This is a genomic window from Azomonas macrocytogenes, assembly GCF_014191985.1.
GTDB lineage: Bacteria > Pseudomonadota > Gammaproteobacteria > Pseudomonadales > Pseudomonadaceae > Azomonas > Azomonas macrocytogenes.
The window spans coordinates 57,672-115,342 of the sequence record NZ_JACHXI010000005.1 but is presented as its reverse complement, the minus strand read 5'-3'; the positions used below and the strand labels follow the sequence as shown (position 1 = coordinate 115,342).

The 57,671-nt window shown below is 59.6% G+C and carries 49 protein-coding genes and 1 pseudogene (1 of these 50 only partly in view); 17 read left to right on the top strand and 33 right to left on the bottom strand.

What is annotated here, in order from left to right; all coding sequences use genetic code 11:
* Nucleotides 1–258: 258 nt before the first annotated feature.
* The 5 genes and pseudogenes from FHR87_RS07090 (at nt 259) to FHR87_RS19145 (ending at nt 6,930) form a co-directional block, all read left to right on the top strand.
* Complete coding sequence (locus FHR87_RS07090) at nt 259–786, top strand: sigma-70 family RNA polymerase sigma factor (protein ID WP_183166024.1); 528 nt, start codon at nt 259–261, stop codon at nt 784–786.
* Nucleotides 786–1,733 carry a FecR domain-containing protein gene (locus tag FHR87_RS07085; protein ID WP_183166023.1) on the top strand — a complete coding sequence of 316 codons (948 nt, stop codon included), beginning with the start codon at nt 786–788 and terminating at the stop codon, nt 1,731–1,733. Before FHR87_RS07090 ends, FHR87_RS07085 begins: the two co-directional genes overlap by 1 nt.
* A gap of 129 nt (nt 1,734–1,862) precedes the next feature.
* Nucleotides 1,863–4,322: a TonB-dependent siderophore receptor gene (locus FHR87_RS07080; protein WP_183166022.1), complete on the top strand. Its 2,460-nt coding sequence runs from the start codon at nt 1,863–1,865 to the stop codon at nt 4,320–4,322.
* Between the two features lie 901 nt (nt 4,323–5,223).
* Nucleotides 5,224–6,540, top strand: a pseudogene (locus FHR87_RS07075) (glycoside hydrolase family 5 protein); the annotation flags it as partial.
* Entirely contained in the window at nt 6,526–6,930 is a 405-nt protein-coding gene (locus tag FHR87_RS19145) for a DUF4214 domain-containing protein (protein ID WP_246335848.1), read from the top strand. The pseudogene FHR87_RS07075 and the gene FHR87_RS19145, both read left to right, overlap by 15 nt.
* A 1,119-nt stretch (nt 6,931–8,049) precedes the next feature.
* On the opposite strand, the gene FHR87_RS07070 is transcribed toward FHR87_RS19145, so the two are convergent.
* Nucleotides 8,050–10,284, bottom strand: a complete 2,235-nt coding sequence (locus FHR87_RS07070; RefSeq protein ID WP_183166020.1) for a TonB-dependent receptor — start codon at nt 10,282–10,284, stop codon at nt 8,050–8,052.
* Nucleotides 10,285–10,674: 390 nt separating this feature from the next.
* Here FHR87_RS07070 and FHR87_RS07065 point away from each other — a divergent pair, with 390 nt between their 5' ends.
* The gene (locus tag FHR87_RS07065; protein ID WP_183166019.1) at nt 10,675–11,097 is read left to right on the top strand and encodes a bacteriohemerythrin; all 423 of its coding nucleotides are present in this window, start codon (nt 10,675–10,677) and stop codon (nt 11,095–11,097) included.
* A 13-nt stretch (nt 11,098–11,110) separates the two neighbouring features.
* Here FHR87_RS07065 and FHR87_RS07060 read toward each other — a convergent pair whose 3' ends face one another.
* The 4 genes from FHR87_RS07060 to FHR87_RS07045 form a co-directional block, all read right to left on the bottom strand.
* The gene (locus FHR87_RS07060; protein ID WP_183166018.1) at nt 11,111–11,851 is read right to left on the bottom strand and encodes an endonuclease/exonuclease/phosphatase family protein; all 741 of its coding nucleotides are present in this window, start codon (nt 11,849–11,851) and stop codon (nt 11,111–11,113) included.
* Between the two features lie 246 nt (nt 11,852–12,097).
* Nucleotides 12,098–12,988 carry an NAD(P)-dependent oxidoreductase gene (locus FHR87_RS07055; RefSeq protein ID WP_338021226.1) on the bottom strand — a complete coding sequence of 297 codons (891 nt, stop codon included), beginning with the start codon at nt 12,986–12,988 and terminating at the stop codon, nt 12,098–12,100.
* A 51-nt stretch (nt 12,989–13,039) separates the two neighbouring features.
* Entirely contained in the window at nt 13,040–13,657 is a 618-nt protein-coding gene (gene trhA / locus FHR87_RS07050; protein WP_183166016.1) for a PAQR family membrane homeostasis protein TrhA, read from the bottom strand.
* Nucleotides 13,658–13,949: 292 nt separating this feature from the next.
* Nucleotides 13,950–14,183, bottom strand: coding sequence for a hypothetical protein (locus FHR87_RS07045; protein ID WP_183166015.1), 234 nt, complete (start codon nt 14,181–14,183; stop codon nt 13,950–13,952).
* A gap of 121 nt (nt 14,184–14,304) precedes the next feature.
* Between FHR87_RS07045 and FHR87_RS07040 the strand changes: the two genes are divergently transcribed.
* Entirely contained in the window at nt 14,305–15,057 is a 753-nt protein-coding gene (locus FHR87_RS07040; RefSeq protein ID WP_183166014.1) for an SDR family NAD(P)-dependent oxidoreductase, read from the top strand.
* Between the two features lie 173 nt (nt 15,058–15,230).
* Nucleotides 15,231–16,856, top strand: a complete 1,626-nt coding sequence (locus tag FHR87_RS07035; protein WP_183166013.1) for a methyl-accepting chemotaxis protein — start codon at nt 15,231–15,233, stop codon at nt 16,854–16,856.
* A gap of 135 nt (nt 16,857–16,991) precedes the next feature.
* Here FHR87_RS07035 and FHR87_RS07030 read toward each other — a convergent pair whose 3' ends face one another.
* Together FHR87_RS07030 and nifH are read right to left on the bottom strand one after the other, a co-directional pair.
* Complete coding sequence (locus FHR87_RS07030; protein WP_183166012.1) at nt 16,992–17,192, bottom strand: DUF362 domain-containing protein; 201 nt, start codon at nt 17,190–17,192, stop codon at nt 16,992–16,994.
* A gap of 103 nt (nt 17,193–17,295) precedes the next feature.
* A complete protein-coding gene (gene nifH, locus FHR87_RS07025; protein WP_183166011.1) occupies nt 17,296–18,168 on the bottom strand; it encodes a nitrogenase iron protein in 873 nt (290 codons plus the stop codon).
* Nucleotides 18,169–18,560: 392 nt separating this feature from the next.
* Here nifH and FHR87_RS07020 point away from each other — a divergent pair, with 392 nt between their 5' ends.
* Entirely contained in the window at nt 18,561–19,250 is a 690-nt protein-coding gene (locus FHR87_RS07020; RefSeq protein ID WP_183166010.1) for a DUF4197 domain-containing protein, read from the top strand.
* Nucleotides 19,251–19,384: 134 nt separating this feature from the next.
* On the opposite strand, the gene FHR87_RS07015 is transcribed toward FHR87_RS07020, so the two are convergent.
* The 13 genes from FHR87_RS07015 to hemF form a co-directional block, all read right to left on the bottom strand.
* A complete protein-coding gene (locus tag FHR87_RS07015) occupies nt 19,385–19,930 on the bottom strand; it encodes a NifB/NifX family molybdenum-iron cluster-binding protein (protein ID WP_183166009.1) in 546 nt (181 codons plus the stop codon).
* A complete protein-coding gene (gene nifN, locus FHR87_RS07010) occupies nt 19,927–21,345 on the bottom strand; it encodes a nitrogenase iron-molybdenum cofactor biosynthesis protein NifN (RefSeq protein ID WP_183166008.1) in 1,419 nt (472 codons plus the stop codon). Before nifN ends, FHR87_RS07015 begins: the two co-directional genes overlap by 4 nt.
* 1 nt (nt 21,346) lies before the next feature.
* Nucleotides 21,347–22,762 carry a nitrogenase iron-molybdenum cofactor biosynthesis protein NifE gene (gene nifE, locus FHR87_RS07005; RefSeq protein ID WP_183166007.1) on the bottom strand — a complete coding sequence of 472 codons (1,416 nt, stop codon included), beginning with the start codon at nt 22,760–22,762 and terminating at the stop codon, nt 21,347–21,349.
* Nucleotides 22,763–23,232: 470 nt separating this feature from the next.
* On the bottom strand, nt 23,233–24,804 hold the full coding sequence (locus tag FHR87_RS07000; RefSeq protein WP_183166006.1) for a sigma-54 interaction domain-containing protein: 1,572 nt from the start codon (nt 24,802–24,804) through the stop codon (nt 23,233–23,235).
* 85 nt (nt 24,805–24,889) lie between these two features.
* Entirely contained in the window at nt 24,890–25,198 is a 309-nt protein-coding gene (locus FHR87_RS06995; RefSeq protein ID WP_183166005.1) for a NifU family protein, read from the bottom strand.
* Nucleotides 25,199–25,616: 418 nt separating this feature from the next.
* Nucleotides 25,617–26,258, bottom strand: a complete 642-nt coding sequence (locus FHR87_RS06990; RefSeq protein WP_183166004.1) for a glutathione S-transferase family protein — start codon at nt 26,256–26,258, stop codon at nt 25,617–25,619.
* Nucleotides 26,255–26,635 (bottom strand): hypothetical protein, encoded by a 381-nt coding sequence (locus FHR87_RS06985; RefSeq protein WP_183166003.1) that lies wholly within the window; start codon nt 26,633–26,635, stop codon nt 26,255–26,257. Before FHR87_RS06985 ends, FHR87_RS06990 begins: the two co-directional genes overlap by 4 nt.
* On the bottom strand, nt 26,632–26,979 hold the full coding sequence (locus FHR87_RS06980; protein ID WP_338021225.1) for a NifB/NifX family molybdenum-iron cluster-binding protein: 348 nt from the start codon (nt 26,977–26,979) through the stop codon (nt 26,632–26,634). The genes FHR87_RS06985 and FHR87_RS06980 overlap by 4 nt, the downstream gene beginning before the upstream one ends.
* A gap of 23 nt (nt 26,980–27,002) precedes the next feature.
* A complete protein-coding gene (locus FHR87_RS06975; protein ID WP_183166001.1) occupies nt 27,003–27,797 on the bottom strand; it encodes an ankyrin repeat domain-containing protein in 795 nt (264 codons plus the stop codon).
* Nucleotides 27,798–27,813: 16 nt separating this feature from the next.
* Nucleotides 27,814–29,487 (bottom strand): SagB family peptide dehydrogenase, encoded by a 1,674-nt coding sequence (locus tag FHR87_RS06970; protein WP_183166000.1) that lies wholly within the window; start codon nt 29,485–29,487, stop codon nt 27,814–27,816.
* A gap of 406 nt (nt 29,488–29,893) precedes the next feature.
* A complete protein-coding gene (locus tag FHR87_RS06965) occupies nt 29,894–30,205 on the bottom strand; it encodes a DUF883 family protein (RefSeq protein ID WP_183165999.1) in 312 nt (103 codons plus the stop codon).
* Between the two features lie 144 nt (nt 30,206–30,349).
* Nucleotides 30,350–31,177: a shikimate dehydrogenase gene (gene aroE, locus FHR87_RS06960; RefSeq protein WP_183165998.1), complete on the bottom strand. Its 828-nt coding sequence runs from the start codon at nt 31,175–31,177 to the stop codon at nt 30,350–30,352.
* Nucleotides 31,174–32,094 (bottom strand): oxygen-dependent coproporphyrinogen oxidase, encoded by a 921-nt coding sequence (hemF, locus tag FHR87_RS06955; protein ID WP_183165997.1) that lies wholly within the window; start codon nt 32,092–32,094, stop codon nt 31,174–31,176. The genes aroE and hemF overlap by 4 nt, the downstream gene beginning before the upstream one ends.
* A gap of 112 nt (nt 32,095–32,206) precedes the next feature.
* Here hemF and FHR87_RS06950 point away from each other — a divergent pair, with 112 nt between their 5' ends.
* Nucleotides 32,207–33,184 (top strand): NADPH:quinone reductase, encoded by a 978-nt coding sequence (locus tag FHR87_RS06950; protein ID WP_183165996.1) that lies wholly within the window; start codon nt 32,207–32,209, stop codon nt 33,182–33,184.
* Nucleotides 33,185–33,215: 31 nt separating this feature from the next.
* Here the strand turns inward: FHR87_RS06950 and tsaC are convergent, their stop codons facing one another.
* From tsaC to FHR87_RS06935, 3 genes are all read right to left on the bottom strand, one after another.
* The gene (gene tsaC, locus FHR87_RS06945) at nt 33,216–33,773 is read right to left on the bottom strand and encodes an L-threonylcarbamoyladenylate synthase type 1 TsaC (RefSeq protein WP_183165995.1); all 558 of its coding nucleotides are present in this window, start codon (nt 33,771–33,773) and stop codon (nt 33,216–33,218) included.
* Between the two features lie 135 nt (nt 33,774–33,908).
* Nucleotides 33,909–35,012, bottom strand: coding sequence for a DNA-processing protein DprA (dprA, locus tag FHR87_RS06940; RefSeq protein WP_183165994.1), 1,104 nt, complete (start codon nt 35,010–35,012; stop codon nt 33,909–33,911).
* A 93-nt stretch (nt 35,013–35,105) separates the two neighbouring features.
* Complete coding sequence (locus FHR87_RS06935; RefSeq protein ID WP_183165993.1) at nt 35,106–36,122, bottom strand: LysM peptidoglycan-binding domain-containing protein; 1,017 nt, start codon at nt 36,120–36,122, stop codon at nt 35,106–35,108.
* A gap of 220 nt (nt 36,123–36,342) precedes the next feature.
* On the opposite strand from FHR87_RS06935, the gene def reads away from it, so the two are divergent.
* From def to trkA, 5 genes are all read left to right on the top strand, one after another.
* A complete protein-coding gene (gene def, locus FHR87_RS06930) occupies nt 36,343–36,849 on the top strand; it encodes a peptide deformylase (protein ID WP_183165992.1) in 507 nt (168 codons plus the stop codon).
* A 45-nt stretch (nt 36,850–36,894) separates the two neighbouring features.
* Nucleotides 36,895–37,839 carry a methionyl-tRNA formyltransferase gene (fmt, locus tag FHR87_RS06925; protein WP_183165991.1) on the top strand — a complete coding sequence of 315 codons (945 nt, stop codon included), beginning with the start codon at nt 36,895–36,897 and terminating at the stop codon, nt 37,837–37,839.
* Between the two features lie 194 nt (nt 37,840–38,033).
* A complete protein-coding gene (locus FHR87_RS06920; RefSeq protein ID WP_183165990.1) occupies nt 38,034–38,927 on the top strand; it encodes a PA4780 family RIO1-like protein kinase in 894 nt (297 codons plus the stop codon).
* Between the two features lie 276 nt (nt 38,928–39,203).
* Nucleotides 39,204–40,526 carry a 16S rRNA (cytosine(967)-C(5))-methyltransferase RsmB gene (gene rsmB, locus FHR87_RS06915; RefSeq protein ID WP_183165989.1) on the top strand — a complete coding sequence of 441 codons (1,323 nt, stop codon included), beginning with the start codon at nt 39,204–39,206 and terminating at the stop codon, nt 40,524–40,526.
* A gap of 25 nt (nt 40,527–40,551) precedes the next feature.
* The gene (trkA, locus tag FHR87_RS06910; RefSeq protein WP_183165988.1) at nt 40,552–41,925 is read left to right on the top strand and encodes a Trk system potassium transporter TrkA; all 1,374 of its coding nucleotides are present in this window, start codon (nt 40,552–40,554) and stop codon (nt 41,923–41,925) included.
* A gap of 154 nt (nt 41,926–42,079) precedes the next feature.
* Here trkA and glmU read toward each other — a convergent pair whose 3' ends face one another.
* Entirely contained in the window at nt 42,080–43,441 is a 1,362-nt protein-coding gene (gene glmU, locus FHR87_RS06905) for a bifunctional UDP-N-acetylglucosamine diphosphorylase/glucosamine-1-phosphate N-acetyltransferase GlmU (protein ID WP_183165987.1), read from the bottom strand.
* Nucleotides 43,442–43,837: 396 nt separating this feature from the next.
* Between glmU and FHR87_RS06900 the strand changes: the two genes are divergently transcribed.
* Both FHR87_RS06900 and FHR87_RS06895 read left to right on the top strand, forming a co-directional pair.
* Complete coding sequence (locus FHR87_RS06900; RefSeq protein ID WP_183165986.1) at nt 43,838–44,647, top strand: class I SAM-dependent methyltransferase; 810 nt, start codon at nt 43,838–43,840, stop codon at nt 44,645–44,647.
* A 2-nt stretch (nt 44,648–44,649) separates the two neighbouring features.
* Complete coding sequence (locus FHR87_RS06895) at nt 44,650–46,020, top strand: APC family permease (RefSeq protein ID WP_183165985.1); 1,371 nt, start codon at nt 44,650–44,652, stop codon at nt 46,018–46,020.
* Nucleotides 46,021–46,053: 33 nt separating this feature from the next.
* Here the strand turns inward: FHR87_RS06895 and FHR87_RS06890 are convergent, their stop codons facing one another.
* From FHR87_RS06890 to FHR87_RS06850, 9 genes are all read right to left on the bottom strand, one after another.
* The gene (locus FHR87_RS06890) at nt 46,054–47,805 is read right to left on the bottom strand and encodes a vWA domain-containing protein (protein ID WP_183165984.1); all 1,752 of its coding nucleotides are present in this window, start codon (nt 47,803–47,805) and stop codon (nt 46,054–46,056) included.
* A gap of 28 nt (nt 47,806–47,833) precedes the next feature.
* Nucleotides 47,834–48,319 (bottom strand): hypothetical protein, encoded by a 486-nt coding sequence (locus FHR87_RS06885; protein WP_183165983.1) that lies wholly within the window; start codon nt 48,317–48,319, stop codon nt 47,834–47,836.
* 4 nt (nt 48,320–48,323) lie between these two features.
* Nucleotides 48,324–49,043 carry a hypothetical protein gene (locus FHR87_RS06880; RefSeq protein WP_183165982.1) on the bottom strand — a complete coding sequence of 240 codons (720 nt, stop codon included), beginning with the start codon at nt 49,041–49,043 and terminating at the stop codon, nt 48,324–48,326.
* A gap of 15 nt (nt 49,044–49,058) precedes the next feature.
* The gene (locus FHR87_RS06875) at nt 49,059–50,579 is read right to left on the bottom strand and encodes a formylglycine-generating enzyme family protein (protein WP_183166114.1); all 1,521 of its coding nucleotides are present in this window, start codon (nt 50,577–50,579) and stop codon (nt 49,059–49,061) included.
* A gap of 34 nt (nt 50,580–50,613) precedes the next feature.
* Entirely contained in the window at nt 50,614–51,846 is a 1,233-nt protein-coding gene (locus tag FHR87_RS06870; RefSeq protein WP_183165981.1) for an ABC transporter permease, read from the bottom strand.
* Nucleotides 51,833–52,540 (bottom strand): ATP-binding cassette domain-containing protein, encoded by a 708-nt coding sequence (locus tag FHR87_RS06865; RefSeq protein WP_183165980.1) that lies wholly within the window; start codon nt 52,538–52,540, stop codon nt 51,833–51,835. Before FHR87_RS06865 ends, FHR87_RS06870 begins: the two co-directional genes overlap by 14 nt.
* Nucleotides 52,541–52,695: 155 nt before the next feature.
* Nucleotides 52,696–54,675 (bottom strand): vWA domain-containing protein, encoded by a 1,980-nt coding sequence (locus tag FHR87_RS06860; RefSeq protein ID WP_183165979.1) that lies wholly within the window; start codon nt 54,673–54,675, stop codon nt 52,696–52,698.
* Entirely contained in the window at nt 54,672–55,721 is a 1,050-nt protein-coding gene (locus FHR87_RS06855) for a flagellar basal body-associated FliL family protein (protein WP_183165978.1), read from the bottom strand. The genes FHR87_RS06860 and FHR87_RS06855 overlap by 4 nt, the downstream gene beginning before the upstream one ends.
* A gap of 6 nt (nt 55,722–55,727) precedes the next feature.
* Nucleotides 55,728–57,671, bottom strand: partial view of a putative virulence factor gene (locus FHR87_RS06850; protein WP_183165977.1) — the 3' portion only. The gene runs 762 nt beyond the window's last position; 1,944 of the gene's 2,706 nt are visible here — the last part of the coding sequence; its start codon lies off the right edge, out of view — the gene reads right to left on this strand; the stop codon is at nt 55,728–55,730.

The window sequence follows — 57,671 nt, the reverse complement described above, 5'->3', positions numbered from 1 at the left end:
TGCCCCAGAGTCCAAGGCATGGCTGCGAGCTGTCGCCAGCCGACTGTTGCCTATGCAGATGATTGCTAAGCAACTGGACGCTTTCCTGGATCACACACAGCCCGCAGGATGAGGCTGAGAACCTGCTACGGATCACCCGGGCGGCCAAAATCCTTATCCCTGAATTTTTGGCAGACTGAGCCGTGCCTGCCTGTTGCACTTATCACAGGCCTCGCTTAAATTGCGAACAATTCTCAACATCAGCTTGCATCATCTATCATGAGCAACGCCCCTCCCAACAACGCTTCTGCCCCTCATCAGGCGATTGGTTTGCTCTACCAGGATCATCACGGCTGGCTGGTCGGATGGCTGCGACGACGCTTGGGGTGTTCGCACAATGCCGCCGATCTGGCCCAGGATACGTTCGTTCGGTTGATCAATGGCAGCCTGCCTGAGGTTCGTGAGCCCCGGCACTACCTGGTCACTGTGGCCAAGCGTGTAATGGTCGATCATTTCCGGCGACGAGCCCTGGAGCGCGCCTATCTGGAAGCGCTGGCGCAGCAGCCGCAGGCCGAAGAAGTCTCACCGGAAGTCCGTTTGCAGATCATGGAAACCCTGCTTGCCCTCGACGCCATGCTGTTAGGCCTGGGGCACAAGCCGCGCCAGGCTTTTCTCATGTCCCAGTTGCTGGGCATGAACTACAACGAGATCGCCGAACGCCTGGGCGTTTCGGTCAGCTCGGTCACCAAGTACATCGCCAAAGCCACCGAACAGTGCCTGCTGTTCGCCCTCGACGCGGAGCATTGATGCCTACGGATCGCCAGCGTGCTGCCCTGCGTATGGCTGCCCATTGGTATGCCGTGCTGGGCGCCAGTACGCGTGAAGAAGACCGCCTCGCCTGGCACGAGTGGCATGCCCAGGCCCCGGAAAATCAGTGGGCCTGGCAACGGCTCGAGAACCTTCAACAGCAGTTGCAAGGCCTGCCCGGAAACCTGGCGTTCCAGACAATCAGCAGCGAATGGGGGCGTGACCGGCGCACCGTTCTCAAAGGGCTGGTACTGCTTGCCGGCGGCAGCACTCTGGCCTGGACCGCCCGGCAAAATCTGCCCTGGCAACCATGGGTAGCCGACCAGCGCAGCGCCATCGGCGAACGCCGCAGCCTGACCCTGGCGGACGGTTCGCGACTGCATCTCAACACTGCCAGCGCCGTGGATATCCGTTTCGATGCACAGCAGCGCCTGATCGAACTACAGGCCGGGGAAATCCAGGTCGAAACCGTCCCGGACCCCGCTCGCCCCTTTCTGGTCGCCACCCGTGACGGTCTGATCCGCGCCCTGGGTACCCGTTTTACGGTACGCCAGCGGAAGGCCTTCACCGAAGTAGGTGTCCTGCAGCATGCCGTCGCCGTGACGCTAAAGCAGACACCCCAGCCGGACACCCTGGTTCAGGCCGGTCAGTGCCTCGCTTTCGATGCCAGCCACACGCAACCGCTTCGTCCGCTCGATCCGCTGGCCAGCGAGTGGACGAATGGGCGGTTGGTGATCGATGGCTGGCGACTGGCCGACACGCTGGAAGAACTCTCCCGCTACCGCCCCGGCCTGCTTTCCTGCGATTCGTCGATAGCCGACCTGCGTCTCTCCGGCGCCTATCCACTGGACGACACCGACCAGGCGCTGGCCGCCATCGTCCGGGCACTGCCCGTACACATCGTCAGCCTTACCCGCTACTGGGTGCGCCTGGTACCGATCGGCTGAAGCCCGCTTTTTTCGAAAAGTTTTCGATTCGATTGTCGATTTCCCCGCGCTCGTACGACTCCTGCTGCAAACCACAACGCCTTCACCGTGCGAGCCAGCCAACCGAACACGACGTTCAAGGGAAACGACATGCAGCAGGATCGATTCATCCCCACCTTACCGGATACAGACCGCCCGCGCGCGGCACGCACCATCAAGCCGCTGGTCACAGCCATTTTCAGCGCCACGCTGGCCTTGCAGGGAACCCTGGTCGCCCCCCTGTTTTTCTCCCGCGCCTGCGCCTGGGCCGATGGCGGTGAGCAAACCTTCACTATTCCCGCCGGTCCGCTGGGTCAGGCCCTGGGGCGCTACGCCAGCCAGGCGGGCGTGGTTCTGTCCTTCGATGCCAGCCTGACCGAAGGCAAGCGCAGCTCAGGATTGCAAGGCCGCTACGATACCGCCACAGGCTTCGCCCGGTTATTGGAAGGCAGTGGCCTGAATGCTCGTTTTATCGATGAAAAAACGGTGCGGCTGGAAAAAAGCGCAGAGATAAATTCCGCGATCAATTTGGATGCCATGACGGTGGTCGACAACCAGCTCGGCACCATTACCGAAAACACCAAGTCCTATACGCCCGGCGTTATTGCTTCAGCCACTCGGTTAGTGCTGACGCCACGCGAAACCCCGCAAAGCGTTACCGTTATTACCCGCCAGCACATGGATGACTTCAACCTCACCAGCATCGACAAGGTGATGGAACATACGCCTGGTGTCACGGTGACCACTTATGACAGTGACCGCTCCGAGTACTACGCTCGCGGTTTTCCCATCACCAACTTTCAATATGACGGCATTCCTATCATTCGTAATCCCGCCTATTCCTCGGGCAATACGATGAGCGACATGATCGCGTATGACCGCATCGAAATCATCAAAGGGGCCAGCGGTCTCACAACCGGAGCCGGCTCCCCCGGAGCAACGCTGAATCTGGTTCGAAAAAAGCCTACGGCTGAATTTTCCGGCCATGCGACAGCAGAAGCCGGTCGATGGGATAACTATCGGACTCAGTGGGATATAGGGGGCCCATTGAATGAAGAAGGCAATATCAGAGGCCGCGTTGTAGGAGCATTTCAAGACCGGCAATCGTTCCAGGATCATTACAAACGGCAGACCAGAGCTTATTACGGCATTCTGGAAGTTGATCTGGCTCCTGAAACATTGCTGACATTCGGTGCCGACTACAACAAGACCATTCCGACCGGTTCCAGTTGGGGAGGTGTGCCCATTTTCGACAGTAATAACAAAGAAATTCATGTCTCTCGCTCGTTCAACCCCGGTGCCGACTGGAGCGCTTACGAGCAGTACAGCCATTCCTTCTTCACTCAGTTGGATCACCATTTTGATAATGGCTGGGTAAGCCGGGCTTATTACACTTACCAGGTCAACGGTTATGATGCGCAACTGGGGTCGATCTACTACTCACCTAATGCCAATACTGGTACCGCTACATTGGGTTCCGGAAAATACACCGGCAAGGCCAAAAGCCATGCGCTGGAAGTTTATGCCAGTGGACCTTTCGAACTCTTCGGTCGCGAACATGAGCTGGTGATCGGCGCCAGTGCTTATCGCAATCACTGGAAAGGCAATGATTTCAACTTTCGCTCGCCCACGGTGGACAACTTCTATAATTGGAGCGGCGATATTCAAAAGCCAGACTGGGGACAAGTTAGAACACGTAACGACCGACTCACCAACCAACGCGCCGTTTACGCTACGGTTCGTTTCAAACCGACCGATGATTTGGCTCTGATTCTGGGTAGCCGGGTTACCAACTATCACATGACCCGAGACTATAACGTTCGCAATACAGGCGAAGTTACGCCTTTCGCAGGCATGGTTTACGACCTGAACGACAATTTCTCCGCCTATGCCAGTTACACCGAAATATTCAGCCCTACAACGTTCATCTACAGCGATGCCAACGGCAATCTACTTCCGTTGGAAAAAGGCGACAGCTACGAAGCAGGAATCAAAGGTGAATGGTTTAACGGCCGCTTGAATGCCAGTTTGGCTTATTTCGAAATTCGGGAAGATAACCGAGCTGAAGAAACAGGCTATGACTACGTCAATTATCGGTCCATATACGAAGCCGTAAAAGCCAAGACCAAAGGTATCGAACTGGAAGTATCAGGTGAATTGGCTCCCGGTTGGAATATACAGGCTGGCTATACCCATAAAGTCATTCGAAGAGATAAAGACAACCATAAACTTTCTACCGAAGAACCAGAAAATCTATTCAAACTTTATACGACTTACCGATTACCTGGAAAACTGAACAAGCTCACCATTGGCGGTGGTGCCAATTACCAGGGTACGACATGGCGAGACATTTACAACTATAGCTACGACCTAGTCCAGCATAGGCAAGAAGCCTTTTGGTTAGTTAATTTAATGGGTAAATATCAAGTAACCGACAAGCTTTCGGCCACTCTCAATATCAATAATCTGTTTGATAAATATTATTATAGCAATATTGGTTTTGGTTCAAATGCCACTCAATCCTATGGTGATCCTCGAAATATGATGCTGACCACCCGCTGGGATTTCTAACTATCCTCAAACAACCGGCCCAGGTGCGAAACCAAACGAGGATCGAGATTTTATCCAGCCATCAATCAGCCTTCAAAACCCCACAAAAGCGAAGCCGATGCTTCGCTTTTTGTTTTCATATTCAAAGAGGGGGAATCTTGAACGAGGTACAGGGTGAAGGGAATGAATTCCCGGGCGAGGAAACGGCCCATAATTTTTGCTCTGTACCTATATGACGAACGAGCACGGGAAAACCTGCACCTCTTTACAGAATTTTTACGTTAATTACCTATCGCTTACAGTCTGTAGATACTCTGTTGGTGGTCAAGCCTTTTTCAGGTGTTGATCGCTGAAACGCGTGGATGAGTCGGATGGGGTGCCGAGCCCATGGTGCTATCCCGGCCGATGGCCTGGCTCGCGAAGCGGCCATACTCGCAGCAGTCGGCTACGTTTTGCCCACAAACCATGGCTCGCTGTGGCCATGGTCGGAGAAAGTGAAACTACTTCGAATAGTCTGAGTCATAAGCTCACTGCGAAATTTTTGATGAAAATGTGAGCTTGAATATTAAAGCCTGTGGCAAGAAAGGATTCAATTTAACAGCTTTTAAGTATCAAGGAGCCATCATGGCGAGTCGACATCCTGGTAGTAGTCATCGTTCATGGAAGATTTGACGAAATACTAGTACCATAAAATATAGATATATTAGCTGCAGAAGTTATCAAGTATTACTGTATATACAGTCACTTATGACAGACAGATTCCTTTGTCCAGAATAAGTCGTTCTGTTATTCGTGTGCTTGATTTGCTGCCGCTTCATGGACGACGTATTAGAATAAATCGACGCTCCCGACTTTTTACACTCTTTATCGTATTAAGTTCCGGAGAAATCGAATGCATATTTATGCCTTCGTTAGTGTTCGCAAGTTGCTTTTCATTTCCACAGCTCTGGCTGCAATTTTTGCTAGTTATTCCAATGTGGCTCAGGCTATAACTGCCAAGGTCAATAACTTTACCAATTCTAACTGGCTGCAGGGTATCTGGAGGCAGTCCGCAGGTTTTTCGATCCCGTCAAATGCTGCGAATCAGGCAGCATTCGTACCAGGAACATCGGTCAGGTTTGCCGATAGCCAGGCACGCAAGATCACGATGGCCTTCGTCCTCGAAAACAGCATGAGCGTCTATGTCGATGGAGCTCAACTCGACGGAAATACGGTGGGTTATCCCAACTTTGTGAGCACGGGAACCACTACTGATGCGGCTCCGACAGCTCAGGTTGCCAATCCGATCAACCTGGTGGGGGTTAACCTGGCCGGCGCTGATTTTAGCGGTACAGCATATCCTGGTGTATATGGTACCCAATACATCTACCCCGGAGAGTCGTATTTCAAAAAGTATGCCGATATGGGGATGAAGCTGGTTCGCTTGCCTTTCCTGTGGGAGCGTATTCAGCCGACTCTTAATACTGAACTGCAAAGCGCTGAGCTAGCGCGTCTTATGCAGTGCCTGGATTATGCGCAGAAGTATGATGTTAAGGTGATCCTAAACCTGCATAACTACTACCGTTACTACAATAAGCAGATTGCTTCCAGCGAGGTACCGATCAGTGCCTTCGCTGATTTCTGGCAGCGTCTTGCCCAGAAGGTAGTCAATCACCCGGCGGTCTACGGCTATGATCTGATGAACGAGCCGCACGATACCAATGGCTATTGGCCGCAAGCTGCTTTGGCGGCAGCGAAGGCTATACGCACCGTGGACGAAAATCGCTGGGTTTTTATCCCCGGTGATCAGTGGGCGAATGCTTACTATTGGCCTAACTTCAACAACCGGCTGATTGCTAATCCCTGGATGCGCGACCCGAATAACAATCTGGTTTATGAGGCGCACTTATATATTGATGAAGATTTTTCGGGCACCTACACCAATCATTCCGAAGCATTTGACCCGATGCTCGGCGTGAGCCGCGTTAAACCCTTCGTGGACTGGCTGAAGCAAAACAAGCTGCGCGGCTATCTCGGCGAACATGGAGTGCCGGATTATTCGCCGTCGGCGATGGTTGCTATGGATAACCTGCTGAATTATCTGGGGCAGAACTGCATTCCGATGACTTACTGGGCTGCCGGTCCATGGTGGGTCAATTATCCCTTGTCGCTGGATGTCGATAGCGGCGCTGCTCGTCCGCAATTACCGATCCTACAGAAATATGCCCGCAATACTTCCTGCTCGATGATCGGGCCGGAGCTGCATAACTTGTCCAAAATCACTGCCATCGATGACACCCATGCAGGACAAATCTATCGCCTCTATCAGACAGCCTTCGATCGCTTACCCGATGAAGCTGGCCTGGATTATTGGATCGATCAAATGGATGCGGGTGTTTCTCTACAAAGGGTGGCTCAGGGGTTCATCAACTCCAATGAGTTTCAGCAACGCTATGGATACGCGACTAACAACCAATCGTTCATCTCGATGCTATACATGAATGTACTCAACCGTCAGCCAGATCCGCCAGGCCTTGCGTTTTGGCAGAATCGGATGGCACAAGGAGTGCCGCGGGCCGAAGTGCTGAGTGCGTTTTCAGAAAGCAGCGAAAACAAAGCGAATGCCGCCAAGAAGGCTCTCTCGCAATAAAAACGACAGAAAATTCAAAGAAATTGCGGTGTGTAGGTATTAATCAGGCCCTTAAATTTACACCATGGCATAGCGTGCTGCAGGAGGCCGGAAATAGGCCATGGCCTTGTCGGGCAAGGTACCGAGTGTGTTCATGAAAGCCGTCGCCTTGTCCAACAGGCTGGCCTTGTCATGGCTGACCGAGCCGCTCGCAGCGCTGTCTTGGAATTCCGGTTCAGGTACTCGTCGGGATTGGACTTGGGCGCACAGGGCGGCAGGAACATCTGTTCGATTTTGTTATCGACCCTCTATTCGAATAATAGAGATATTGTTTTTACTTATATCCGAGCTCGGCAAATATTTATATTCAATATATACTTTTCTACTCATTGGAGCATTCTGAAAAAAGTTTACCTAGCTTATAAATCCCTCGGCTATCCCTCATCACCAATCCTCTGACAACGAGGCCTCGAAGTACCTGGCCAATAGTGATTGGTGATATGGGCGTTCCCGTTCTCTCAAGTATCTGATGCAATGTTTTAATCGGCACTTTGGCTTGCTCGCTCGAGGCCTGCCGTAGTGCATCGATTACCTTCAGACGGCCAAGGCTGGCTTTGATACCAGCGTTTTGTAAGACCTGTTTCGAAGACGGATATGAAGTCATCGAAGCAATTCCGTGTTTATTTAAGAGTTATCCGAAAAATCACAGTCGGACTGGCTTTATGGCACACTGAAAATCCTATTTATGACTATTTACAAAGGATTTTTCATAATGCAGTTTAAAGTGACCTCTCAGAAAAACTCTAAGTAAATTTGAGTACTCAACTGCCCTTACAAGTTAACGACTAGAATTATATTCAACGCTGAATTTGATAATTATGCGTAACTATCTTGTGCTCTTTACTTCCAGATAAAGAGTGCTGCACCTTCTTCGGTCAGCAATGTATCCCGCCGTCGAGCGTATAGCCCTGAACCATTACTGGTTCAGGTAGCTCAGCCAGGCATACTCTTTTTGCAAGTATCGTTACGGGGTTTCTTCATCCTGAATGCCGTACAGGCTATGCGGTAGTGATCAGCCCAATCGGGCTGGCCTTGCTACCGCACGCTCTGCCGTGCGGCGCTGCCCCATCAAGTGCCCGATCAAAAATCCACACTCGCCGAAAACGTGGCGATGCGCTCCGCTCCCCAGGAGACCCGGTTGGCGCTTGCACCGCTGGAAATGAAGTATTTCTTGTCGGTCAGGTTCTCGACGTTCAATTGCATCCGTGTCGCTTTGCCGATCATATTGGGCATCGACCAGGAAACGAAGGCATCGTAAGTGGTGTAGCCAGGCAGCTCGAAACTGTTGGCCGTGTCGCCCTTGCGCTCGCCGACGTAGCGGGCACCGCCACCGACCCGAAAGGAGCCGGGCAGGAAGGTTTGCGGCACGTCGTAGGAGACGAAGGCGCCTGCGACATTGCGGGCGACGTTGACTAGGTCGTTACCATCGTTGCCAGGATCCTTAGTGATTTCCGCATCCGTGTAGGCATAGTTAGCGATCACATCCCAGCGCTCGCTCAAATGCCCGGTGAGACTGGCCTCCAGGCCGCGCGAGCGCGCCTTGCCGATGGTTCGGGTCTCGATGTTGCCATTAGCGAGTGTTTGAGTAGTCTGGACATTTTTCTTGCGAATGTTGTACCAAGTGACCAGGCCGGACAACCAGCTGTTGTCATAGCGGAAACCAAACTCGTACTGGCGGCCTTCCTCTGGCTTGCTGCCGCCTTCCACCGTGTTTCCAGCCTGGATGGTATTCGGCATGTAGGATTCGCTGTAGTTGCCATACAGCGAAAACTCGTCGTTGATCTTGTAGACCAGGCCAACGAAAGGCAGATTCCTGTTCTTGTTCAGATCCGTGCCGGTCTGGTAAGGAATGCCCTGCCCATCGTTCTGGCGAAACTTCTGGTGACGCAGACCCAGGGACAGAATCCAGTGCTCATCGAGATGGATAGTGTCCTTGGTGTACACGGAAAGCATGTGCAGCCGCGAACGCTGATCGCTGTTAGCCGCGTTGTATGGGGCAACAGGGCGCAGGCTGCCGTAACGGGGCGAGTCTGGATAGAATCCCCCTACGTTGGAGCCCTGCAGGAACTTGGCGGTCGACTCATCCTGTCGCTCAATATCGGCACCGAGAATCAGCTCATGGCGCATGCCGGCCAGCTCCACCTCGGTGAGCCAGTCCAGGGCCGCGTAGTTACGGCTTTTCTTGAAATCCGGATTGCTGCGAAAGCGTCGGCGCAGTTCCCCAGTCGTCGGGTTGTAGGTGCTCGGGTCGGCTTGGTAATCGCTGGAGGCGTCTTTGTTCCAGCCATAGACGAAGCGCAGGCGCGACTTGTCGGAGAAGCGGTACTCCGTGGTCAGGCTGGCATATTGGCGCTGCCCGGTGATCCGCGTCCAGTGTTCGTCCAGTCGATGGTGCCGGTCGCCGACGTGGTGCCCTTGATAGAAAAAGGCGCCACGATCCAGAACGCTGCTGTAGTCGGAATACTCGTACGACAGGTTGAAGGAAAATTTCTCGCTTTCGTAGGCCAACGATGGCGCGACCAGCTTGTCGCGGTCGACGCCATAGTTGCGCCAGTAATCCTGGTCCTTGTATTGCCCGATCAGGCGAAAGGCAAAACCGCTTTCGCCCAGTGGGCCGGACAGGTCGAAATAGCTACGGCCACCGCCTTCGTCGATCGTCTCGACCCCGACCGTGCTGCGCCAGTGGTAGGTGGGTTTCTTGGTGATGATATTGATGACCCCGCCTGGCTCCTGCATGCCATAGAGCAGCGAGGCTGGGCCTTTGAGAACTTCCACCCGCTCAGTCGTGACCTTCTCGAAATGGCGGCCACGGCTGGTACGAATACCGTCACGCAGGGTGCCACCATCGACGCCACTGCCGAAGCCGCGCTTGACCAGGGAATCCTGGGTGCCGCCGAAACTGTTGCCGATGGTGATGCCGGGAACGAATTTGATCGCATCTTCGAGATTGTCTACCGAGAAGTCATTCAGTGTTTTCTGGCTAACGGCATAGGAGGTTTGTGACTGCTCGATGAAGGGAGTATTGAACTTATCGGCGATGGAAGTCTGGCCAATACGATAGTTGTTGCTGCTTTCGTCACCGGCCTGGGAATCGACGATAGCGATGGACGACAGCTCCATCTTGTTGTCGGCAGATGGCTTGTTTTCATTTTCGGCAGTCTGCGCCCAGGCTGGCGAATGAACCAGCATGCCTGCTACCGGCACGCTCAGGGTTGCGCTGGCCATGATCAGATGAATGGCCTGCCCCAAGGGCTGCAAGAACGAAATAGGAGTGGAGGAGCGCTGATTGCGGGTATTCGTCGGCTGTCTGCTCATGACGGTTTCGGATCATCCATAAATGCTCGGCAATCGTATTGATTGCACTTTTCATTTACCAAGCCGAACGAGATTTAAAATCAACAACCCCTGCAATAAAAAAATTCTACGGGCCTGAATGGCAGACAAAGAAAAGCCCACTCAGTAAGCGCATAGAGCGGCGAGCGGGCTTGTTGGAACGTCACATAAAGACCAGTCTTTTCCTAGACTGCAAATGAAATGTAGCGCTGACGGATAAAAAGCAACATCAAAAAGCGATGAACGAAAAGCCCGTTCGACGGAAGGATTAGATCCTGATGGTTATAATAGTAGTCACCGCAGGCAAACGCCGGTGCGCTGACCCCAGGCTTGCCGTATCCTTTCCCGGCGCTCTTTGACAGGAAATTTGCGATGCCAAGCCCCAACGACATGCTGCAATGCTTCGAGGCAAGCTACACCTTGGGTAATGCGGAAATGGACAAGACCCACCATGAATTTCTTGTGCTATGCCTGGAAACCTCGAATGCGCAGGGGGCGGAGTTCGGTGAGAAATTCAAGGTGCTGTTCGAGCACACCAGCCAGCATTTCGCCGAAGAAGAAGCCTGGATGAAAGCGACCAGCTATCCGGCACTGAGCGAGCACCGCGCCAACCATCAGCGCACCCTGGGCGATATGGACCGCTTCTGCCAGCGCGCCTTGACTGGCCGTGGCGCCATGGCCCGCGCCTGGCTGAGCGACAACCTGATGAGTTGGTTCGACCTGCATGCCAAGACGATGGACAGCGCCCTGGCCGCTCATCTCAAACTCAAGCAGCCAGGTTCACAGGATGGATAGGGAGTAGCCGTACCTATCGTTTCATCAGTCTGCAACTGAGCGCGCAATGGTCGGAAACGCCCGTGCTGAGAATGGCATTTTCCAGCGTGTAATCCGACGTGTGGAAAAGGCCATCGACCATGAAGGGAATCTGGCCTGAGCGGTGCAGAGAGCCGTCGATGCTGGTGGTGTAATGGGCAGGAACGCCGTCGATGAAGTGCTGACCGATAAGCCCGAAGGTGGCATTGCCGCGAGGGGCGTTGAAGTCTCCGGCCAGCAGCAGGCCGCCTTCCTTTTGCGCTTCCGCTTCGGCAAGGTGAATCAGTTTGCCGGCGCTTTCCAGCTGATAGGGAGTGGAGATGCCAAAATGGGTAACGTTGAGGTGCGTAGTGGCAATCCGGAAGCCCCGATAAGTGCCCGCGATGACGACCTCCGCGACGCTTTCGGGATCGACGCAGCGATAACCATCCGCCGTCACGAAGCAGATCTCCCGAATGTTTTCCGCGCTGCCCGAATAATAGGTAGTGGTGATATCCGTCATGGCGCCCCGTGCGACGAGGCCAACGCCGACGACTTCCAATTCTTCCTCGGCCGGGTGGTGGCTCATCGGTGCGAAGGAGAGTTTGTTGCCCAACAGGTCTTCGAAGAAGGGGATGTCGCGCTGACAGAGCTCCTGGAGGCAGAGGATCTCCGGCTGTTCGCGTTTGAGGAATTGCTCGACACGGTGCAGATGCTTGGAGCGTTCGATATTGACGGAGACGACTTTGAGCTGCATAGGAAGGAGACTATAGGATTCAGGAGTCGGAAAGTTTCACTCGTCGCCGGCATGGCCATTGCCAATGGCGACTGTTAATGGGTGGGGCCGATAATGCCAGCCCTCGGCTATACGCGGGCCAGAGAGGCTCGATTGTAATCGCCGTTGAGTGGCTCCCTGACCGAGTAGCAGCCTAACACTACTACGTCACGCGGATATGCGGTAGATGAGCGCTCATTCGGCCACCAGCCAAGGATGTGGCCTGGGTCACGCCTGCCCTGCCCGCTTCATCGCCCGGCCGCCGAGTGCGGCCCAGTCCAGATCACCTTCGCCCTGGGCCACGGCTTCCAGCAGGTTGTCGCGCAGCACGCTGGCAAAAGGCAGCGGCACGTTCCTGGCCTGTCCGGCGCTCAGGGCCAGGCCCACATCTTTCAAGCCCAGGGTCAGCTTGAAGGCAGCCGGTTCGAAACGGCGTTCGGCGATCATCGCACCGTAGCCCTTGTAGGCTGGTGCGGCGAACAGGGTATTGGTCAGGATTTCCAGCATGTCGCCAGCCTCGACGCCGTAGCCCTGAACCAGCGCCGAGGCTTCGCCCATCGCCTCGATGGCGCTGGCCAGCATAAAGTTGCCGGCGATCTTCACGACATTCGCCCGTACGGGCTCTTCGCCCAGCGGCCAGGTTTTCTGGCCCATGGCGTCAAGCAGCGGCTGCACTTTCGCGATGGCTGCCGGTGGCCCGGCTACGACGATATTGAGCTTGCCCGCCGCCGCCATATCGGTACGCCCGAATACCGGTGCAGCGATGTAGTCGACGCCAGCCTGCCGGTGATGCTCGACCAGCTCGCCAACGAAGGCGGCAGACAGCGTGGCCATGCTCAGATGGATCGCTCCTGGCTGCGCAGCGGCGAGCGCACCGCTGTCGAGCAGCACCGCGCGCGTCGCCACATCGTCGGCCAGCATGCTGATCGTCACGTCGGCAGCGAATGCCTGGTGTGGCTCATCCAGAGGGACTGCGCCCTGGGCAAGCAGTCGCTCGACGGCCTCTCTGGAGCGATTCCAGACGCGAACCTCATGCCCCGCCTTGAGCAGATTGGCAGCCATGCCACTGCCCATTCCGCCCAACCCGATGAATCCGATGCGCATGTTGCTTTCCTCCACGTAATGATCATGTCCAGAGTGACGACAGCAGCAGCGCGTATTCAATTCCCTTCACAGCACATAGAACATGATCGCCACGAAGTGCAGCAGACTGCCGGCGATGACGAACAAATGCCAGATGCCATGCCAGTGACGAAAGCGCTTGTCGAAGGCAAAAAAGACGATGCCGACAGTGTAGAACAGCCCGCCGGCGGCCAGATAGGCAAAACCGGTGGTTCCGAGGGTGGTGAGCAGCGGCTTGACCGCCACCACGATGATCCAGCCCATCACCGCGTAGATCACGATGGATGCCACGCGAGCCTCGGAGCGTGGCTTGATCTCCTGCAGCATGCCGAGCACCGCCAGCCCCCAGACCGTGCCAAACAACGACCAGCCCCAGGGACCGCGCAGGCTCACCAGGCAGAAGGGTGTATAGCTGCCGGCGATCAGCAGATAGATGGAAAGGTGGTCGAGCTTGCGCATGATCACCTTGGCCGGCCCGCGCACACTATGGTAGATCGTGGAAATACTGTAGAGCAGCACCAGGGTTGCCCCATAGACAGCGACGCTGACGATTTCGCGCGTACTGCCATCCATGCTCGCCAGCACCACCAGCCACACAGCGCCGATAAGGGCCAGGACAGCACCGACCAGGTGAGTCCAGGCATTGAACCTTTCACCGTGATACATAATTCAGCCGATCCTCAGGGTCTATTGACGTTTCGGCCGAGCCACGCTAGCAGCCCGTCGCCGCCATGAAACTGCCGAGCAACCATCCAAACCTAAGCAACTTCTGTTACCGGAAAACCACGCTAACCAGCAGCCTGGCCATAATGGCAACGCCAGCAACCGGCGATTCGTGCTGCCTTGTTATCTCAGACCGCAGCCTGGTTTGTCGTTTCCGTAAGTGCTGCTACCAGCGGCTTTCCTTGCCTGGTCGGTTTTCCGATACACGACAAGAGCTTGCAGTAGTATTACAACATCAGCCGTCAACCCGCAGCCGCGGCCATTGTGACGGGGCGAAGGGCCGCCGATAGAACAAGGCACTGACTGGATGTTCGGCAAAAATACCAGTTGGGATGTGCTTTGAGGATACCGCCGCAAACCGGGTGATGGCATCGTTGCCCGCCGTATTCTTCACCAAGGGACTGTTGAAAAGCTGGCCGAAACGAATGATGGCAACGGCTCGCAGCGAAACGAGCTTGACCCAGGTCACCCATAGCGCCACTACCGGTTGATCGCTTGCGGCCAGCCGGGCTCATATGAATCATTGTGAAACACCGGGCCTGTCTGGAAAGAGCCCGGATCTATTACTTTCAACCATCGGGAGAATATTCATGGATCTGCAATTGAAGGACCGCAAGGTACTGGTTACCGGCGGAACCCGCGGCATCGGCCGTGCCATCGTCGAAGCCTTTCTCGCCGAGGGGGCGCAGGTATCCTTCTGCGCTCGCGGGCAGGAAGGAGTGGATCAGGCGACCCAGGCACTGGGCGAGCGAGCGTTCGGCCAGGCGCTGGATATCACCGATACCGCTGCCCTGGAGCGCTGGGTGAATGAATCGGCCGAGCGCATGGAGGGTATCGACATCATCGTACCGAACGTCAGTGCACTGGCCGGCGGGCCGGAGCTCGACGCCTGGCGCCAGGCGTTCGATACCGATCTGCTTGGCACGGTGACCATGGTCAATGCCGCCCTGCCCTGGCTGCAGAAATCCTATGCCGGCTCGGTCGTGATCATTTCCAGCGTGTCCGGACGCGAAGTGGATATCTTCGCCGAACCTTACGGCGTGCTGAAGGCGGCGCTGATCCATTACGGCAAAAGCCTGTCCAGACGCCTCGCCGCAGAAGGCATCCGGGTCAATGTGGTGTCGCCAGGCAACGTTTACTTTGCCGATGGCGTATGGGGCAAGATCGAACGCGAGCAGCCCGATCTGTTCGCCGAATGCCTGGCGATGAACCCCATGGGCCGCATGGCGCGCCCCGAGGAAGTGGCCAATGCCACGGTCTTCCTGGCCAGTGGCGCCGCGGCCTTCACCACCGGTACCAATCTACTGGTGGATGGCGGCCTGACCCGGGGCGTGCAGTACTGAGCCTGAGCCACAACCGCAACACCAAGTGCTTGCTTTTTCTATCCCCCACCTGAACAAAACTGCGCCAAGTCATGAAACAGGCAGGCAATGCCTGTTTCGGAGTATTACCACTCAAGAAAGACTTTTCCTGACCGATGGGTTCAAGATTCCTTTTTTTTCACGGACGCTTGCTCATGAATCTTCGCTCTCTGAACATTGCATACAGAAGCCAGCTCTGCTTCGGTTTCCTGGCCCTGCTCGTCATCCTGGTCGGTGGTTTCGGCCTCTGGCAGGCGGCGCAGATCCAGGATGAAAACCAGCATACCCAGACTGATTCGATCCCCGGCATCGTCAGCAGCGATGCCCTGGCGTTGCAAGTAGCGCGCTTGCGAATCGAAGCGGTGCGTTTGCAGACCCATCCCGCCCCTCCGATGATCGCGACCATCCAGCAGAGAATCGACCAGTTCGAATCGACCCTGGAGCGGCAACTCGCCACCTACGCCGGACTGGCGGATCAGGAAGCCGAAAAAAGGCTGCTGGCAGAATTCCACAGCCACTACAACAACTACCAGGCCAAGCTTGGAGAGCTCATCGAACTGACCAGGCAAGAAGTGCCGGACATTGCCAGCCTTCCTATCGTGATGGAAACAACCACGATAGGCTCCCGGATGAATGACGCAGCCGAGCAACTGCGCACGCTGAACCAAGAGACAGCCAAACAATCAGCCGAGAAGGCTACGACGCTCTACGAGCGTTCGAAGACGGTCATCATCACCGTCCTTTCTCTGGTGATCTTCCTGACGACCCTGCTTGCCTGGCGCCTGACCCACAGCCTGGCCCAACCCATCGGCAATGCCCTCCAGGTCGCCCGCACCATCGCGGCCGGTGACTTGACCCAGCGCCTGGACACATCCGGCACCGACGAGGCTGCCCAGCTGCTACAAGCCCTGGAGCAAATGCAGGGCGCCCTGCGCGATACCCTGGAGCGCATCGCCAACTCCGCCGACCAGTTGGCCTCGGCCACCGAGGAAATGAGTTCGGTGATGCAGGAAAGCAGTCAGAGCCTGCAGCAGCAGAACAACGAAATCGAAATGGCCGTGACCGCCGTAACCGAAATGAGCCAGGCGGTCGATGAAGTAGCCGATAACGCCAGCTCGACTTCCATGGAATCAAAAGCCGCCGCCGACAACGCCCGCAAGGGCCAGCAGCAACTGGACGATACCCTGGCCGCCATGGGCAAGCTGACTGACAACGTACTGGGCGCCTCCAGCGAGGCCAAGGCACTGGCCGAACACACCCACAACATCAGCCAGGTACTCGATGTGATCCGCTCGGTTGCCGAACAGACCAACTTGCTCGCGCTCAATGCAGCGATCGAGGCCGCCCGTGCCGGCGAGGCTGGACGCGGGTTCGCCGTAGTAGCCGATGAAGTCCGGGCTCTGGCGCATCGCACCAGCGAATCCACCACTGAAATCGAGGCCATGATCGCCACCATCCAGGCGGGTACCGGACATACCGTGGAAGCCTTGTTGAACAGCGCCGATCAGGCACGCCTGACCCAGGAACAAGCCACTGCAGCGAACCAGGCCCTGGCCGCGATCAACCAGTCGGTCGCCGGTATCGACGAGCGCAATCTGGTGATTGCCAGCGCGGCCGAACAACAGGCCCAAGTAGCTCGCGAAGTGGATCGCAATCTGGTGCGGATCAGGGATCTGTCGATCCAAAGCGCTACGGGTGCGGAACAGACCCATGTTGCCAGCCAGGAACTGTCGCGCCTGGCCACTGACCTCAACGGAATGATCAGACAGTTCAAGCTTTGAGACTTCAGGCCAGCAGCGTTTCATGCAGCAAAAAGAAAACGGCGATCGCCCCTGAGGAAAAGCGATCGCCGTTTATATCCGGTGACAGGGTGTGCGCGGGACCTGTTCCGGAGTGCGCGGGCTTGTCGTGAAAATTCAGGCTGCGAGCGGCTGGATGCAGAAGTCGACCGGGCAGACACCGAGACAACGCGGGTCATCACCCGCATCGGTGCATTCGTTGCATTTTTCTGCATCGATTACATAAACCCCGTTCTGGTGAACGATCGAACCGCTCGGACAGACCGATTCGCAATCGCCACAGATGGTGCATTCATCGCCGTCGATAGCCATGGCCATAGGCAAATCCTCCATCGCAGGTTGAAAATACCGAGCGAGAATCGCTGTCTCCGCCGGCCAGAATGCTCTGGCGGGCGGGGACAAGCGCAAGGCACAGACGTTATCAGCCCTCGGCAACGCTCTTGCCGACGATGCTCTCGTCTTCAACTTCCATGATGCCGAATTCCATCAGCAAGCCTTCCAGTTCTTCCATGCTCACCGGATTCGGAATCACGAACAGCTTGTTGTCCACAACTTTGCGAGCCAGCGTGCGGTACTCGTCGGCCTGCTTGGCTTTCGGATCATATTCGATCACGGTCATACGACGGATTTCAGCGTGCTGCACGACGTTGTCACGCGGTACGAAGTGGATCATCTGAGTACCGATCTTGGCAGCCAGGGCCATGATCAGCTCGTCTTCACGGTCAGTCTTGCGGCTGTTGCAGATCAGGCCAGCCAGGCGAACGCTGCCGGAGTGAGCATATTTCACGATACCTTTGGCGATGTTGTTGGCCGCGTACATGGCCATCATCTCGCCGGAGCAGACGATGTAGATTTCCTGAGCCTTGTTTTCACGGATGGGCATGGCGAAACCGCCACACACAACGTCACCCAGTACGTCGTAGAACACGAAGTCCAGGTCATCTTCATAAGCGCCTTCCTCTTCGAGGAAGTTGATCGCGGTGATAACGCCACGGCCAGCGCAGCCTACGCCCGGCTCAGGACCACCGGATTCGACGCACTTGACGCCACCAAAACCGGTTTGCAGGACGTCTTCAAGCTCGAGATCTTCCACCGTACCGGCTTGAGCAGCCATTTCCATCACGGTGTTCTGAGCCTTGGAGTGCAGGATCAGACGAGTAGAGTCGGCCTTCGGGTCGCAGCCAATAATCATCACTTTCTTGCCAGCCTCGGCCAGAGCGGCCACGAGGTTCTGGGTAGTGGTGGACTTGCCGATGCCACCTTTTCCGTAAATTGCACACTGACGCAATGCCATGTTCAAACCTCCATCGATTCTTGGCGAGTAGTGAGTGCCGACAGAGGAAAAGCAAGGCATATGCCATGAAAATCATATTCTATTTTTTATGTATTCATTGAAATAAAAAACCAATAAAACCATGAATCATGAGTTTTTTTACCGATGCATAGGTATATATCTAAAATATGAGAATCGCCCTGCTGGTTAACCATTTCCCATGATGTACCCAGAGGTACAGCTGGATCGGGATACGTTCATACCGGTACTCGAAGGCTACCCGTATGTACACCCAGCCATTTTGGAACCAAAAGAGAAAACGGATCGTCAGCCTCCTGGGAGAAAGCTTGTGGGCCGATGCTCACGAAAAATGCTCTAAGCTGTGGCTTTTAGCCCTGCAAGGAAGTTTGCCTATGACTGGTTCCCGTCTGTTGACACTACTGAGTGCCGTCGCCCTGAGTACCCATGCTCTCGCATTCACGTTGAGCGATCTGACTCAGGCCGACGCCAATACGGCACTAAAGGATGCTCTGGCCCAGGGGGCCCAGGTTGCCGTGCAGCAGTTGGGTAAGCCCGGCGGTTTCAACAATAACGAGGAGGTGCGCATCGAACTGCCTGGCGCACTCGGCAAGGCCGCCGGGATGATGAAGATGATGGGCTATGGCAAGAAGATCGAAGCACTGGAAAATACGATGAACGCTGCTGCCGAAACTGCCGTGCCGCAAGCGCAAGGCATCCTGGTGGATGCTGTGAAGAACATGAGCGTGCAGGATGCCAAAGGCATTCTCGAAGGTTCGGACAACGCCGCAACCCAGTACCTGAACAAGAGCAGCCGGGAACAGATCCGCGCCAAATTCCTGCCCATCGTCAAGCAGGCAACCAGCCAGGTCGGGCTGGTGCAGCAATACAACGCCTTCGCCAGCCAGGTTTCCAGCCTGGGGGTAACAACCAGCAAAAAGAACCTGAATATCGAAGATTACGTGACGGAAAAGGCGCTGGACGGCCTGTTCACAATGATCGGCCAGCAAGAAGCCAGCATTCGGGAAAACCCGGCTGCCGCCGCCACCAGTCTGGCGAAGAAAGTATTCGGGGTGTTGCAATAATCGCAACTGCTCGAGGCTGAACGAAAAAGCGCTTCGCACCCGGCTGCAGGGCTATCGAACCGCTACGTTAGCAAGCCGGACGAAAGATATTTTTCGCCCGACATTCAGCCTCCCGCGTTTTCCAGCAAGGTACGTCAGTACAGCTCTTCGATCGAGGTGATGAGTTGTACACCCTTGGCCAAATCCTTCGCGGCCGAGGGAGCGGCCTGTTCACGCTCGGCCTTGGCCTTGGCTCGCTCGACCCAGCCCAGGCCACCGCAATGCAAGGCCAGGCTGACCTCGTTGAGCAGATCCTCGACGGTCTGCCCGGTGCCAACGATGATCGGCTGGATGCTGGCCATGATCAGCCGCTTGATCGATGAAGTACCGATCGAGGCAGCATAGATCGCCGAGCAGCCCTTGAGGAATTCGAGCTTGGCGATCACCTTGTCCTCTGCCGGTTTGTTGGCCAGGCGCTCCAGCTCTTCCGGGGTCATGTGCAGATCGATAATCTGATTTTCATTGGTCTCGGACAGAGACTTGAAGCGGTTTTCCCCCTTCATGTTGACCTTGGTGAATTCCCCGACACCGACGAGTTCGGCATAGCCCGGCGAAATATCGTAGATCACCAGGGTATCGGCAGCACCAAAGTGCAGATCGACATTGAGCTGGTCACTGGAAGCGAAAGCGACTTTGATCATGAGAAAAAACTCCTCGCAAGAGCGGGTGAATCAACAGGCCGGGCGGCGCCAGAAGTGACATCGTCAGAAAAGCCCTGGCGTAATGGCGAGTGGTAGGGAGCGATGCTGCAAGTGCGTTGTTCGGCGAGCAGATTGGCGATATCGAAGATAAGCTGGCGCGCACCGCGATAACCGACCCATTGACGCGCTGCGGCACCATAGAAATCGTACTGGGGAAACCCTGCACGCAGCAGCGGAATACCCAGCCGCTGCGCACTTTGCAGCGCATGGGAATTGCCGATCAGCAATTGCGCGGCGGCCGTCTGAGCATGCTCCTCCAGGTCTTCGAAATCCCCGACGACCACCTGCTCCAGCGGTAATGCCTCCAGCGCTGGTGTGCTGCACGGGCTGACGGCAGTGACCAGCCGGGCGCCCACATCGCCGAGCAACCGGCTCAGGGCCACCAGCTGATCGGCATCGGCACCCATGGCGATACGCACATCGCCGAGCGCGGCATAACTGTCCACCAGCGCATCGAGCAGTTGCTCGCGCTGGCGAACGATGCGCGCCGCTGCCGGTTGTCCCGACACATCGACCAGCGCCTGGATGAAGGCATCGCAATCGGCCAGCGAGCTCAAACCGGGCAGGCGCACATCGGCCAGGCCGGTGCGCTCGCGCAGCAGATCGGCGGCGGCACCCAGCGAATCGCCAATCACGATGGTCAGCGCCGAAGTGCCCATGCTGGCGATATCGGCCCGACGCGTGCCGCCGGTCGTCAGGGTGGTATAGCCTTCTTTGGTCAGGTGTCCGTCGAGCGAATCGCTGAGATCGGGCAGGAACAAGGCTTCCAGGCCGAAACTCTCGATCCATTCGCGGATCGCCTCGATATCGGCCGGGGTCAGCATCGACGAGGCCAGTACATTGATCCGCCGGGGATGCATAGGCAACTTCACCTTGACCGGTGATAGCACCAGCGCGTCGACGATGGCCTTGACCGCCAGAGCAAAGCCACTTTCCAGTCCGCCCAGGGTATCCGGCGTATTGACTGCGACGACATCGGCCGCCTCGTTGCTTGAAGCTTTAAAGGTACGCAGCACGCCCTGGATATCCGCCCCCTGCATTTCCACCAGACCGGTAGTGATGACCCCGACGACCTCGGGCTGGTTATTCTGGATGACCGTGGTGATGCCTTCCTGCAGGCGCTCGTCGCTCCCCATGATGGTGCTGACCATATCCATCGCGGTGGTCTGCAACGGCACTGGCTCGCGAAAATGCCGGGTGAAGAATACCTTGCTGAATGCAGTGCAACCCTGGGCGCCATGCTCCAGCGGAATGGCTCGGTTCAGGCCGAGAAAGGCCAGTGCCGCCCCCATCGGCTGGCTGACGCGCAACGGGTTGACGCTGAGCGGCTTGTTGGTCTGGACAATACGAGCCATCTCAGACCTCCTCGACTAGCAGTCGCTTGACAGTACGCCCGGTCTGCAGCCACGCAGGCTCATCCCGCACACGCTGCCAGACCGGGCTGTGCACAGCCAACGCCAGCTGCCGCGCCAGTTCGACCAGGCCGTCGTAGCCGGCATAGCCGAAATCGCGCTCGTGGTTGATATCAAGGAAAGCGATCCGCGACTTGAGCGCTGCATACAGATAACGACCACCGGCGATCAGGATGTCGGCGCCTACTTCGCGGCAGGTGTTCATCAACGCACCCTGGTCGTTGTCATCGATCATGCGCGTGTTTTCGCCCATCAACTCGCGGATGCGCTGGCGGTCTTCCTCGGTGGATTTCTCGGTGCCGGTAGCCACTACATCCATACCCAGATCCTGCAGCGCCGACACCACCGACCAGGATTTCACACCGCCGGAAAAGATCAGCGCCCGCTTGCCGGCCAGCCGCTCGCGCCAGGGAGCCAGCGCCGCCCTGGCCTTGTTTTCCTCGCGCAGGATCAAAAGCTCGGTACGCACCGAGAGCGACGGATCGTCGATCAGCCGGGCAAAATCGCGCAACGCCTGCGAAGTGTCGGCGAAACCGTAGAAACTGCCCTCGAAGAATGGCGTGCCGTAGTCTTCGCGCAACGAGCGCGCAACGTTCAACATGGCCTTCGAGCAGACCACCATGTTGGCCTCGGCACGGTGCATGGTCTGCACTTCGCGGAAACGGGCGTCACCGGACAGCGTGCACAGAATGCGCAGGCCCAATTCGTCGAACAGCGGCGCGACGCGCCAGAATTCGCCGGCAATATTGTATTCGCCGATCAGGTTGACGTTATGGATCTTGATCTCGGTTGGCAGGACACCTTGCGCCACTGGTGCCGGCTCGCGAGTACCGATCACATGTTGGTAGAGCGTCTGCCCGGCGATACGGTTGCCAAGACTCTTGGTGCCGTAGAAACCGGCACAATCGACCGGAATCACCGGTACCCCCCAGCGCTTGCTGGCGTCGCGCGCCACGGCTTCGATATCGTCGCCATGCATGGCTGGCACACAGGTGTTGTAAATGAATACGGCTTGCGGGTCGTAGCGCTCGACTGCGCGGCGAACGGCATGGAATAGCTTCTTCTCACCGCGCCCCATGATCACGTCCACATCAGACAATTCGGTGGTCATGCCCATCCGATACAGTTGTGGACCGGACGAGCTACTGCCGCGCAGGTCCCATGAACTACCGGAACAACCGATCGGGCCATGGACGATATGAGCGGCGTCAGCAATGGGCAGCAAAGCGATCTGCGCGCCATCGAAGGCGCAACCGCCTTGGGTAGCACCCGGCTTCGAGCGAGCACAGCCAGTCTTGCCGGCAGTATTGTGATCGCAGGCCGGCTCATCGAGCAGATTCTGGATATCGGTCTGATTCATCGAACCTCTCCGGACAGTCAACGCCGTCCTGTGCGGTGGGATGGAAAACGCAGCCCGGCAACCGGAATGCGTGCAGGCTGATTGACTGACTGGCAGCCGCGACACCTGCTTGGTCTGTTCTCGTAATCGCATCCGACATTCCGTTCCTGCAGACAATCTGACGCGAAAACGAAGGGCTGCCGGTATCGCTATATCCTTGAGCAAACAATGCGCCAAGTTATGCAATCCTTCTATTACAGGCATACAAAGCTGCACATTCGATTTTTTGTGTACTTAACTGAACAATAAAATAAAAGACCAGTACGTCTGTGAACGGAGCCAATCGAATGACCAGTGGATTACCCTTGGCAAAGGCACGAACGCCAGGGCTGGCACAAGATCGGATCGAGTGAGGCAGGCGGGCGGGAAATAGAGAGAAAAGGAAAGCCATGGCAATTCGAGCCCGAATGGTTATCCGGGCTCGAATCGTTTCAGCGGTAGTTCTTGTAATTCAGGTTGTACTTGCTCATGCGCAAGCCGAGCACGCGGCGAGTCAGACCAAGATGGGTAGCCGCCTCGGTCATGTTGCCCTGGTGCAGCTTGAGGGCATCGACGATCAATTCATATTCGATGGCATTGAGCCGCCCTTCCAGCCCATCGGCCTGCGCCTCTGATTCGCCACCGACCACCATGGCCTGCAGCGCTCCCGGCAGGTTGTAGCCATGGATCACGCCATCTTCACAGAGCAGGATCGCCCGTTCGATGACGTTTTCCAGCTCGCGTACATTTCCCGGCCAGGAATAAGTCTGCAGCATGTTCAGTGCTGGCGTGGAGATACGCTTGACCTCGATCCCCATGTCCCGGGAAAAACGCGAGACGAAATAGTCGGCCAGCGCGATGATGTCGCCATTACGCTCGCGCAACGGCGGGATGGTGATTGGGTAGACGTTGAGCCGGTAGTAGAGATCCTCGCGAAAGCTGCCATTGGCAACCATCTCACCAAGGTCGCGATTGGTCGCCGCGACGATGCGCAGATCCACCTTGATCGGGCTGTTGCCGCCGACCCGCTCGAAGGTGCGCTCCTGCAATACCCGCAGCAGCTTGGCCTGCATCGGCAAGGACATCTCGCCAACTTCGTCGAGGAAGATGGTGCCGCCGTCGGCTTCCTCGAAACGTCCCTTGCGCATGCCGGTCGCACCGGTGAAGGAGCCCTTTTCGTGACCGAAGAGTTCGCTTTCGATCACCGATTCGGGCAGCGACGCACAGTTGAACTTGACGAACGGCCCATGAGCCGCCGAGCCGTTATGGTGGATGGCGCCCGCCACCAGTTCCTTGCCGACCCCGCTTTCGCCAAGGACCAGCACGGTAGTCTTGGTCTTGGTACGCACCACGCGCTCGATGAGCTGGTAGAGCTCAAGCATCGGTTTGGAGTTACCGATAATATTGGCTGGCTTGAAGCGATTCTTCAGCTCGGCACGCAGCCGGCGGTTTTCTGCATCCAGGGCGACGTTCTCGACATTTTCCAGCAAATACAGCTCAACAGCCTGAGATGTGGTGGTTGCGAGAATGGACAATACTTCCACATCCAGCTTCAGCAGCTCGGCATTGTCGTAAGGGCGTTCGGCACTGATGGTGCCCATGACCTTGCGTCCGCGCATGATCGGTACGCACAGGAAGGACAGATCGACATCGCCATCGTCACGGCTGCCGGTGCGATTGAGAAAAGCCGGCTCAGCGCGGATCGAAGGCACGATGATGGTTTCGCCGGTTTCCACTACCTTGCCGATGATGCCCTCGCCAAGTCGGTAGATACCCTTGGCCACTTCCTCGGGCGTGAAGCCGAAGCTTTCGTGTACGACGATATTCCCCGAGTCACTGTCGTAGAGGCTGACCATGCCGCGCACGACTCTCATGTGCCGTCGCATCAGGCGTAGCAGAATGCCGAGAACAGTCGACAGATCACCACTGTTAGTCGCGATGTCGCTCATCTCGTAAAGAACCGGCAACAGATTCGTGCGGCATTCGCCAAGGCCGCACTCGCAGAGATGTGGAAGAGAAGACATGGTGATGGCTGCTCCTGATTGGCGTTCTGGCTATTGCGGGGTCCCGCAGGACTGAAAAAAACCGATCGACAATGCGAATCTGGCTTCAGATGGCTGGCAATACGCGGACGGCGGGGTTATTCAATGCCTGGACAAGATGCCGGCGCACACCACCCAGCGTCTGGGCGGACATGGCGCAGCCGACGCAGGCACCGCTCAGTTTGACGCGCACGACGTTACCCTGGAGTTCGACCAACTCGATATCGCCACCATCGCGGCGCACCCCGGGACGCAGTTTCTCGATCGTATCGCGGATCAGCGGCAAGGCCTCCTCCGGGATCGACTCGCCCAGGTTCAACCCCTGATCGATCTCTTCGGAATCGTCCGCTTCGGTATACACCGGTAGATTCGACATGGTTTGGCTCCTGAAACGGCTCCGCATCCATTGCCGGCAAAACAACGGCCTGGCGATGCGAAAAGGGCTTGGGGTTGGTTGGCGCGACCGGCTTGACCGGTAAATAAATCACCTATCCGTGATCCGCTGGGTGGGCCACGAATTCGGCATGCTCGACCAAAGTGTAGGGCAATCGCTATATATCAGCAAATATATCGATTCCGAACCAGACACCTTTCACTGATTTTTTCGGATGATTGTGATTGCACAAGGGTTGCCAGAGAAACTCGGAAAATGCGTTTCAGCCGAAAACCAGCGCGAAAATGAAGGGAAGTTACAAAGATAGGGTTATTTATGATGAGAATTAAGACAGCGACCAAGGCAAAAACAGCAGTGACCCGGATGGCGGCTAGATACGTCGTCCGGGCATTTTTTATAACTATTGGTAAATAGCGCCATAACCCTCTTCATACAGTACCTGACGCACTGCCGGCCGCTGCAGCAGGCGCTGGTAATGATTGCTGCAGTTTTCGGGTAGTGAAATACCGGTCCGGTCAGCCCAGAATTCGACGTAGAACAGGGCAAGATCAGCAATGGTGAGACGTTCGACCAGGAACATCTGCCCTTCCAGTTGCTTGTCGATCACGGCGAAGCCACGGTCGATGATCTCGCGGCCCATTGCCTTCACCGCTTCATGCTCAGCAGCAGTGCCGTTGGGCGCAAAAGCTTCGGTGGTGAAGATCCTGGCGAAACCTTCGCCATGCACGGTATTGATGACGTGATTCATCGCCTCCAGCACACGTGCCTGGTTTTTCGGTTCCTCCGGCAACAGCTTCTTGCGCTCGGCATAGGTGCTCGCCAGCCACCAGGCGATGGCAGCGAAGTCGGTCAGTGCCGAGCCATCATCGAGAACCAGGGTCGGGATGGTCGCCTTGGGGTTGATGGCCAGGTATTCCGGCTTGTATTGCTCGCCAGCCATCAGGTTCACCAGATAGGCTTCGAATACCAGTTCCAGCTCTTCCATCAGGATATTGATCCCCGTGCTACAAGAGCCGGGTGTCATGTATAGCTTCAGGGTCATGTATCGGCCTCTCTCTGTTCGTTTTGCTCTTGTGGTGAATCGAGCAGCCCGCGCTCGCGAAGCATGGCCTTGAAGCCTTTCATTACCGGGCGGGAAATAATCGTCTCGGCCAGCACCCGCTGTTCGTAGACCCGATTTATCAGCTGCTCGTCCAGATTGGCGCGCGCTTCGGCGATCAGCCCGTGAACATTCGCATCGAGACGTTCGTGGGGCTGCGTCCTGACTGCATCGTAGAGCAGTGCCATCACGATTTTCTCATCGGGCTTCATCTTGCACTTGCCATCGAGAATCTTGAGCATAACGGCAATCGCACAGTCCACATGGACCGGGATCAATGGATTGGCTTCTACCCAATGCGCCACATGAGTGGGAGTCACGAAATTTCCTCACCAGCGGCGGTACGGCGTGCGTAGTCCAGAAGTGATGGCTCGATGGTTTCCCAGGCGTAGTGGGAAACCGCATGCACGCCAATGGCCTTGAGCTTTTCTACAGGCCCGTCGCCGATTTTGGCGACGAACACCGCATGGCAATCCTTGATCGCTTCAAGGATGCCGGCCATGGCCGTCTGGCTGGAGGAATTACCCAGGCAGTAATGCTCGACCTCACGCTGTTCCAGCAGGCGGCAGGCCTGCGGCGTGACCTCGTAGACGAAAAAGCGCTTGGCATGGCCGAAGTGCTCGCTGATCGCCTGACCTTCCTTGCTGGCGACGGCCAGTCTCACGGGAAATTCGATCATCCGCCACCTCAGAGCGTATGACGCAACAGCTTCAGGCAAGCCACGGAAGCCGCCAGATCCACTGCCCGCATGTCATCGAAATTCTTAACCTGGGGATCGGCTCCAGCTTCCAGCAGCAGCCTGGTCAGTTCGGGGCGATCACTGGAGGCGGTGTACATCAGTGCAGTCGAGCTGGCATCGTTGCGGTTGTTCAGTTCGATGCCGGCATCGATCAGATCCTGCACGAGTCCTTCATTGCGCGATACGCAAGCCAGCCAGAGCGCATTATTGCCGTCATCATTGCGCGCCTGGATGTTTACGCCACGATCAAGCAGCTTCCTGGCTATTTCGCGCTGCCCCTGCAGGGCGGCCCGCATTAACGGCGTAAGACCATGCTCGCGCGGCGCATTCAGTTCGATGGGGTCGAAATTCCATTCCTTGAGGAAGGCTTCCAGCTCGGTGTCAACGAGCCCGCGCCGGATTTCCTGCCCGGCGACTGGCTCGGCCAAGGCGTTGGCCAGCGGGCGGTAACCACCATCGACGCTGTAAACGCGTTCGAAGCGAAAATCCGCAAACATCTGGGCGAAGGTCTTGCTGGAGTTGCCGTGGTAGCAGTAAACCAGCACCGGCACATCCTTTTCGATCCGGTTCAGCCAGAGCGGCAGGCGATCCTCGGTCAGGTGCATGGCGCCATCCAGGTGTTCCTGCTGGTAGCTTTGCAGGTCACGGACATCGAACACTTTGATGTCTTTTTCGACGCGAATCAGCGAGGCTGCCTCGGTCACAGAGAGGCATTGATAGGGAGTCCGGTCAGCAATGGCCATGAATATTCCGCAAAGATCAGGTGGTAGTGAGGTCGGTGTAGGCCGGTGCGGATTCGATACGCGGATCCGTGATCGGCAGGCCGACGGTAAAGTGATAGAGGGTCTGCCAGGCACCGTCCTGCAGTCCGAGCAGAGCATGCACGGGATCGTCGAAGAAACAGCCGATACCGGTACCGCGCAAGCCATGTGCCTCGGCTTCGAGATAGAGTACCTGGCCGATCAGCCCGGCCTCGCGATACAGGCTGCGGTAGTTAGCCGGGCTCTGCTGCAAGGCGGTCTCGAAGTCGAACAGCATGCCGAGGGCAAAACAGGCCGTGGCGGCGATATCCTGGTGACAATGCAGGCTGCGCACCATCCGCTTCAGCGCCTGGGCATCCATTTCAGTCAGCTTGAGCAATGCATCGATGCCAGCTACAGGCTCGCAAGCGAAACGCTGATCCAGGCGCGGCCGCAGCGAATCCGCTGATCGGGTGCTGCGTGGCAGCAGATAAAGCCCGGGGGCCAATCCCTCGACACGCGAGACAAAAAATACCAGCGCCGCCCGCGGCGGCTCGCCGAATACATCCCAGGGCAAGGCATTCGATGGCTGCAGGCGGGAGACGATGGCGGCGAACTGCGCATGGGTCATCACATAGTCGTGATCGAAACGCTGGGCGCTACGGCGGTTAGTCAGCAGTTCGTGGGCCGTTGTCTGGCTCGCCGTGCCAATCGACCTGGAAACGTCAGGCTCGACGGATGGCAGGCCGCCGGGCTGGAACTCGCCGCCGTTCCGACGGGTGGCGGCAGCAATCTCGGCAATTACCGGCCAGCGATACATGGGGTGCTGATCGATGGGGGAAGCCGTACCATGCCACTGCGCCCGCTCGGCCAGGGTTTGCAGGCGGGCCGGATCGAAGGACGGGGGCGCGGCATTGCCGAAGCCTGCGGCCAGCAGAATCTCGGCTTCCTCGATTTCCGTTTCCTGCGCCCTGCGGGCGGGAAATTCTTCCAGGCGATCCACGCCAGCCAGCCTTGCCAGCGTGACGCTATCCACCTGCGCCTGTTCCTGCAGATGCCAGCCGAGCACGGCGGCCGCATAACGCAAGGCACCTGCTGCATGGCCGGTATCGAGCTGGCAATAGCGAAAGGACCGCTCACCGTACTTCCAGGCCTCGCGCCACATGACCGACGTCAGCAGAATGCCCAGCCGGGGCTCGCCGGCTTCACCCTCATGCTCGGCTCGTAGCTCCAGCGCATGCTCTTCGGGGCGGTAGTGGTAGAGGCCATCCGTCAGGCCGGCAATGCCACCGATCACCAAATAGGCTTCGGTGGGATGCAGGTTGCCGCTGGAGGGATTGGCGCGCACTGCCCAGCGATCCGGGCCGAAACGTTTCCAGGCAGTGAGCCCTAGCGACAGTTGCAGGAGTACCGCGATGCTTTCCAGGGACGGTGCCAGCGCTGGCTGCAACCGGCCAAGCGCGGTGAAAGGCCGTTGCAGTGCCTGACCCGGCAGGCTTTCGGGAGAAAACGTCGAAATCAGCGGCAATTTGATCTGCGGCGCCGGCTCGAAATGCCGGAACGGTGCCGGCTGTTCGTCCCAATCCAGCGTCTCGGGACCACGGGCATAGCCTTCGAAACGATGCTTGGTACGCTGGTGATAGTCGCGCACCACCTCAAGTGCATGGGACGCGCGCGGAGTCTGGCTGGGCATGGTTCGTTCGTTGTCCGGAAGCAGAAGCATGGGCGGGAACTGTGCAAGACCAAACGGAGACTTTGCAAGCGCTACCAACGGCTGGATGCGAGCAGGCGGGAAGCAGCCGTTCTGGCAGAAACATCCAAGGGACTATCGACCCCGTCCGGCTCGCAATGAAGCCAAGCCGGACGGCAATCAACCGGACCCGGGAAGAAATCAGTCCCTCATCAAACAGGTCACCAGGGCATTTTCAGCTCAAGAGACTGGCCAGGGCTGCAAGGATGGCTTTTCTTCCAGCCTCCAGCCCTTGGCTGGCCATTGCAAAAGATAGCGAGCGAAAACCAGGCAACGCGAATTTCAAGGCTGCCAGGCATGCACCGAAGTAAAGTGAAAATGCTCTGCAAGCTACGCCTGCAAGCCAGGATCAACGGCGACTGAGCAAATAACCGACCAAGGCAACAGCGCCGGCTGCCAACGCCAGACTGGTCACCGGATGATGTTTGGCAGTACTACAGGCCAGGCGTCCGGCCTCTCGGGTGGAGTGTGCAAGCCGTGCGCCCTGGGCATCCCAGTTGGCATCGTGCCACAGGGATTCGGCCTTGCGACGCAGCGTGTCGATTCCATGCCGTGAATCATGGGACACGTTGCTCTTGAGCTCATCCAACGCAGCGCTCAGGCGATGGATTTCCCGCTCGATATCGTGGCGGTCGGACGACTTGTTCGAAAAAAGAGACATAGCGGCAAAATTCTCCAAATTGGTCGATGGACTTACCTAAAGACTCCGGCTCCATACAGAGTTGTAACCCGGACGGTCATAACACCTTGACCCTCATACAAAACCATGAGTTCAGAATATCTTATTGCCAGGCCACCACAAGCTTCAGCCAGCCAATAGCTGGCGGCGCAGCTCGGCCAGCACCGGCGCACTGTCCGGACGCACACCGCGCCAGAGCAGGAAAGCTTCGGCCGCCTGCTCTACCAGCATGCCGAGACCGTCGATCGTGCGGGCTGCTCCCTGGCTATCGGCCCAGCGATTGAAGGCCGTCGGTTCCTTGGCGTACATCATGTCGTAGCAAACCGTGCGGCCTAGCTGGATCAGTTTCGGTGAGATCGGTGGCAGCTCGCCGGTCAGGCTGGCAGAGGTGCCGTTGACGATCAGTTCAAAGGATTGCTGCAACTCGTCGAAGCCGACCGCCTCGACCGGGCCAAGATCGGCAAAGATCCGTGCCAGTTCCTCGGCCTTTTCCCGCGTGCGGTTGGCCACCACCAGGCTGGCCGGGCGCTGCGCCAGCAATGGCTCGATCACCCCGCGTACCGCGCCGCCCGCACCCAGCAGCAAGATGCGCCGGCCGTGCAGAGAAAGCCTTGCATTGCCGACCAGGTCGTTGACCAGCCCGGCGCCGTCGGTCGTATCGCCCAGCAGGCTGCCGTCCTCCAGCTTCTTCAAGGTATTTACCGCACCGGCGCGGCGGGCGCGTTCGGTCAGGCTATCGGCCAGGCGGAAGGCGTCTTCCTTGAAGGGGACAGTGACATTGGCACCCAGGCCATCACGGAAGAACGACCGGGCAGCTCCGGTGAAATCCGCCAAAGGCGCCAGCAGCGCTTCGTAGCTCAGCGATTGGCCGGTCTGTTCGGCGAACAGCCGGTGGATCTGCGGGGATTTGCTGTGGGCAATGGGGTTGCCGAACACGGCGTAGCGATCCGTCATAGTCCGGCCTCCTTCAGCCAGTCGCGATTTTGCAGGAAATAGTCGGTCAGCCGCGCCTCGCGCGTACCCGGCGCGGGTTTCCAAGCGTAGCCCCAGCGCACCAAGGGTGGCAAAGACATGAGGATCGACTCGGTACGCCCGCCCGATTGCAGGCCGAACGTGGTACCACGGTCGTAGACCAGGTTGAACTCCACATAGCGACCGCGGCGAAAGGACTGGAACTCTCGCTCACGCTCGCCGAAAGGCAGGCTTTTGCGTTTTTGCAGGATCGGCAGATAGGCCTCGATATAGGCATCGCCTATGGCCCGCATGAAGGCAAAGCAGGCGTCGAAGTCCCACTCGTTGAGATCGTCGAAGAACAATCCACCCACCCCGCGCGACTCGTTCCGGTGCTTGAGGTGAAAATAGCGGTCGCACCATGCCTTGTAGCGTGGATAGACCTCGGCGCCGAAGGGCGCACAGGCATCACGCGCCACCCGATGCCAGTGCACGCAGTCTTCCTCGATACCATAATAGGGCGTCAGATCGAAGCCACCGCCGAACCACCAGACCGGTGCTTCACCTTCCTTTTCGGCGATAAAAAAGCGCACATTGGCATGCGAGGTAGGCACATGGGGATTTTCCGGATGGATCACCAGCGACACACCGAGTGCCTGAAAGGTGCGCCCGGCCAGTTCCGGGCGCAGGGCGCTGGCCGAAGGTGGTAGACCGTCGCCATATACATGGGAGAAATTCACTCCGCCCTTCTCGATCAGTGCGCCGTCGGCAATCACCCGGGTTCGGCCACCGCCACCGGCGGGGCGCTGCCAGTTATCTTCGATGAAACGGGCGCGGCCATCCTCGGCTTCCAGGGCGGCGCAGATTCGATCCTGCAAATCCAGCAGATAGTCTTTGACGGCTTGGGTCAGAACGTTCACTCGATCACCATGTCAACAGGCCGGCATATCGGCGGCCAAGCATAGCATTCCCGGTCGGGCGGCAAAGGCCGGTTCCGATCGCTCCAGATAACGCTCTCAAGGTGGAAAATCCATGTCCAGGCGTATTCAATTCAGTCAGCACGGCGGTCCCGAGGTTTTGCAAACGGTCGACACGACACCTGCCGAACCGGGTACGAGCGAAGTCCGCGTACGCAACCACGCCATTGGCCTGAACTTCATCGATACCTATTACCGCAGCGGCTTGTATTCGCCACCGAGCCTGCCTTCGGGGCTGGGCACCGAGGGCGCCGGAGTGATCGATGCGATCGGCGCGGGCGTCGAGGATTTCCACATAGGCGAGCGGGTTGCCTATGCCGGCGGGCCGTTAGGCGCCTACGGCGAATATCACGTATTGCCGGCCCGGCAATTGGTGAAAATCCCGCCAGGTATTTCCTTCGAGGAAGCAGCGGCGGTGATGCTCAAAGGTCTGACCACGCAATACCTGCTGCGCCAGACGTATGCCGTCAAGGCAGGCGAAACGATCCTGTTCCATGCCGCTGCCGGCGGGGTTGGCTCCATCGCCTGCCAATGGGCCAAGGCATTGGGCGCCAGATTGATCGGTGTGGTCGGCTCCCAGGAAAAAGCCGAACGCGCCAAGGCGCTGGGCGCCTGGGCTACCATCGACCGCACGCAGGAAGACGTGGTCCAGCGCGTGCTGGAACTGACCGACGGCAGGAAATGCCCGGTGGTCTATGACTCGGTAGGCAAGAATACCTGGGAAATCTCTCTCGATTGCGTCGCGCCACGCGGCCTGCTGGTCAGCTTCGGCAACGCTTCGGGTGCGGTTACCGGCGTCAACCTGGGTATCCTGGCGCAGAAAGGTTCGCTGTATGTCACCCGGCCGATGTTGTCCGGCTACGCCGATACGCCTGAGCGCCTGCGAGCCATGGCCGATGAGCTGTTCGGCATGCTCGCCAGCGGCAAGCTCAAGGTGGAAATCGGCCAGCGTTATCCACTAAGCCAGGCTGCCGAAGCACAGACGGCGCTGGCTGCAGGCAAGACCACAGGCTCGACGATTTTGCTGCCGTAGCGACAAGCCACACGCCAGCCGTAGAAGGTCTTCAGCCTGCCCGGATCACCTCGCCGCTGCGCAAATCCCTGATCAGGCTGGGGTTGCGCCGTCCGCCCAGCGGGCCATTGAGCACGTCGTCCAGCAGGCCGGGGAAGTACTGTTCGACGCGCAGCCGCGAACGCGCAGCCGGATGGCCGGCCGGGTTGGCGGAGGTTGAAACCAGCGGACCGGTCAAGGCGCACAGATCGCGGACCAGAGGATGATCGGTGACCCGCAGGGCTACACTGTCGTGCCGGCCGCAGATCCATTCGGGCAGCCGGCCACGATGCGGCACCAGCCAGGTATAGGGGCCGGGCCAACTGCCGGACAGACGCTCCAACCAGATGGGCGGCAGGTCATCGAGCAGGAAATCGAACTGATTCCTGTGCCCGGCGATCAGGATCAGCCCCTTGTGCTCGGGCCGGTTCTTCAACGCCAGCAGGCGTTGGACCGCGTCATCATTCCAGGGATCGCAACCCAATCCCCAGACCGCCTCGGTCGGATAGGCGATCACGCCACCAGAGCGGACTGCCCTTGCCGCCTGCCGTAGCCGCCAGTTACCGATCATCCTGCCTCCTCGTACGAAAATGGCGGGCAGTCTAAACCAAACCGGCATGACGCCGAGAAGCGTGCGGCGAACTGAACGCTGGAATGATATTACCGGCGGCTGTTTCGCCCGACCTACAGTGCTCTTCTCGATTTTTCAGGGCTGGCAGATCATCCATACTCCAGCCTCGAAAACGATGCGACCGTCCAGCTCCAGCTCGGTCAGCGCAACCAGCACCTGCGGCAGCGGCTGGCCACAAGCCAGGGCCAGGGCTTCGCTGCTCAGGGGCACCGCCAGCAGATGACGCAACAGGGGATGCTCGGCAGCGACAGGCGTGGCAATGGCAACCGCCTCGCTCGGCGGCGCGATTCGCTGCCAGCCGCGCAGTGCTTCCAGCATATCCTGCACACACTCCACCAATACGGCTCCTTCGCGAATTAATTGGTGACAGCCACGGGCACCGGGATGATGGATCGGTCCGGGAATGGCAAATACCTCTCGCCCCTGCTCAATGGCTTGGCGTGCGGTGATCAATGAACCGCTCGACGGACTCGCTTCCACCACCAGTACCCCCAGGGACAGGCCGCTGATGATGCGATTGCGCCGGGGAAAATTACTGGCCTGGGGTGGGCTGTCCAGCGGCAATTCCGAAACCAGTGCTCCGCCTTGTTCGATGATTGCCTGCGCCAGCGACGCATGGCGTTGTGGATAAAGCCGTGCCAGGCCGGTGCCCAGCACCGCCACGGTCTGCCCGCCGGCATCCAGCGCCCCCTGATGGGCTGCCCCATCGATTCCGAGCGCCAGGCCGCTGGTGACGACAAAGCCGGCCCCCGCCAGGCTGACTGCGAAGCTGTGGGCATTATCGAGCCCGGGACGCGAGGCGCGCCGGCTCCCCACCATTGCCAGCTGCGGCCGCTCCAGCAAGGCAGGATTGCCTTCAACGTAGAGCAAGGGTGGTGCATCGGGCAGCTCCGCCAGCAGCGCGGGATAAGCGGGATCGTCCCACATCACCAGATGCCGGCCCGGCGTTTGCAGCCAGACCTGGGCCTGCACGGCGCGCTGGCGGACCTGCTCGCTGCGGCGATGGTCGGCGCAACTGGCAGGCAACCCCAGGGCACGCCAGGCGCTGGCCGGCGCGCTGAACGCGGAACCGGCATCGGGAAAGGCATCCAGCAACCGACGCAAGCGGCGTGGCCCCAGCTCGGGCAGCAAATGCAAGCGTAGACGGGCTTCGAGTTCTGCGGGAGAAATATTGAGCATGACGCTTCCTTATCTGCGCGTGCCGCTTCCGTACGATAATTCGTGGGACGTTCCGGCAAATAGTACAGCGCGCCGGGCAGCTGGCCTGAGGCATCAGGGATTGCGCACCCTGTCCATTATCGAAAGCGAACGATCGGCCTCCATGACCAGGCCATAGCTGAGCTTTTCATACGTGCGAAAAACCATCAGCAGGCCGGCACGTTCGTCGGGCACCTTTACCCGCTCGCCGGTGATCCGGTCACGCACCGTCTCGCCGGTCTTGTAGACCGCCAGTACGTTGCCTTCCTGCAGGCCGTCGCGAGACCCCTTGTTCAGCGTGACCACATCCATATGACCGACCTGTGTCACCCCACGCGGCACATCCAGAATCAGGCCATTGATCGGCCGTTGCGGAGCGCTGGGCATGAAACTTGAACTGATCGCACGTTCCTCGCTGGAAAACAGTCGGTCGCCGAGGCGCACCTCTTCGGACACGCGCGTCAGATTCAGCGATGCGATGTCGTTTTCAACGGACACCAGCGCGGCACTGCCCACGTTGTCGGCGTTGATACCAAGGAATTCCTTGGTCTGCGGATCGAGATAAACCTTGCCCTGTCGGAAGATTTCGTAGCCGGCCAGAGGCTGCTTGAATGAACCACGTCCGTAGATCCGGTCCCCCTGGCCACTGATCACCCTTTCGTCGTTGCCCGCCACGACATACGGCGCCGTCGCCAGCTCCTCCTTGCTGTCGACGATGCGGTTGCTCAACAAAAAGCTATTGATCGACTCCAGGGAGATGCTGGGAATAGCCTCGGCGATCGGCCGGGTACGGATCTGGGGAGACAGCTTGACGGTACCACGCGAAGCGCCGCGATCCAGCCGCAGCTGCGGCCGGCCATCGATATAGACCAGACTCAGGATATCGCCGGGATAGATGAGATGAGGGTTGCGGACCTGGGGATTGGCCTGCCAGATCTGCGGCCATTCCCAGGGCTTGCTGAGGAACCTGGCGGAAATGTCCCAGAGAGTGTCACCCCTCACTACCGTATAGCGCTCCGGATACCCATCCTTGAGCTGCACCGCCTGCACCAGCCCACTGGCCAGCAGCAGGGCGAGTAGTATTTTCCTCATGCGGCGAATCCCTTTATCATGTCTCGAACGTCACTGAACCATCGCAAAACTGTGCGGCACGGCCTGCGCGACCCGGCCGAACGGCAGTGAAGACTGGCTCGAAGCCGGTTCGAACGACCGGCGGCTGGCTGCGCAAGCCGCACGAAATACCGTGCTTCAAGCCGCCCGCCATCTTAGCAGTGGACTTTCAACCGATTGCGCGAGTACATCACAAACGTCTATGGCGATATTGAACATCCTGGAATTCCCCGACCCGCGCCTGCGTATCCAGGCCAGGCCGGTGGCTGCGGTCGACGATGACATTCGCCGGCTGATCGACGACATGCTCGAAACCATGTATGCCGCTCCAGGCATTGGCCTGGCGGCGACCCAGGTGAATACGCACCTGCGCGTCGTAGTCATGGATCTTTCCGAAGAAAAGAACGAGCCCCTGGTGTTCATCAACCCGGAAATCGAATTCTTGACCGAGGAACTGGAACCGTACCAGGAAGGCTGCCTGTCGGTACCGGGCTTCTATGAGAACGTGGACCGCCCGCAGAAGGTGCGCATCCGGGCGCTCGACCGCGAGGGGGTGCCTTACGAGCTGGAAGCCGAAGGCTTGCTGGCGGTCTGCATCCAGCACGAGTGCGATCACCTGAATGGCAAGCTGTTCGTTGATTATCTATCTACGCTCAAGCGCGACCGTATCCGCAAGAAGCTGGAAAAACAGCACCGCCAGCAAGACTGAACCCTTCCGATCACAGGGCCTGCCAGGTCCTATAAAGCGATTCCCATGACCCAGCCACTGCGTATTGTTTTCGCCGGAACTCCGGAATTTGCCGCCGAACATCTGCAGGCCATGCTGGCCTCCCGACACCAGATCATCGCGGTTTATACCCAGCCGGATCGCCCCGCCGGGCGCGGGCAGAAGCTGCTGTCGAGTGCGGTCAAGCAGCTCGCTCTCAAGCATGAGCTACCGGTCCACCAGCCGGCAACGCTGCGCGATGCCGCTGCCCAGGCCGCTTTGGCAGCGCTCGAAGCCGATCTGCTGGTGGTCGTGGCCTATGGCCTGATCTTGCCGCAGGCGGTACTGGACATCCCGCGCCTGGGCTGCATCAACAGCCATGCCTCGCTGCTGCCGCGCTGGCGTGGCGCCGCACCGATCCAACGCGCCATCGAGGCCGGCGACAGCGTAAGTGGCGTTACGGTCATGCAGATGGAAGCCGGACTGGATACCGGGCCGATGCTGCTCGAAGCGCACACGCCAATCGGTCCCGAAGATACTGGCGGCAGCCTGCACGACCGACTTGCCGCACTCGGCGCGCAAACCGTGGTGCAGGCGCTGGATGAGCTCGCCGCCGGTATCCTGCAAGCCATACCGCAAAACGATGCACTGGCCACCTATGCGCACAAGCTGAACAAGGACGAGGCGCGGATCGACTGGAGCCGCCCGGCCGTCGAACTGGAGCGGAGGATTCGCGCCTTCCACCCTTGGCCCATCTGTCACACCAGCCTGCATGGCGAACCGCTGAAGATCCATGCCACGCGACTCGGCGAAGGCCAGGGCGTACCAGGAAGCATTCTTGCCGCCAGCAAGGACGGCCTGACTGTTGCCTGTGGCGAAGGTGCGCTACAAGTGACCCGGCTGCAACTGCCCGGCGGCAAGCCGCTGGCCTTCGCCGAGCTGTTCAACAGCCGGCGCGAGCAGTTCGCGCCGGACACGCTGTTGGGCGCGTGATGATCGATGTAATGGTCTTTGATGCTCATGCGGGTAGCGAGGTCAATGACAAGGAGCGGTTGCGGGACGCCATGAAAGGATAGACTGAGCAGTTAAGGGAGCCTGCCCTTGCACGCCGCATCGCAGTGATTGCTAACCTTATTAATTGAAGCGACAGGATTTTTCCAAAATAAATACGAACCACACGGAAACCGATGAAAACACCAAAACGCCTTGAGCCTCTGATCGAGGACGGCCTGATCGATGAGGTACTGCGCCCCCTGATGAGTGGCAAGGAAGCCGCGGTGTACGTGGTACGCTGCGGCCACGAACTGCGCTGCGCCAAAGTCTACAAGGAAGCCAACAAACGCAGCTTCCGCCAGGCTGCCGAATATCAGGAAGGCCGCAAGGTGCGCAACAGTCGCGATGCGCGGGCCATGACGCGGGGCAGCAAGTACGGGCGCCGGGAGCAGGAGGAAGCCTGGCAGAACGCCGAAGTGACGGCGCTCTACCGCCTGGACAGCGCCGGCGTGCGCGTGCCCAGGCCCTACGGCTTTCTCGATGGCGTGCTGCTGATGGAGATGGTCGCCGGCGCGGACGGTGATGCGGCGCCGCGCCTGAACGATGTCGAACTGACGCCCGAGCAAGCGCGCGAATACCACGCCTTCATGATCCGCCAGGTGGTGCGGATGCTCTGTGCCGGCCTGGTGCATGGTGACCTTTCCGAATTCAACGTGCTGCTCGGCCCGGACGGCCCGGTGGTGATCGACCTGCCGCAGGCGGTGGATGCAGCGGGCAACAACCATGCGTTCAAGATGCTTGAACGCGATGTCGCCAACATGAACGACTACTTTGGCCACTTCGCGCCCGAATTGCTGGCCAGCAAGCACGCCAAGGAAATGTGGGCGCTATACGAGGCCGGCAAGCTGACCCCGGAGAGTGTGCTGACCGGCGAATTCGAGGAGCCGGAGGAAGAAGCCGACCTCGAGGCAGTGATGCGCGAGATCGACGCTACGCTGGCCGACGAGGCACGCCGCAAGGCAGCACTGGAGGAGAAGGATGCGCCAACGCAACGCGAGGAACCGCCACCACCATGGCTGCGAGGGTGAGTGCTGGCCCTCTTCCTCCTGTACAGGCCATCCTTGCGCACACATCGGCGTGTTCGAATCCTTGATATGAGCACTCGGCAGTGCTTGCGCGAAGGCTTTATGTAAAAATTGCATGGCTTGCGTGGAGGACGAGTCTTCGTCTTGTCTGGCAACAACCCTTGCCACTCACCCATGCAGGCTCGATACAGCACTGAATCCTCCAGGAACCTCGAAGGGCAAACCCCGGGGTCCAACCCCTTTCCAGGCGGCAACGCAAGCGGGAAAACAATCGACTCCATGAAACCACGTCTGGCCGCCGCGCAAGCCCTGGCGGCAGTACTTTCCGGCAAGGCTTCGCTGGCTGGCAGCCTGCCCGGACCGCTGGCACAGGTGGCACCGCGTGATCGCGGCCTGGCCCAGGAGCTGGCTTACGGTACGGCACGCTGGCAGCCGCGCTTGTCCGGCCTTGCCGAACGCCTGCTGCAGAAGCCATTCAAGGCTGCCGACCGCGATGTCGAAGCACTGCTGCTGGTCGGCCTGTACCAGTTATTCCACACCCGGATTCCGGCACACGCAGCCATCGGCGAGACCGTCGGCTGCACGGACAAGCTGAAAAAACCCTGGGCCAAAGGTTTGCTCAATGCCGTGCTGCGCCGTGCCCAACGCGAAGGCGAAGCGCTGCTGGCGGAGCTGGAGCACGACCCGGTGATCCGCTTGGCGCATCCGCGCTGGCTGCAGAAAACCCTCAAAGCCCAATGGCCGGATGTCTGGGAAGCTATCTGCCACGCCAACAACCTGCATCCGCCGCTGACCTTGCGGGTCAACCGCCGCCAGGGTAGTCGGGCCGATTATCTGGCCCTGCTCGCTGCGGCAGACATCGCGGCACAGCCTTGCGAATTCAGCGCGGACGGCATTCACCTGGCCGAACCCTGCGATGTACAGCAACTCCCTGGTTTCGCCGCAGGCCGGGTCAGTGTGCAGGACGAAGCAGCCCAACTCGCCGCCGCCCTGCTGGAACCAGCGCCAGGCCAGCGGGTGCTGGATGCCTGTTGCGCACCGGGCGGCAAGACCTGTCATCTGCTGGAACAGGAACCGGAACTGGCCGAATTGGTGGCACTGGACCTGGAACCACGCCGTCTGGAGCGAGTGCGCGACAACCTGGCACGACTGCAGCTCGATGCCCACCTGCTCGCCGCCGATGCCGGCGATACCGCAGCCTGGTGGGATGGCCGACCGTTCCAGCGCATCCTGCTGGACGCACCCTGCTCGGCCACCGGCGTAATCCGTCGGCATCCGGACATCAAACAGACTCGCCAGCCCACCGACATACCGGCACTGGCCGAACTCCAGGGCCGGCTGCTCGATGCATTATGGCCGACGCTCGAAGTCGGCGGCGTGCTGCTCTACGCCACTTGCTCGGTGTTGCCCATGGAAAACCGCGAGGTGATCGCCGCCTTCCTTGCCCGTACGCCCGGCGCCCGCGAGTTGGACATCGTCAGCGCTTATGGGCTCAAACAGAGTCACGGTCGCCAATTGCTACCGAAGGCCAATGGTCATGACGGTTTCTATTATGCGAAGCTGATCAAGATCGCCGCACAGCCGCGGGTCGCCATGGCCTAGCCTGCACCGCAAGGAGATCGCTCCCATGAAAATCATCATTCTCGGCGCCGGCCAGGTAGGCGGAACCCTTGCCGAACATCTGGCCGGCGAGGCCAACGACATCACCATCGTCGATATCGATGGCGAACGCCTGCGCAGCCTCGGTGACCGCCTGGACATCCGTACCGTCCAGGGCAGGGGCTCGTTCCCTACCGTACTGCGCCAGGCCGGTGCCGATGATGCCGACATGCTGGTGGCAGTCACCAGCAGCGATGAAACCAACATGATGGCCTGCCAGGTGGCCTATACCCTGTTCAACACGCCGACCAAGATCGCCCGGGTGCGCGAATCGGCCTATCTGGTGCGCAGCGACCTGTTCAGCAACGAGGCGATCCCGATCGATGTACTGATCAGCCCCGAGCAGGTGGTGACCAACTACATCAAGCGGCTGATCGAATACCCCGGTGCCTTGCAGGTCGTCGACTTCGGCGACGGCAAAGCCCAGTTGGTGGCGGTGCGCGCCTACTACGGCGGTCCGCTGGTAGGCCAGGAGCTGCGCCAGATCCGCGAACACATGCCCAGTGTGAACGCGCGGGTGGCCGCCATCTTCCGCCGCAACCGGGCCATCCTGCCCAGGGGCGATACGGTGATCGAGGCCGACGACGAGGTCTTCTTCATCGCTGCCAAGGTCCATATCCGCGCCGTCATCAGCGAACTGCGCCGTCTCGAAGACAGCTACAAGCGCATCGTCATCGCCGGCGGCGGCAACATCGGCGAGCGCCTGGCCGAGGCCATCGAAAGCCGTTACCAAGTGAAGATCATCGAAATGAGCCCGGCGCGCTGCCGCTACCTGTCGGATCGGCTGGACAGTGCCATCGTTCTGCAGGGCAGCGCCTCGGACAAGGATCTGCTGCTGGAAGAAAACATCAACGAGACCGACATCTTCCTGGCCCTGACCAACGACGACGAGGCCAACATCATGTCATCGCTCCTGGCCAAGCGGCTGGGTGCACGCAAGGTAATGAGCATCATCAACAACCCAGCCTACGTGGACCTGGTCCAGGGAGGCGAGATAGACGTCGCCATCAGCCCGCAGCTGGCCACCATCGGCTCATTGCTGACCCATGTGCGGCGCGGCGATATCGTCACCGCTCATTCCCTGCGCCGAGGCGCGGCCGAAGCCATCGAAGTGGTCGCTCACGGCGATTCGCGTTCAAGCAAAGTAGTAGGTAAAGCGGTCGGTAAACTCAACCTGCCTTCGGGAACCAACATCGGTGCCATCATCCGCGATGAACAGGTGCTGATCGCCAACGACGATATCGTGATCGAATCGGGCGACCATGTGATTCTGTTCCTAGTGGACAAGGCGAGCGTGCGCGACGTCGAGCTGCTGTTCCAGGCAGGCCTTACGTTCTTCTGAACGGATGGGCCAGCCGGTCTACCGGCGATAATTATCGCTGCCCTCCTAACGAGCCGACATCCAGCATATCGTGCTGGATGTCGGCTTTTTCAGGCTGATTTCCAAGCGGCCGGGCTCAAGCTCAGCGTCGGTGAGGCAGGCATATACAGAGGCTTCAGCGCTGCTTGCGCGGCCGTTGCCAGCCGTCCTTGTTCACCTGGCGCGCGCGGCCCAGGGCCAGGGAGGCGGCCGGCACGTCCTCAGTGATGGTGGAGCCCGCCGCGGTGGTGGCGCCATCGCCCAGGGTCACGGGCGCGACCAGCGAGCTGTTGGAGCCGATGAAGACATCTTCGCCCATGACCGTGCGGTGCTTGTTGGCGCCGTCATAGTTGCAGGTAATAGTGCCGGCGCCGATGTTGCTGCGCGCACCGATCTCGGCATCGCCCAGGTAGGACAGGTGGCCGGCCTTGGCGCCTTCTCCCAGCCGGGCATTCTTCATTTCGACGAAGTTGCCGACATGCGCTCTGGCACTCAGTACCGCACCCGGCCGCAAGCGGGCAAAAGGTCCGCAATCGGCTCCCTCGCCTACGTCGGCGCCGTCCAGGTGACAATTGGCCTTGAGTACCGCATTGCGGCGCAGAATGCTGTCCTTGATCACGCAATTGGGACCGATTTCCACTCCATCCTCAATGACCACCCGACCTTCGAGGATCACATTGATATCGATCAGTACATCGCGGCCAATGGTCACCTCACCGCGCAGATCGAAGCGTGCCGGATCGCGCAAGGTCACGCCTTGCAGCATCAATTGGCGAGCAGCGCGGGCCTGAAAGTAGCGCTCCAGCATGGCCAGTTGGATGCGGTCGTTGGCACCCTGCACTTCCATTTCTTCCTGCGGTTGCTCGGTAGCGACGACCAGCCCGTCACTCACCGCCATGGCAATCACATCGGTCAGGTAATACTCACCCTGGGCATTATGGTTGGACAGGCGGCCCAGCCAGTCGCCCAGCCGCGCGCCGGGTACGGCGAGGATGCCGGTATTACCTTCACAGATGGCGCGTTGTTGCGGGGTGGCGTCCTTGTGCTCGACGATGGCGCATACCTCGCCGGTGGCATCGCGCACGATCCGGCCGTAACCGGTAGGATCGGCCAGCTCCACGGTCAGCAGCCCCAGCCGCTCTGACGTGGCCTGCTCCAGCAGACGCTGCAGGGTCTGTACCTGAATCAAAGGCACATCGCCATAAAGGATCAGCACCCGTTCGGCAGTCAACCCCGGCAACGCCTGGGCTACGGCATGTCCCGTACCCAGTTGCTCGGCCTGCGTGACAAACGTCAGGTCGTCCGCCGCCAGCGCTTCGCGCACCTGCTCGGCACCATGCCCGACTACCACCTGGATGCTGCGCGGACTCAACTGCCGGGCGGTATCGACGACATGCGCGAGCATGGATTTTCCGGCGACGGGATGCAGCACCTTGGGCAAAGCCGAACGCATGCGAGTGCCCTGGCCGGCGGCGAGGATGACGATGTCGAGGGACATGGCGGGAGTCCTGGATAGAGGCGGGTTGGAATGGATCGGGCCAGCGCCGCGAACGAGCAAGCATGACCGGTCCTGACTTTGCCCCTTGACGGCAGGGTTTTCAAGGGTCCGGCTGCACGCCGGTCATGGCTTTGCGTGCTTGTCATGGCGCCACCCCGCACTTCAGTCATGGCTTGCGCCGCTGTCTTGCTGGATGGCTCTGCGCAATATTGCGTTACATCTGCTCCGCCTTCCGGAAAGCGCCCACATGGACGGGCCGCGGGTCGCTTCCGGCCCGCCGGAAGCGGGCCGGCCCAGCGTCTGCGGTAGAACCTTGGCGGGACGACCGGGTCGTGAAGATAACGCCTGTCGCTGGCGTGCGATCTCCACCGAATCCGTTTCAGGGAGTAACTGCCGATGCCCCTTGCCGCCGCTTTTAGTCGTGTCACCGTGTTCAGTCTGCTGCCACTGATCCTGCTCAGCCTACCGCTTTCCCTGCGCTCGCAGGATGCGCCGCCCAGGCTGGACGTGCCCTACGTGCCGACCCCCGAAGCCGTGGTCCAGCGCATGCTGGAAATGGCCGAGATCCGGCCGGACGACTATCTGATCGACCTCGGTTCCGGGGATGGCCGCATCGCCATTTCCGCCGTGCGCGACCATGCCGCGCGCAAGGCGCTCGGTGTCGACCTGAACCCGCAGCGCATCCGGGAAGCCCGGCAGAACGCCGAGCGGGCGGAGGTGACGGACAAGGTCGAGTTCGAGCAGGGCGACCTGTTCGAGAAGGATATTTCCAAGGCCGATGTGCTGACCCTGTATCTGCTGCCCCAGGTCAACCTACGCCTGCGCCCGGTGATCCTCGACACCCTGGAGCCAGGCACCCGGGTGGTTTCCCACGCCTTCAGCATGCAGGACTGGGAGGCGGACCAGAGCGATGTGGTGGAGGGTAATTACATCTACCTGTGGATCGTTCCCGCCAAGGTGGAAGGTCGCTGGCAGGTGGATGCCGGCGGACGGACATACAGCCTCGACCTGCACCAGCACTTCCAGCAGGTGGAGGGTACCGCATCCGCCCCGGGCGTCCAGAGCGAGGTGAAAGGCAGCCTGCACGGCGATGAACTGCGCTTCACCCTCGACGACCAGTTGTATGTCGGCAAGGTGGAAGGCAATCGCATTCGCGCCGTTCCGGTGAATGGCGCCATGCCCAAATGGGCCGCCCGGCGGAGCTGATCATGAACCCATCCGCGCATTCCCGCCGGCCCCCGGCCGGCCTGTCGGTGCTCGATGGCGTAGCCGTGCTGGTCGGCGTCGTGGTGGGTGTCGGTATCTTCGGCTTCCCGCCGCTGGTGGCCCGGCATGCCGACAGCGCCCTGCTCTACCTCGGCCTGTGGCTGGCCGGCGGCCTGGTAATGCTGGTCGGCGCGCTCTGCTATGCCGAACTAGGCGCCGCCTTCCCGGACCAGGGCGGCGAATACCGCTATCTGCGCCTGGCCTGGGGCCCCCGGGTCGGGCTGCTGTTCGCCTGGGCGCGCGGCACGGTGATCCAGACCGGCGCCATCGCCGTGGTGGCCTTCATCTATGGCGACTATGCCCAGCGCCTGCTGTCACTGGGCGAGCACGGCGCGGCCTGGCACGCGGTGATCGCGATCCTGGCCCTGACCGCGCTCAACCTGCTCGGCACGCGGCACTCCAATCGCGCGCAGAGGCTGCTGAGCGGGCTGACCATCCTGGCGCTGCTGGCCATGCTATGCGCCGGGTTGCTGTTCGCCAATGGGCCGCCCGAGCCGATGGTCGCCGGCAAGCCGGCGGGGCTGTCCTTCGGGACGCTGGGCATGGGCATGGTGTTCGTGCTGCTGACCTACGGCGGCTGGAACGAGGCGGCCTATCTTTCCGGCGAGCTGCACGATCCGGGGCGCAACATGAGCCGGGTGCTGTTGATCGGCACCCTGGCGGTGACGCTCCTGTATCTGCTGGCCAACTTGGTCTACCTGGAAATCTTCGGCATCGCCGGCTTGCGGCAGTCCAACGCGGTCGCCGCCGATCTGATGGCCATCGTCGCCGGTCCCTGGGCGATGGTGGCGCTCAGCCTGGTGATCTGCCTCACCGCCTTGAGCACCCTCAACGGCACCCTGCTCACCGGAGCGCGGGTGTATTACGCCCTGGGCCGTGACGTGCCACAACTGGCTTCGCTCGGCATCTGGAGCGAACACGGCGCGACGCCGCGGCGCGCCCTGCTGGCCCAGGCCGGTATCACACTGCTGCTGGTGCTATTCGGCGCCCTCAGTCAGAACGGCGTGGAAAGCATGGTGGCCTATACGGCGCCGGTATTCTGGCTGTTCATGTGCCTGGTGGCGCTGTCCCTGCCGCGCCTGCGCCGCCTGCACCCCGACCGGCCGCGGCCGTTCCGGGCGCCCTGGTATCCCTGGCTGCCACTGTCGTTCGCCGCCAGTTGCCTGGGGCTGTTCTGGGCCAGCACGCTGTACGCCGGCCTGGGCGCGCTGCTCGGCCTGCTGGTGCTGGCCGCCGGAATCCCCCTGCTGTTCCTGCACCGGGCTCCGCAGGCCAGTGGACCACTGGAGCCGAGTGGCGAGGAAGAGGTTTGACGAGAAAGAGAGGCTCGCCCAACGCCCTCTCACTCACGGCCGGCAATGCGCCGGCGGCAGCACGTCCTGGGCGGCCTGGCGGGTCATCATGTTCAGGTCGCCAGCGTTGCGGACGGTGAAGACCTGGCCACCGGTCGCCCGGGCCAGGCAGTTGCCGGCGCCGGTGCCAAGGATGTCGATTACGTTGATCTTCAGGTGCGGCTTGCTGCGTGCCAGTGCCTGGGCCACGGCGCAGGGGTCCTGGCCGCAACTTTCACCGCCGTCGGAGACTACCAGCATCACCGATTCGCGGTTGACACCGTCGAGCATCTGCCCACCCTTGGCGATCCCGTCGGCCAGAGGCGTGCCTTGTACCGGGCTGATACCCCGTATGCGCGACAACAGGCTGCCGCGCTCGGCTGGCGAGTAGAAGCCGGCGTTGCGCGCCCGAGGGCAGTCCTCGATCAGCACCAGACCGGCGTTGACATCGCTGGGCAGGCGCTGCACCACCTGGGTGGTCGCTTCCCTGGCGGCCGTGATGCGCTTGGGCTCGCGAAAGATACGTCCCATGGTATTGATCCCTGGGTTACCGCCCAGCAGTATTTGCGCGGCGATATCGGTCACGCCCTGCACCATCGACGCCTGTTTGATTTCCGCTTCGGTGGCCAGGAGGCTGATGTCCATCGAGCCGGAAGCGTCGAATACGATGGCCAACTCTGGCGCCAGTTCCTTGGGTCGCTCGTTCGGGCAGAGATTCTTGGCGTTGGCGATCTGCTGCTGGCGGCAGTTCTGCTTGAGTTTCTGCTCGACCTGTTCCTTGAGTTCCGGATGCTGCTTGAGCAAAGGCTCCTGGGTTTGAATCTGCTGCAGCGTGGTGCAGTTGTTACCTGCCGCCGCGATGCGCTTTTTCACCTGTTCGGTCGGATCGGGCTTGGGTTCCGGTTTTGGCTCAGGTTTCGGTATCGGCTTGGGTTCGGGTTTTGGCTCCGGTTTCGGCACAGGTTTAGGCTCCGGCTTGGGTGGCTCGGGCTTCACTTCAGGTTTGGGCTCCGGTTCGGGCACTGGCTCCTTCTCCGGTTCCACTTCGGGAACCGGTGGTTCGGGTTTCGGTTCTTCCTTCGGTTCTTCGGGTTTGGGTGCCGGCGGTTCTTCTTTGGGCGGCTGCGGCTTTTCTTCCTGGGTAGCCGGTGGCTCGACAGGTGGGGCAGGCGGTTGTTCCGGCTGGCGGCCGTAGAACCACCACCAGAGCGCCGCCAGCAATGCCAGAAGCAGCAGCAACAAGAGCAACCAGGGCCACCAGCGGCGCTTGCGTGGTTCGATGGCAAGCATGGCGGCGGGTATGGCGCCAGGCAACGGCGGTTCGCCCGCGGGCAACGGCGGTGGTGCTGGTGGTGGCGGTGGTTCGCCACCACCCCAGAAGGTCACCACTGGCTGGCCATTGAGCGAATAGAGGGTGGCGGTATCCGGATAAGCAGTTGCCTGGCGCAGCAGCCCGGCCTGACGCTTGCCCTCCTCGCCCTGTTCTTCAAGCCGGGTGGCCAGTTGTTCGATGGAAGTCAGGCGCTCGTCCAGCAGATGGCGAACCTGGGCCGCTTCTTTCTCACTCAGTTCGGAAAACGGTACAGGTTGGCCGCCCAGATCCGAATACCATTCGACGACATCGCCCTCAGCTTGCCTGGGCTTGGCGAACAGCGCCGTCGTACTGGGCGGCAGATGGCGTTTGAGAATCTGGATGAGTTCGGCGTGACCGTTCAATACTTCTTCGGCATTGCGCGTTTCGCCGGACAAGCGTGAGATTCGTTTCATGGGTGCGTAGGTCCAGTCGGACGATGATTCACTTCTGCAGGCCCAGATCGCTTTCGAGATCGGCGACGCGATTTTGCAGCTTTTGCAGTTCGTACTGTTTCTGCATCACAGCGGTGTTGTCCTGGCGGTTGACGTCAGCCATGTCCTTTTCAATACCGGCGATCTGCGTCTGGATGCGCTGATTGCCTTGGGCGCGCTTTTTCAGATCGCTCAGCAAGGCATTCAAGGCCTTGTTCAACGAGGCATATTCGCTGCGGTTCTTGCCCAGCTCGCTGCTGACTTCGCTGCGCTCTTTCTGGATGGCGGCATAGACGTCGCGAAACATCTGGTTGGTCTTCTGCTCGTCGAGCAGCACCTGCTGCTTGTGTGTAACGCGCTGGTCATAGACGCCCTGGGTGTTGCAATTGAATTTGGTGGCGAAGCTGGCATCGGCATTGCGCGGATCGCAGTCCTGTTGGGTCACCGTGCAGGCGCCCAGAAGCAGTGTGCTGGCGACGATTGAAAGTCTGTACATATACCTAGCCCAGTCGGATAGAGGAGCGTTGCTTATAGAGTTGGTCGATCTCGGTTTCCAGCGAGGAGATCTGCTTTTGCATGTTATTGATTTCCGCGTTCAGCGTATCCAGTCGAGCGGCGCTGGCAGTGTTGCGCTCGGCAGCGGCGACCTTCTGCCATTCACGCTGCTTGGCCTGGGCGTTGGCCAGTTTGTCCTTGAGGAAGGACGCATTCTTGTCGATCTGCACCAAACGCTGCTGGGCTTGGGTCTTTTGTACTTTCTTGGCGGCGATGTCGCTCTTGATCTTCAGCAGACTCCGGCGATCGTCGTCAATCACACTCTGAGCGGTACGGGTCAGATCCTGCAGTTCGCGATTGTCCTTCTGCACATCGGCGATGGCGACATCGAGACGCTGCTCGTCATTGGCATACTGGGCACGTCGGTTATCCAGGTAATAGTTAGCCCCCATGCCGACGCCGCAACCGACCAGAGCCGCCGCCGCCAGACAGGTACCTTTATCATTGGCATTTCCCACCAGGCAGGCGAGTGCGCCGATTGCAGCGCCACCGGCACAAGCCTGCATCCCGGATTTGCTAAAAAACTCAGCCGACTGACTATTGGACAGACGAGGATCGACCCCGCTACTACCCAAACCACCCATGGTCTGACAGCCAGCCAATACCACGGCGAGACTGACGATCAGCCAACTGGCAGGTCTTTTCATGAACGAAACTGCGCTCATCTTCCCCACCTTCGCTCAAATCGATTTACAGGATTTCAGCCATTGCGCGCGTGACACCTTGCCGGTCTTCATATAGCCCTGCAGGTTATTCCAGTGGGTATCGAGATAGGCGCGCAGATTGCTTTTGCCGCGGGCAGCCAGTTGCTGCGCGACTACGCTTACCTGCGGCTGGACGGTTGCCTGGCTGTAGTTCAAGGCGCTGCCCACCACACTGTCGGCGTAATAATTGAGCATGAAATCCAGCACTTTGCGATGACCGTCCAGCTGTTCCTTGCGGGCGTCGCAGCGCGCCTGGGGTTCGCTGCCATCCTTGCCGCAGCTGCGGCTGAAATTGCCGTCCAGGGTATCGAGGAATTCTCCGTCGTCCTTGAGCTTGGTACAGAGAAAGGCTCCCAGTTGCAGTTCGGAACGGATCGCCTGGTCGCGCTGTTCGTCACGGGCCAGGGTGTTGGCGCGCAGGTCGCTACGCAGTTTTTCCAGCTGCTTCTTCAGCGCGTCGTCCTGCACGCTATCGGCGATGGTGCCGATCTCGCCTGCCGTATCGTGCCCTTGTGGCGGCTGGCCGGCTGCCGTGGTTTCCTGCTGCGTACCAAGCTTCTTCCATTCCTGCTCGACCTGTTTGATCCGGTCGCGGGAAGTCAATGTCGGTGATACCAGGGCCAGGCGGAAACCAGTGGTTTTCAGTTTGTTCTGCTCACTGCCGGTATTGCTGTAATAGGGCTCTTCCTGGCGCAGTGCGGTGCGCAGCTCCGCCTGTGGGGTCAGGTAGTTGCCGCCGCGCAGGATGTAGCCACCGGACTGGCCGTGCTGGCGATCCAGCTTGGTCAGGTGGAATGGCTCAAAGAGCATTTCGTCGACGTTGCCAAGCACATCATGCAGGCCGAGCGGATTGGGCTTGAGCAGGCCGGCGAGCTGCAGCTTGCCGTTGGCCGACTGGGTACCGGCGAACCAGGCATAGGCGTTCACCCCTTCCGGCATGGGGAAGCGGGTGTCGCGAAATTCGGCCTGGGACACGGCCATGCCGCCGCGCGCGGCGAATTCCCATTCAGCCTCGGTGGGCAGGCGCAGGAAGCCGGCCATGCCGTCTTCCTTGGGGAGTTTGTCGGGAGCATTCTTGCGCAGCCAGAGGTTGTACTTGTCGGCAAAGGCTGTGGCATCGAACCAGCTCACTCCGGTCTGCGGCAAGCGCCGCCCGGTTGAGGGTTCGGGACAGGTCGGATTCATCACTGCCTGGTATTGCAGCTCGCTCAGTTCGTACTTGGCCATCAGGTAGTAGCGGCCTGGCTCGGGTTTTTTCACACTGAAACTGCCGGCGATATAGGTGGGCCGCGCCTGTTCCAGATAACCCCATTCGTCGCTGTCCTGGCCAAGGGTGATGGCGTAGTCATCCAGAGGGTTGGCCATCGGCACCTGCACCCGGCGCAAGACCATGGCTCCAGCGCATGGCATCGGCAGCACCACATCGCCATCCTGCGGCTGCGGGTTGTAGTACTTCTCGTCCCAGGCCGCCTGTGCCGAGAGGCTGACCAAGGCCAGTGACAACGCAGCGATGGCGACACTCAGGAATTTTTCAGAGATCTCGCAGGCTTTCGGCCGGCTGAATATGAATCGCACGAAACCCTCCTACTCCCGCCACCAGCATGGCGATCAGCAATGCGCTGGCGAAGGCCAGCAGAATATGGATGTTTTCCAGTCTGCAAACGAAGGCATTGTCGGCCAGGTTGGCACCCAAAGCCGCGTTGAAGATCAGACTACCCACAAAATAGGCGGCATAGCCCAGGCCGAATGCCAGACAGGTGAGCAGCGCCGCCTGCACTATCACATAGAAACCGGTCGCACCACGGCGAAAACCCAGCAGGCGCAGCAGAGCCAGATCCTTGCGCTTGCGGTCGATATTGGCGAGGAAGGCCCCGGCCAGCGAGGCGACGCAGCCAGCTACCGCCGTCCAGGCGATCACGGCAAAGATCAGGCCGAGCACGCGGCTGATGGCCTTCACCGACTCGATATCCCGGGCGCGGGTATTGGTCTCGATATTAGCCTGCTCCAACCAGGCAGCGATGGGTGCCACATCGTCCAGGCCACGCGCATAGATCCGGGCACGGGCATAACGGTCACGCGGCTTTTCCAGTGGCTTACCGGTGGTAAAACCGAGCATGGGTACGGCAAACCCGTCGCGGAAATTCTCCATCGCGACCAGGAAATCCAGCGACACCAGTACTGCCGGGCGCGGGAATACCGTGTCAGCCAGCACGCCGGCGACGGTCACGTCCAGGTGGCCGTTTTCGTTTTCGCCATCCAGCTTGCGCAGCACCAACAGCCGGAAACGATCTCCGGCTTTCACCTCCAGCTTGCGGGCTGCACTGGCACTGAGCAGTACCTGATCGATGGCTGTCGGCGCAGCGAGGGTGCCGCCCAGCAAGGGATCGCCCGCACCGGTGGGAATCACCTCGGCGTTGGCAACGAAGCGCTGGTTGTCACGCATCAGATCGGCCTGGGTGTTCAGCGAGCGGGTCAGCGGCATGACGAACCCGACATCCGTTCGCGCTGCCAACTGTTCGAACCAGGCACGGTCGAGGTCGTAGTTGCCGAGTACGCGGATTTCCAGGTTGCGCGGATCGTTCAGCAGTTCCTGCTGCAACTGCGAAACCACGCCGTATTTGAGGCCGAACAGCAGCAACAACGGCGCGATCACTGCCACCAGCGAGGCGACGATGCACAGCGATACCTTGCGGTCATGCCACAGATCGCGCGCCGCCAGCTCGATCAGCAGGCGCCGCCGGGCGCGGGTTTCAGGCTGCGTCATGAAACACCGTACCGCCCTTGGGCGCCTTGTCGTCCGGTACGCCGACCAGATTGCGGATACCGCAGTCGCGCACCAAATCCCAGTCGTGGGTGACCAGCAGTGCAGCAATCCGCCAGCGCCGCACCAGTTCGATAATCAGTTCGAACAGCTTGCGCGCCTGGATCGGGTCCAGCGCGGCGGTGGGCTCGTCGGCCAGCAGCAGATCCGGCTCATGGGCGATGGCACGCACGAAGGACACCCGCTGGCGCTCGCCAATGGAAAGCTGGCCGGGCTTTTTGGCCAGCAGTGGCGCCAGGTTCAAGCGCTCGATGGCATCCTCGACCGGTTCACTGGCCACCGACAGGCCGAGCATGCGCCGCGGCAGTTCGATGTTCTGGCGCACGCTGAGAAACGGCAGCAGACCACCGGTCTGCAGGACGAACCCCAGGCGCCGGGCACGGATATCAGCCAGGGCTTTTTGGCGGTCTTCGTGCAGCAGGTCAGCGATATCCAGGGCTGTAGCGGAATCGCCGAGACGGTAGCTATCGAGCGTTTCCGGACGCAGGATCAGGCCGATCATTTCCAGGAGCGTGCTCTTGCCGCAACCACTGGCCCCGGTGATGGCGGCGACTTCGCCACGTTGTAGGGACAGCAGTGGAAGCGCTATGCGGTAGTCGGGGCCACGGCGGATAGTGAGGTTTTCGATATGGAGCACGTAGAGTCAAGCCTCGCGTTTGAGTGAGGCTGGCGAGAAAGAGTGGATTTGTCGCCAAATCGATACACTTTCTCTCTTGGAAATTGCAGGTTTCGTCTCCAACGAGGAAAAAGCATCGGTCATATACCTTGTAGCCGCATCGAAAAGAAAACGCCTCAAGGCAATGCCTCCAACGGCACCGGATACACGTGGTCCCGAGGATCGCTACCCTCGGCCAGTGACACCCAGCGATCCACATCCGCGTTGTACTTCTGGTAGTACTTGAGCTTGGTGTTCAACCGGCGGATGAATTTCTCCTGCTCCAACCCTTCCATGCCTTTCCAGGTTTCCTCGTCGAGATTCAGCACTTCGCTCAGATAAGGCAGACCTTCCAGGTATTCGGCCATCAGGCCCATCTGCGCCAGGGTCTTGGCATCGCCCTTCTGCAACTGGTTGGGATCCTTGCCCATGGTGGCGGCTACCGAGCGCAGGCGCTGGAACATATCTTCAGGCGAGATCAGACCTTCGTTGGCGGCATCGGCAATCTGTTTGACCACTTCGCTCAGATCGCTCAATTGCCCCTTGGTCAGCAGTACCCGCACGTCGGTGGTCGGCACGTTCTGCTTGAGGTAGTCACGGTCGCTGATCCAGGCTTCGAACACTGGCGGCGCGCTGGCACCAGTGGCTTCGCCGAGATAGGCCAGGCGCATGGCGTAGCCGAGCTTGGCAGCGTCCGCCAACAGATTCTTGTCCGCCGCTTTGTCGTTCGTCTGCTTGCCGTAGTCGGCATCGGCGCCCAGGGCGCTGCCGGCGGCCATGTCGCCACGATAGGCGGCCTTGACCTGGGCCGTGATGGCCGCGCCCAGGCTATCGACCATCTTGCCGAAGCTGTCGACGTTGCCAGCATCCACTGGGTAATACAGGGGCTTGTTGAGGAAAGCGTTATTGGACAGGTCTGTGTACTGCGTCTCGGCAGAAGCATGGTTCTTCGCCCCCGCCGGGGTCTTCAAGTGCAGGGCATAGATCGCCACGCCACGATACTTGGCTTCCAGGCGCACCTGGTCGGCATTGAAGCCGGTGGAAGACAGTGGATCGTCACCGGTCAGCGCCCCGGCATCGGTGATCAGCACGATGTAGCGAGCGCCAAAGTTGTTCCATTCCACATTATCCAGCGCCTGCATCACCCCGGCGAAGGCATCCTCATCAAAACGGCTGCTGGATACAGTGGCCTGCTTGAGCGAGGAAATCTTGTTGAGGAAGTCCTGCCCATCCTTGACCGTGCTCGGGTTGACGAACATCTTGCTGGTGTATTCCAGGGCCGGCACTTCCTTGGTGTTGGAGCGGAAGGCGACCAGGCCGAACTTGACCCGATCCAGCAGTTTTTCCTGCTCGATATTCTGGTAGATCTCCTTTACTGCCTGGCGGGTGCGATCGATATACGGTTCCATGGAGATGGTCGAGTCGATGACGAACACCACGGCGGCGCTGAAGCCTTTCAGGGTGTTTTCCTCGTTGACCTTGGCGGGCGCGTCCTTGGCTTTCGGATCGGCCGCGGTCACCGAGGCGACTTTCAGCAGCCGGGTCCGAAAACCTTTTTCGGTGAGGATTTCCTCGGCATCCAGCACTGGCAACAGATAGAACTGCTTTTCCAGATCGATGGCGTAGTTCGGTTCCTGGGCCACCACGGCGGGATCGCGACCCTGGCTCGCCAGGTTGGCGCGGATGGGTTTGAGCAGCTTGGCCGGATCGTTCTGGGCAAAGAGTTTTTCGGGCGTTTCGCGCTGGCGGAAGAACAGCAGCGGATCGCGCCCGGCCGGGTTGGTCAGCGCCAGGGTCATCTGCATCTTCCACTCTACCGAGCAACCGGCGGGAATCCAGCCGACGGTTTTACCGTAGCTGTCCGGGCCGACCTGCAGCCACTCGTCGTTACCAGCCTTTTGCCGCTGGTAGACATAGAACCGGGTGAACGCTGGCTGCGCCTTGCCACCAGTAGCGCCAGCCTTGTCGCCCAACTGGCAGGTCGGCGTGGTCAGTACGCGCTGGTAGAGGGTCTTTTTGCCTTCCTGCAGCAAAGGTTTGTCGGCTGCCAGGCTCTGGCCGGCAACAACGCCTAGAAACAGACTTGTAAATAACGCCAGATCAGGCCGCATCGTCATTTCTCGCTCGCTTTCTTCAATTCTGCCAGCCGTTGGCTGGCTTCCTTGTTGTTGGCATCGTTGGCCACCGCGATCTCATACCAGTAAACCGCCGTCTCGGCATCGGCAGATTCGATGCAGCCACCAGCCTTGAAGGTTTGCGGATCGTATTCGCGGGCATAGGCGAAGGCGATGGCAGCATTGCCGGACTGCGCCTGATGTGCGTACAGGCGCTGCACCACACCACAGCGCCTGGCTTTTTTCGCGGCGTCGATCACCGCTAGGAGCTGTTCGCTGGATGGCTTGGATTTCAGGCAGGTCTGGATAAAGGCCAGGTCTTGCGCACTGCCATCCAGGGTGCAATCACCTGCTTCGCTGCTGCTTGTCGCCGGTGCGGTAACCTGGGCCGGGTCCACGGCAGGATTGTCGCTGAGACTGTGGTCGCGCAGGAAAAACCACCAATAGCAGGCCGCGCCGATGACCGCCAGCAGGGTCAGCAAAGCGATGATCCATACCAACCGGCGAGGATCCTTTATCACGGGTGGAATTTCACGAGGCTCGGCGGTCAGGGATTCCATGGGTTCGGGAGGGGGTGGCGGCTCGACCACTGGCTCCGTTACCGGCTCGACTACGGGTTCCGGCGGCGGTGATGGCTCTGCTTCGACGGGCGTCGGCTTGTTACGGGGGTTGACTCGTCCCTCTTCGCGCAGCGAATTGCCAGCAGCCTGGGACGACAGCAGGTTGCCGACGGTACGCAGTACGCCTTTGTCGCTCGCCTCGGTATTGCGCAATTGCAGCATGTAGACCATCTGCGGATCGAGCACCAGGGGATCGATCAGCCAGGGGCCGACTTCGCCGCTCAGGAGCTTGCCGTTGTGCTCGAACCCATCGATGACGTGCCAGGCGGGATTGGTATCCCAGCCGCCGCGGACATCAAGGTAGCGACCGTCCTGATTACGCTGGATAGCCAGTTCCAGCCCCTCGGTACCGGCTTCCCAACCGTGCAGGATCAGCTCCCCGTAGCCGGGCTGGCCGCTGGCCGCTGCCTTCAGTTCGATTCTCAGCATACTTGCCTATTCCGCTCGCGCTGCATGTAGGGTGGCGAGGATCTTGCCCAGCGCCTCGTTCTGCTCGGGAGTGATTTCCCGGCCGGCGCTGTGGCCGGCGTTGTCTTCAGCGATCCGGGCCAGAGCTACCAACCAGTCGCCGACATACTGGCGAGTGTGCTCCTGAGGTTTCTCCGGCAATAGCGGCAGCTTACCCGGTGCAACCTCGGGTGGCGCCTGGAACAATTTGCCGTCAGGCAGGATGCGGCTGTCCGGGCGCAGCTCGAGAGGCAGCTCGACGAAACCGAGCCAACCGATGAAGTCGGCCAGCATGATCTTGGCCGTGAGCACCTGGCGCCCGGCCAGCTGTTCGCGCTTGGTACCGATCTGCTCGGTGCTGACGATGGCCTGCAGCAGGCGCTGCTGCAGGTCGAGTCGGCTGGCGCCGGTGATCAATTCATCCACCAGGGCCTCGATTGCCGATTTGTCGAAGCCCAGATAGGTCATCAAGAGTACATCTTCGGGAATATGGCGAAGATGGCTGATCCATTCGCGCAGTACGGCCTGGGCGAAGCGCGCATCGCTGCCGGTGACAGGCGGTGCAGACGAAGCAACTGCTATCGCCGGGCGGTTGTCGCCGAACAGATCGAAGGTATCGTCGCTGCCACCAGCACCCAGGTTGATTGCACCAGAGGAAGAAGCCTCGGTTTCGCCTGTAGCCGGCTCGTCGTACTCCTCTCCCACATGCAGGTACAGAGTGCGTAGCGCATCATCCGGCAGTTGCATACGTTGCAGCAGTTCGCCGAGCAGAAAACGCCGCGGCCAGATGGCGTTGGAAATCTGCTGGGCAATCTTGCGCTTTTTCTCCAGCTCACCGGCGCCTTCAGCCTGGAACCAGTGGCCGAGCCGGTTATCGAGCAGGTGCAGCACATCGTCCAGCTGCTCGCGGATACGCTCCAGCTTGACGCCATGCAAGGCGACCTGGCGCAGATAGGCGCTGATCCGCCCCATGCCGCCATCGTTCAGCGCCAGCATCGCGTCCCAGGCTTGTTCTGCGTCTCGCACATGGCGATTGACCGTCTCGTCCTCGGTAAAAGTGCGGCGCATCAGTTCCAGAGAACTGCAGGCAGCCTTGTGAATGGCCACTTCCTGGCCATCCTGCAGATCGAGGAAGGTCACTTTCATGCGCGGCTTGCGCACCAGGAAGGTGTTGTCGAATGGCTGGCCATCGCTCCAGTCCTGCAGCCAGGCATACTGGCCGAAGCGCTCGAGCATGGTCATCTTCATCATGCCACCGCTGCCCCAGCCCATGCGCAACAGATCTTCGCCCTTGTCCAGGTCGCTACCGATGCGCATGTCGAACATGGTGATCGCCCATAACAGACCGGGCTTGCGTCGGGCACGCTGTTCGGGCGTCTCACCCTGGGTCCGGTCGATCCAGCGACTCAGTACCGGGCCGACGCTGGTGACATCCGATTGCTTGTTCGAGGGTGTGCAAACGATCAGCACGTTCATTTCCTGGCTGTCGGTGTAGCGCTCGAACAGATAGGCGACCTTGCCGCGCAGGATCAACTGCGCCACCGGGCTGGCCTCGTCGCTGCTCACGGCACGCCGCACATCGTCGAGCGATTCGACATTCAAACGACCGCGGTAACCGGGAAAATCGAGCAGATCGACCTCTTCGAACAGCGGCTCGCTGGTGGGTTCGACCAACGGGAACACCAGCTCGGCAGTGAGTGCCGCCAGTTGCGCCAAAGACAGCTGTACCTCGGGCTTCAGCTCGCCGCCCACCCAGGGCCGCACGCCGATCTGCTGGTCGGACGCCTTGCCGAGCCGCTCCAGCATATCCACGTTCATGATGCTGTCGGCCTGCGACAGCCCGCCCTGGCCATTGGTCCGCACCAGGGCTTCCAGCGGCGCGAAGACCTTGTGGGCATTGCCCAGGCTGGACAGGGTACGGGCGAATGCGAG

Coding starts and splice junctions, on each gene's coding strand:
- FHR87_RS19145 (WP_246335848.1), top strand. CDS start 6,526: ATGATCGGGCCGGAGCTGCATAACTTGTCCAAAATCACTGCCATCGAT.
- FHR87_RS06880 (WP_183165982.1), bottom strand. CDS start 49,043: ATGAGCGCAGTTTCGTTCATGAAAAGACCTGCCAGTTGGCTGATCGTC.
- FHR87_RS06935 (WP_183165993.1), bottom strand. CDS start 36,122: ATGAGGAAAATACTACTCGCCCTGCTGCTGGCCAGTGGGCTGGTGCAG.
- glmU (WP_183165987.1), bottom strand. CDS start 43,441: ATGTCCCTCGACATCGTCATCCTCGCCGCCGGCCAGGGCACTCGCATG.
- FHR87_RS06920 (WP_183165990.1), top strand. CDS start 38,034: ATGAAAACACCAAAACGCCTTGAGCCTCTGATCGAGGACGGCCTGATC.
- FHR87_RS06885 (WP_183165983.1), bottom strand. CDS start 48,319: ATGTACAGACTTTCAATCGTCGCCAGCACACTGCTTCTGGGCGCCTGC.
- FHR87_RS06895 (WP_183165985.1), top strand. CDS start 44,650: ATGAACCCATCCGCGCATTCCCGCCGGCCCCCGGCCGGCCTGTCGGTG.
- aroE (WP_183165998.1), bottom strand. CDS start 31,177: ATGACGGATCGCTACGCCGTGTTCGGCAACCCCATTGCCCACAGCAAA.
- FHR87_RS07085 (WP_183166023.1), top strand. CDS start 786: ATGCCTACGGATCGCCAGCGTGCTGCCCTGCGTATGGCTGCCCATTGG.
- FHR87_RS07030 (WP_183166012.1), bottom strand. CDS start 17,192: ATGGCCATGGCTATCGACGGCGATGAATGCACCATCTGTGGCGATTGC.
- FHR87_RS07035 (WP_183166013.1), top strand. CDS start 15,231: ATGAATCTTCGCTCTCTGAACATTGCATACAGAAGCCAGCTCTGCTTC.
- nifE (WP_183166007.1), bottom strand. CDS start 22,762: ATGAATCAGACCGATATCCAGAATCTGCTCGATGAGCCGGCCTGCGAT.
- FHR87_RS06900 (WP_183165986.1), top strand. CDS start 43,838: ATGCCCCTTGCCGCCGCTTTTAGTCGTGTCACCGTGTTCAGTCTGCTG.
- nifN (WP_183166008.1), bottom strand. CDS start 21,345: ATGGCTCGTATTGTCCAGACCAACAAGCCGCTCAGCGTCAACCCGTTG.
- FHR87_RS07090 (WP_183166024.1), top strand. CDS start 259: ATGAGCAACGCCCCTCCCAACAACGCTTCTGCCCCTCATCAGGCGATT.
- trhA (WP_183166016.1), bottom strand. CDS start 13,657: ATGTATCACGGTGAAAGGTTCAATGCCTGGACTCACCTGGTCGGTGCT.
- FHR87_RS06975 (WP_183166001.1), bottom strand. CDS start 27,797: ATGGCCATTGCTGACCGGACTCCCTATCAATGCCTCTCTGTGACCGAG.
- trkA (WP_183165988.1), top strand. CDS start 40,552: ATGAAAATCATCATTCTCGGCGCCGGCCAGGTAGGCGGAACCCTTGCC.
- FHR87_RS07070 (WP_183166020.1), bottom strand. CDS start 10,284: ATGAGCAGACAGCCGACGAATACCCGCAATCAGCGCTCCTCCACTCCT.
- FHR87_RS07065 (WP_183166019.1), top strand. CDS start 10,675: ATGCCAAGCCCCAACGACATGCTGCAATGCTTCGAGGCAAGCTACACC.
- FHR87_RS07080 (WP_183166022.1), top strand. CDS start 1,863: ATGCAGCAGGATCGATTCATCCCCACCTTACCGGATACAGACCGCCCG.
- def (WP_183165992.1), top strand. CDS start 36,343: ATGGCGATATTGAACATCCTGGAATTCCCCGACCCGCGCCTGCGTATC.
- rsmB (WP_183165989.1), top strand. CDS start 39,204: ATGAAACCACGTCTGGCCGCCGCGCAAGCCCTGGCGGCAGTACTTTCC.
- FHR87_RS06870 (WP_183165981.1), bottom strand. CDS start 51,846: ATGACGCAGCCTGAAACCCGCGCCCGGCGGCGCCTGCTGATCGAGCTG.
- FHR87_RS07015 (WP_183166009.1), bottom strand. CDS start 19,930: ATGATCAAAGTCGCTTTCGCTTCCAGTGACCAGCTCAATGTCGATCTG.
- FHR87_RS07020 (WP_183166010.1), top strand. CDS start 18,561: ATGACTGGTTCCCGTCTGTTGACACTACTGAGTGCCGTCGCCCTGAGT.
- FHR87_RS06950 (WP_183165996.1), top strand. CDS start 32,207: ATGTCCAGGCGTATTCAATTCAGTCAGCACGGCGGTCCCGAGGTTTTG.
- FHR87_RS06970 (WP_183166000.1), bottom strand. CDS start 29,487: ATGCCCAGCCAGACTCCGCGCGCGTCCCATGCACTTGAGGTGGTGCGC.
- FHR87_RS07040 (WP_183166014.1), top strand. CDS start 14,305: ATGGATCTGCAATTGAAGGACCGCAAGGTACTGGTTACCGGCGGAACC.
- FHR87_RS06855 (WP_183165978.1), bottom strand. CDS start 55,721: ATGCTGAGAATCGAACTGAAGGCAGCGGCCAGCGGCCAGCCCGGCTAC.
- nifH (WP_183166011.1), bottom strand. CDS start 18,168: ATGGCATTGCGTCAGTGTGCAATTTACGGAAAAGGTGGCATCGGCAAG.
- FHR87_RS06965 (WP_183165999.1), bottom strand. CDS start 30,205: ATGTCTCTTTTTTCGAACAAGTCGTCCGACCGCCACGATATCGAGCGG.
- FHR87_RS06990 (WP_183166004.1), bottom strand. CDS start 26,258: ATGACCCTGAAGCTATACATGACACCCGGCTCTTGTAGCACGGGGATC.
- tsaC (WP_183165995.1), bottom strand. CDS start 33,773: ATGATCGGTAACTGGCGGCTACGGCAGGCGGCAAGGGCAGTCCGCTCT.
- fmt (WP_183165991.1), top strand. CDS start 36,895: ATGACCCAGCCACTGCGTATTGTTTTCGCCGGAACTCCGGAATTTGCC.
- dprA (WP_183165994.1), bottom strand. CDS start 35,012: ATGCTCAATATTTCTCCCGCAGAACTCGAAGCCCGTCTACGCTTGCAT.
- FHR87_RS07060 (WP_183166018.1), bottom strand. CDS start 11,851: ATGCAGCTCAAAGTCGTCTCCGTCAATATCGAACGCTCCAAGCATCTG.
- FHR87_RS06890 (WP_183165984.1), bottom strand. CDS start 47,805: ATGAAACGAATCTCACGCTTGTCCGGCGAAACGCGCAATGCCGAAGAA.
- FHR87_RS06995 (WP_183166005.1), bottom strand. CDS start 25,198: ATGTCGAATCTACCGGTGTATACCGAAGCGGACGATTCCGAAGAGATC.
- FHR87_RS07000 (WP_183166006.1), bottom strand. CDS start 24,804: ATGTCTTCTCTTCCACATCTCTGCGAGTGCGGCCTTGGCGAATGCCGC.
- FHR87_RS06860 (WP_183165979.1), bottom strand. CDS start 54,675: ATGACGATGCGGCCTGATCTGGCGTTATTTACAAGTCTGTTTCTAGGC.